Annotated in this window: 57 protein-coding genes (1 of these 57 running past the window's edge); 30 read left to right on the top strand and 27 right to left on the bottom strand. The window is 67.9% G+C overall.

The features are described 5' to 3' along the window. On the bottom strand, positions 1-384 hold the start of the coding sequence (locus tag ON43_RS14115; protein WP_040807671.1) for an AMP-binding protein. It extends 2,562 nt beyond the left edge of the window; only the first 384 of its 2,946 coding nucleotides appear in the window; the start codon lies at positions 382-384; its stop codon lies beyond the left edge, outside the window. Positions 385-766: 382 nt separating this feature from the next. Between ON43_RS14115 and ON43_RS14110 the strand changes: the two genes are divergently transcribed. The 4 genes from ON43_RS14110 to idi all read left to right on the top strand — a co-directional run bounded on the left by ON43_RS14110 (position 767) and on the right by idi (position 5,387). Next, positions 767-2,173 (top strand): family 2B encapsulin nanocompartment shell protein, encoded by a 1,407-nt coding sequence (locus ON43_RS14110; RefSeq protein ID WP_040807670.1) that lies wholly within the window; start codon positions 767-769, stop codon positions 2,171-2,173. A gap of 15 nt (positions 2,174-2,188) precedes the next feature. Beyond that, a complete protein-coding gene (locus tag ON43_RS46185) occupies positions 2,189-3,889 on the top strand; it encodes a family 2 encapsulin nanocompartment cargo protein terpene cyclase (RefSeq protein WP_040807668.1) in 1,701 nt (566 codons plus the stop codon). A gap of 65 nt (positions 3,890-3,954) precedes the next feature. Beyond that, entirely contained in the window at positions 3,955-4,827 is an 873-nt protein-coding gene (locus ON43_RS14100) for a geranyl diphosphate 2-C-methyltransferase (protein ID WP_040807666.1), read from the top strand. After that, on the top strand, positions 4,824-5,387 hold the full coding sequence (gene idi / locus ON43_RS14095; RefSeq protein ID WP_040807663.1) for an isopentenyl-diphosphate Delta-isomerase: 564 nt from the start codon (positions 4,824-4,826) through the stop codon (positions 5,385-5,387). The genes ON43_RS14100 and idi overlap by 4 nt, the downstream gene beginning before the upstream one ends. A gap of 212 nt (positions 5,388-5,599) precedes the next feature. Here idi and ON43_RS14090 read toward each other — a convergent pair whose 3' ends face one another. The 7 genes from ON43_RS14090 to ON43_RS14060 all read right to left on the bottom strand — a co-directional run bounded on the left by ON43_RS14090 (position 5,600) and on the right by ON43_RS14060 (position 11,736). Then, positions 5,600-6,799 carry an RNA polymerase sigma factor gene (locus tag ON43_RS14090; RefSeq protein WP_040807661.1) on the bottom strand — a complete coding sequence of 400 codons (1,200 nt, stop codon included), beginning with the start codon at positions 6,797-6,799 and terminating at the stop codon, positions 5,600-5,602. Next, positions 6,799-7,137 carry a YciI family protein gene (locus tag ON43_RS14085; protein ID WP_040807659.1) on the bottom strand — a complete coding sequence of 113 codons (339 nt, stop codon included), beginning with the start codon at positions 7,135-7,137 and terminating at the stop codon, positions 6,799-6,801. The genes ON43_RS14090 and ON43_RS14085 overlap by 1 nt, the downstream gene beginning before the upstream one ends. 29 nt (positions 7,138-7,166) lie before the next feature. Continuing rightward, entirely contained in the window at positions 7,167-7,565 is a 399-nt protein-coding gene (locus ON43_RS14080) for a VOC family protein (protein ID WP_040807658.1), read from the bottom strand. 130 nt (positions 7,566-7,695) lie between these two features. Further along, positions 7,696-8,943 carry a globin domain-containing protein gene (locus tag ON43_RS14075; RefSeq protein ID WP_040807656.1) on the bottom strand — a complete coding sequence of 416 codons (1,248 nt, stop codon included), beginning with the start codon at positions 8,941-8,943 and terminating at the stop codon, positions 7,696-7,698. 8 nt (positions 8,944-8,951) lie between these two features. Further along, positions 8,952-9,410, bottom strand: a complete 459-nt coding sequence (locus ON43_RS14070; protein ID WP_040807654.1) for an RrF2 family transcriptional regulator — start codon at positions 9,408-9,410, stop codon at positions 8,952-8,954. Between the two features lie 187 nt (positions 9,411-9,597). Continuing rightward, positions 9,598-11,103, bottom strand: a complete 1,506-nt coding sequence (locus ON43_RS14065) for an NCS1 family nucleobase:cation symporter-1 (RefSeq protein ID WP_040807652.1) — start codon at positions 11,101-11,103, stop codon at positions 9,598-9,600. Between the two features lie 114 nt (positions 11,104-11,217). After that, positions 11,218-11,736 (bottom strand): hypothetical protein, encoded by a 519-nt coding sequence (locus tag ON43_RS14060; protein ID WP_040807651.1) that lies wholly within the window; start codon positions 11,734-11,736, stop codon positions 11,218-11,220. A 118-nt stretch (positions 11,737-11,854) separates the two neighbouring features. Between ON43_RS14060 and ilvA the strand changes: the two genes are divergently transcribed. Next, positions 11,855-13,078: a threonine ammonia-lyase gene (ilvA, locus tag ON43_RS14055; RefSeq protein ID WP_040807649.1), complete on the top strand. Its 1,224-nt coding sequence runs from the start codon at positions 11,855-11,857 to the stop codon at positions 13,076-13,078. 4 nt (positions 13,079-13,082) lie between these two features. On the opposite strand, the gene ON43_RS14050 is transcribed toward ilvA, so the two are convergent. Beyond that, positions 13,083-13,406 (bottom strand): DMT family transporter, encoded by a 324-nt coding sequence (locus ON43_RS14050; RefSeq protein ID WP_040807647.1) that lies wholly within the window; start codon positions 13,404-13,406, stop codon positions 13,083-13,085. Between the two features lie 73 nt (positions 13,407-13,479). Here ON43_RS14050 and ON43_RS14045 point away from each other — a divergent pair, with 73 nt between their 5' ends. Further along, positions 13,480-14,241, top strand: coding sequence for an alpha/beta fold hydrolase (locus ON43_RS14045; protein ID WP_040807645.1), 762 nt, complete (start codon positions 13,480-13,482; stop codon positions 14,239-14,241). A 23-nt stretch (positions 14,242-14,264) separates the two neighbouring features. Here ON43_RS14045 and ON43_RS14040 read toward each other — a convergent pair whose 3' ends face one another. Then, positions 14,265-17,126: an ATP-binding protein gene (locus ON43_RS14040; protein ID WP_040807644.1), complete on the bottom strand. Its 2,862-nt coding sequence runs from the start codon at positions 17,124-17,126 to the stop codon at positions 14,265-14,267. A 188-nt stretch (positions 17,127-17,314) separates the two neighbouring features. Here ON43_RS14040 and ON43_RS14035 point away from each other — a divergent pair, with 188 nt between their 5' ends. The 3 genes from ON43_RS14035 to ON43_RS14025 all read left to right on the top strand — a co-directional run bounded on the left by ON43_RS14035 (position 17,315) and on the right by ON43_RS14025 (position 18,949). Next, on the top strand, positions 17,315-17,662 hold the full coding sequence (locus ON43_RS14035; protein WP_040807642.1) for a VOC family protein: 348 nt from the start codon (positions 17,315-17,317) through the stop codon (positions 17,660-17,662). Positions 17,663-17,700: 38 nt separating this feature from the next. Then, complete coding sequence (locus ON43_RS14030) at positions 17,701-18,159, top strand: iron chaperone (protein WP_040807641.1); 459 nt, start codon at positions 17,701-17,703, stop codon at positions 18,157-18,159. Between the two features lie 289 nt (positions 18,160-18,448). Further along, positions 18,449-18,949: a DUF4240 domain-containing protein gene (locus ON43_RS14025; RefSeq protein WP_245568584.1), complete on the top strand. Its 501-nt coding sequence runs from the start codon at positions 18,449-18,451 to the stop codon at positions 18,947-18,949. Between the two features lie 8 nt (positions 18,950-18,957). Here ON43_RS14025 and ON43_RS43685 read toward each other — a convergent pair whose 3' ends face one another. After that, positions 18,958-19,422 carry a GNAT family N-acetyltransferase gene (locus tag ON43_RS43685; RefSeq protein WP_083913404.1) on the bottom strand — a complete coding sequence of 155 codons (465 nt, stop codon included), beginning with the start codon at positions 19,420-19,422 and terminating at the stop codon, positions 18,958-18,960. Positions 19,423-19,707: 285 nt separating this feature from the next. Between ON43_RS43685 and ON43_RS14015 the strand changes: the two genes are divergently transcribed. Next, on the top strand, positions 19,708-21,255 hold the full coding sequence (locus tag ON43_RS14015; protein WP_218003259.1) for a helix-turn-helix domain-containing protein: 1,548 nt from the start codon (positions 19,708-19,710) through the stop codon (positions 21,253-21,255). 162 nt (positions 21,256-21,417) lie between these two features. Here the strand turns inward: ON43_RS14015 and ON43_RS14010 are convergent, their stop codons facing one another. Further along, positions 21,418-22,035, bottom strand: a complete 618-nt coding sequence (locus ON43_RS14010) for a TetR/AcrR family transcriptional regulator (RefSeq protein ID WP_051178405.1) — start codon at positions 22,033-22,035, stop codon at positions 21,418-21,420. A gap of 116 nt (positions 22,036-22,151) precedes the next feature. On the opposite strand from ON43_RS14010, the gene ON43_RS14005 reads away from it, so the two are divergent. Next, on the top strand, positions 22,152-22,520 hold the full coding sequence (locus tag ON43_RS14005; protein ID WP_051178404.1) for an ester cyclase: 369 nt from the start codon (positions 22,152-22,154) through the stop codon (positions 22,518-22,520). 130 nt (positions 22,521-22,650) lie between these two features. Here ON43_RS14005 and ON43_RS14000 read toward each other — a convergent pair whose 3' ends face one another. Then, the gene (locus ON43_RS14000; RefSeq protein WP_157514025.1) at positions 22,651-23,088 is read right to left on the bottom strand and encodes a hypothetical protein; all 438 of its coding nucleotides are present in this window, start codon (positions 23,086-23,088) and stop codon (positions 22,651-22,653) included. 80 nt (positions 23,089-23,168) lie between these two features. Here ON43_RS14000 and ON43_RS44805 point away from each other — a divergent pair, with 80 nt between their 5' ends. After that, entirely contained in the window at positions 23,169-23,501 is a 333-nt protein-coding gene (locus ON43_RS44805; RefSeq protein WP_157514024.1) for a hypothetical protein, read from the top strand. A gap of 15 nt (positions 23,502-23,516) precedes the next feature. On the opposite strand, the gene ON43_RS13990 is transcribed toward ON43_RS44805, so the two are convergent. Continuing rightward, on the bottom strand, positions 23,517-23,906 hold the full coding sequence (locus tag ON43_RS13990) for a hypothetical protein (protein WP_040807634.1): 390 nt from the start codon (positions 23,904-23,906) through the stop codon (positions 23,517-23,519). 276 nt (positions 23,907-24,182) lie between these two features. Between ON43_RS13990 and ON43_RS13985 the strand changes: the two genes are divergently transcribed. Both ON43_RS13985 and ON43_RS13980 read left to right on the top strand, forming a co-directional pair. Then, positions 24,183-25,220: a LacI family DNA-binding transcriptional regulator gene (locus tag ON43_RS13985; RefSeq protein WP_040807631.1), complete on the top strand. Its 1,038-nt coding sequence runs from the start codon at positions 24,183-24,185 to the stop codon at positions 25,218-25,220. Positions 25,221-25,241: 21 nt separating this feature from the next. Further along, positions 25,242-25,451, top strand: a complete 210-nt coding sequence (locus tag ON43_RS13980) for a hypothetical protein (RefSeq protein ID WP_040807629.1) — start codon at positions 25,242-25,244, stop codon at positions 25,449-25,451. An 8-nt stretch (positions 25,452-25,459) separates the two neighbouring features. Here the strand turns inward: ON43_RS13980 and ON43_RS13975 are convergent, their stop codons facing one another. After that, positions 25,460-26,062, bottom strand: a complete 603-nt coding sequence (locus ON43_RS13975; RefSeq protein WP_245568583.1) for a GNAT family N-acetyltransferase — start codon at positions 26,060-26,062, stop codon at positions 25,460-25,462. A 107-nt stretch (positions 26,063-26,169) separates the two neighbouring features. Between ON43_RS13975 and ON43_RS13970 the strand changes: the two genes are divergently transcribed. The 3 genes from ON43_RS13970 to ON43_RS13960 all read left to right on the top strand — a co-directional run bounded on the left by ON43_RS13970 (position 26,170) and on the right by ON43_RS13960 (position 28,195). Beyond that, a complete protein-coding gene (locus tag ON43_RS13970; protein ID WP_040807680.1) occupies positions 26,170-26,709 on the top strand; it encodes an RNA polymerase sigma factor in 540 nt (179 codons plus the stop codon). A gap of 54 nt (positions 26,710-26,763) precedes the next feature. Then, entirely contained in the window at positions 26,764-27,225 is a 462-nt protein-coding gene (locus ON43_RS13965; RefSeq protein ID WP_040807627.1) for a peroxiredoxin family protein, read from the top strand. 73 nt (positions 27,226-27,298) lie between these two features. Further along, positions 27,299-28,195 carry an aromatic prenyltransferase gene (locus tag ON43_RS13960; RefSeq protein ID WP_157514023.1) on the top strand — a complete coding sequence of 299 codons (897 nt, stop codon included), beginning with the start codon at positions 27,299-27,301 and terminating at the stop codon, positions 28,193-28,195. A 428-nt stretch (positions 28,196-28,623) separates the two neighbouring features. Here ON43_RS13960 and argH read toward each other — a convergent pair whose 3' ends face one another. From argH to ON43_RS13945, 3 genes are read right to left on the bottom strand one after another with little or no spacing between them, the layout of a single operon-like run. Beyond that, positions 28,624-30,045, bottom strand: coding sequence for an argininosuccinate lyase (gene argH, locus ON43_RS13955; protein WP_040807623.1), 1,422 nt, complete (start codon positions 30,043-30,045; stop codon positions 28,624-28,626). After that, complete coding sequence (locus ON43_RS13950; RefSeq protein WP_040807621.1) at positions 30,042-30,956, bottom strand: SAM-dependent methyltransferase; 915 nt, start codon at positions 30,954-30,956, stop codon at positions 30,042-30,044. Before ON43_RS13950 ends, argH begins: the two co-directional genes overlap by 4 nt. Positions 30,957-30,995: 39 nt before the next feature. Then, entirely contained in the window at positions 30,996-32,198 is a 1,203-nt protein-coding gene (locus ON43_RS13945; protein WP_040807618.1) for an argininosuccinate synthase, read from the bottom strand. A 242-nt stretch (positions 32,199-32,440) separates the two neighbouring features. On the opposite strand from ON43_RS13945, the gene ON43_RS13940 reads away from it, so the two are divergent. Continuing rightward, positions 32,441-33,220: a trans-aconitate 2-methyltransferase gene (locus tag ON43_RS13940; protein ID WP_040807615.1), complete on the top strand. Its 780-nt coding sequence runs from the start codon at positions 32,441-32,443 to the stop codon at positions 33,218-33,220. Positions 33,221-33,243: 23 nt separating this feature from the next. Here ON43_RS13940 and ON43_RS13935 read toward each other — a convergent pair whose 3' ends face one another. After that, a complete protein-coding gene (locus ON43_RS13935; protein WP_040807613.1) occupies positions 33,244-33,996 on the bottom strand; it encodes a CHAP domain-containing protein in 753 nt (250 codons plus the stop codon). Between the two features lie 687 nt (positions 33,997-34,683). Here ON43_RS13935 and ON43_RS13930 point away from each other — a divergent pair. The 10 genes from ON43_RS13930 (at position 34,684) to ON43_RS13885 (ending at position 47,122) form a co-directional block, all read left to right on the top strand. Then, positions 34,684-37,071 carry a sensor histidine kinase gene (locus tag ON43_RS13930; RefSeq protein WP_051178403.1) on the top strand — a complete coding sequence of 796 codons (2,388 nt, stop codon included), beginning with the start codon at positions 34,684-34,686 and terminating at the stop codon, positions 37,069-37,071. 19 nt (positions 37,072-37,090) lie between these two features. Then, on the top strand, positions 37,091-37,519 hold the full coding sequence (locus tag ON43_RS13925; RefSeq protein WP_040807611.1) for a roadblock/LC7 domain-containing protein: 429 nt from the start codon (positions 37,091-37,093) through the stop codon (positions 37,517-37,519). Next, on the top strand, positions 37,516-37,869 hold the full coding sequence (locus ON43_RS13920; RefSeq protein WP_040807610.1) for a DUF742 domain-containing protein: 354 nt from the start codon (positions 37,516-37,518) through the stop codon (positions 37,867-37,869). Before ON43_RS13925 ends, ON43_RS13920 begins: the two co-directional genes overlap by 4 nt. After that, positions 37,853-38,437, top strand: coding sequence for a GTP-binding protein (locus ON43_RS13915; RefSeq protein ID WP_083913401.1), 585 nt, complete (start codon positions 37,853-37,855; stop codon positions 38,435-38,437). The genes ON43_RS13920 and ON43_RS13915 overlap by 17 nt, the downstream gene beginning before the upstream one ends. Before the next feature lie 11 nt (positions 38,438-38,448). Further along, positions 38,449-40,230, top strand: coding sequence for a gamma-glutamyltransferase family protein (locus ON43_RS13910; protein ID WP_040807608.1), 1,782 nt, complete (start codon positions 38,449-38,451; stop codon positions 40,228-40,230). Between the two features lie 78 nt (positions 40,231-40,308). Beyond that, entirely contained in the window at positions 40,309-41,928 is a 1,620-nt protein-coding gene (locus ON43_RS13905; RefSeq protein WP_040807606.1) for an ABC transporter substrate-binding protein, read from the top strand. A 17-nt stretch (positions 41,929-41,945) separates the two neighbouring features. After that, positions 41,946-43,565 (top strand): ABC transporter substrate-binding protein, encoded by a 1,620-nt coding sequence (locus ON43_RS13900; RefSeq protein ID WP_245568582.1) that lies wholly within the window; start codon positions 41,946-41,948, stop codon positions 43,563-43,565. Between the two features lie 5 nt (positions 43,566-43,570). After that, positions 43,571-44,527 (top strand): ABC transporter permease, encoded by a 957-nt coding sequence (locus tag ON43_RS13895; protein WP_040807604.1) that lies wholly within the window; start codon positions 43,571-43,573, stop codon positions 44,525-44,527. Continuing rightward, positions 44,524-45,492, top strand: a complete 969-nt coding sequence (locus tag ON43_RS13890) for an ABC transporter permease (RefSeq protein ID WP_245568581.1) — start codon at positions 44,524-44,526, stop codon at positions 45,490-45,492. Before ON43_RS13895 ends, ON43_RS13890 begins: the two co-directional genes overlap by 4 nt. 10 nt (positions 45,493-45,502) lie before the next feature. Beyond that, positions 45,503-47,122: a dipeptide ABC transporter ATP-binding protein gene (locus ON43_RS13885; protein WP_040807602.1), complete on the top strand. Its 1,620-nt coding sequence runs from the start codon at positions 45,503-45,505 to the stop codon at positions 47,120-47,122. On the opposite strand, the gene ON43_RS13880 is transcribed toward ON43_RS13885, so the two are convergent. The 7 genes from ON43_RS13880 to argC form a co-directional block, all read right to left on the bottom strand. After that, positions 47,047-47,733 (bottom strand): hypothetical protein, encoded by a 687-nt coding sequence (locus ON43_RS13880; protein WP_040807599.1) that lies wholly within the window; start codon positions 47,731-47,733, stop codon positions 47,047-47,049. The two genes, ON43_RS13885 and ON43_RS13880, sit on opposite strands and share 76 nt — an antisense overlap. A gap of 90 nt (positions 47,734-47,823) precedes the next feature. Continuing rightward, a complete protein-coding gene (locus ON43_RS13875; RefSeq protein WP_040807674.1) occupies positions 47,824-48,321 on the bottom strand; it encodes an arginine repressor in 498 nt (165 codons plus the stop codon). 26 nt (positions 48,322-48,347) lie between these two features. Continuing rightward, positions 48,348-49,292: an ornithine carbamoyltransferase gene (gene argF, locus ON43_RS13870; protein ID WP_040807598.1), complete on the bottom strand. Its 945-nt coding sequence runs from the start codon at positions 49,290-49,292 to the stop codon at positions 48,348-48,350. Further along, positions 49,289-50,482 (bottom strand): acetylornithine transaminase, encoded by a 1,194-nt coding sequence (locus ON43_RS13865; protein WP_040807596.1) that lies wholly within the window; start codon positions 50,480-50,482, stop codon positions 49,289-49,291. The genes argF and ON43_RS13865 overlap by 4 nt, the downstream gene beginning before the upstream one ends. After that, positions 50,479-51,378 (bottom strand): acetylglutamate kinase, encoded by a 900-nt coding sequence (gene argB, locus ON43_RS13860; RefSeq protein WP_040807595.1) that lies wholly within the window; start codon positions 51,376-51,378, stop codon positions 50,479-50,481. The genes ON43_RS13865 and argB overlap by 4 nt, the downstream gene beginning before the upstream one ends. Beyond that, positions 51,375-52,583 (bottom strand): bifunctional glutamate N-acetyltransferase/amino-acid acetyltransferase ArgJ, encoded by a 1,209-nt coding sequence (argJ, locus tag ON43_RS13855; RefSeq protein ID WP_040807592.1) that lies wholly within the window; start codon positions 52,581-52,583, stop codon positions 51,375-51,377. Before argJ ends, argB begins: the two co-directional genes overlap by 4 nt. Continuing rightward, the gene (argC, locus tag ON43_RS13850) at positions 52,580-53,638 is read right to left on the bottom strand and encodes an N-acetyl-gamma-glutamyl-phosphate reductase (RefSeq protein WP_040807590.1); all 1,059 of its coding nucleotides are present in this window, start codon (positions 53,636-53,638) and stop codon (positions 52,580-52,582) included. Before argC ends, argJ begins: the two co-directional genes overlap by 4 nt. 88 nt (positions 53,639-53,726) lie before the next feature. Here argC and ON43_RS13845 point away from each other — a divergent pair, with 88 nt between their 5' ends. Next, a complete protein-coding gene (locus ON43_RS13845; protein ID WP_040807673.1) occupies positions 53,727-55,430 on the top strand; it encodes an LCP family protein in 1,704 nt (567 codons plus the stop codon). A gap of 43 nt (positions 55,431-55,473) precedes the next feature. Beyond that, positions 55,474-56,250 carry an isocitrate lyase/PEP mutase family protein gene (locus ON43_RS13840; protein ID WP_040807588.1) on the top strand — a complete coding sequence of 259 codons (777 nt, stop codon included), beginning with the start codon at positions 55,474-55,476 and terminating at the stop codon, positions 56,248-56,250. Here the strand turns inward: ON43_RS13840 and ON43_RS13835 are convergent. Then, positions 56,251-56,897: sigma factor-like helix-turn-helix DNA-binding protein (locus tag ON43_RS13835; protein ID WP_040807587.1), on the bottom strand; the 647-nt coding region annotated here is incomplete at its 5' end.

Here is a 56,897-nt window from a genome sequence, read left to right as displayed (position 1 = left end):
GATGGCACTGGAGACGGCCAGCACATGATCGGCCAGATCCCGTTCCCAGCCGCCCTCTTCGGTCGCGGGCGAGCCGAAATCCACCACCCAGCAATCGATTCCGCCCTGATGCAGAATGCCGACCGCCCCATCGGCGGCATTCACGTCCCAGATCTCGGCGGTCACCATGATGGGCGGCACCAGCACCACGACCGGACGGTCGGCGACCGCATCGTCGGGGAAGTAGTGCCGCAGGCGGTACATCCGCTTCCGCTCCACCACCTCGTACGGCGACGATTCGATCTCGTGAACCAGGCCCCCGAACCGGATCACCTCGAGCCCGTTCTGCGCGGTCGCGACAAGTCGCTCGATCGGACCGACAACGGACCTCGTATTGAATTTCACGGCTTCACTCCCAGACTTTTCCTGGCCTTGACCAGCGTCACCCGCCCCGACGCGTCCCGATGAGCTTGCCATAGCACCACCCTACTGCGCTGGCGCTGTGACCAGAGCCATGCGGGGCATCGGACACGACCGCGCGGGCCACCCGGACGCAAAGCAAACCGGCCGTTCGGGGTTTACGGGTTACAGCAACATTCCAGGCATCATGTTTTGGCTTTTCGCTACACCGCAAGAGCAATGGGCCTACCATCGGTAGGCGCTGGATCGCACTGTCGCGCTTGTCAATTCACTCACTTGACTATTACCGCAGACCTTCGGGTCTGCCATTTCGCCGTGGACTCCCCCATTTGTATCCGCGGTGTCCCTTCGAGGTGAGGACCGCAGCATGACCATTGAAATGCCACTTCAAACCGAGAACGGCCAGCGCAAGTCCCTCAGTACCGCCGCCGCCCACCAACTGGCGCACACCACCAAATCCGAACCGCAGATGCAGGGCATCAGCTCCCGCTGGCTGACCCGTTCGCTGCCGTGGAGCCAGGTGAAGGGCGGTGTCTACCGCGTCAACCGGCGCCTCACCCACACCGTCGGCAACGGCGAGGTGGAGTACATCATCAACGGCCCCAGCGCCCGGGTCATCCCGCTCGAACTGCAGGAGCTGCCGCAGCTGCGCGGCTTCGACGACGAGGAGATCCTGGCCACCGTGGCCGGCCGCTTCGAGCAGCGGGATCTGCCGCCCGGCACCGTGGTCGCCGAATTCGGCAACCCCATGGACCAGGTGCTGCTCATCGTGCACGGCAAGCTGTCCAAGATCGGCACCGGCGAGTTCGGCGAGACCACCAAGCTCGGCATGCTCGGCGGCGGCGATTTCTTCGGCGACGAGACGCTGACCGATCCCGACGCCATCTGGCCGGTCACCATCAAGACGGTCACGCCCACCACCATGCTGGTGCTCAGCCGTTCCAGCCTGCTGCAGCTCGAGGAACAGATTCCGGCGCTGCAGGAACATCTGGCCGCGGTCGCGCAGGCGCCCGCCCTGCCGCAGAACAAGTACGGCGAGGCCGAGATCGTCATCTCCTCCGGCCATTCCGGTGAGCCCGTCCTCGACGGCACCTTCGTCGACTACGACTCCCAGCCGCGCGAATACGAGCTCAGCCTGGCCCAGAGCGTGCTCCGGGTGCACACCCGTGTCGCCGACCTGTTCAACGATCCGATGGATCAGATCGAGCAGCAGCTGCGCCTGACCATCGAGGCCCTCTACGAGCGCCGCGAATACGACCTGGTCAACAACCCCGACTTCGGCCTGCTCCACAACTGTGATCTCAAGCAGCGCATATACAGTGAGGCCGGCGCACCCACACCCGACGATATGGACGATCTGCTGTCCATGCGCCGCAGCACCAAACTGTTCCTGGCCCACCCCAAGGCGATTGCCGCCTTCGGCCGCGAATGCTCCAAGCGCGGACTGTATCCCGACCCGGTGGAGGTGGACGGCCACCGCGTGCCCGCCTGGCGCGGGGTGCCGATCTTCCCGTGCGGCAAGATCCCGGTCAGCGAGAACCAGACCACCTCGATCCTGGCCATGCGCACCGGCGAGAAGGATCAGGGCGTGATCGGCCTGCACCAGACCGGGATTCCCGACGAATACGAGCCCAGCCTGAACGTGCGGTTCAAGGGAATCGACGACCAGTCGATCATCTCCTACCTGGTGAGCTGCTACTACTCCGCCGCCGTCCTGGTCCCCGACGCGCTCGGCATTCTCGACAATGTGCTGGTCGCCCGTCAGTCCGACTGAGCGGGGTGGCCAGTCATGTCGGTGCTCTCCCGCGCCGCGGCCCCGCCTGCCACCTCCGAGGTGGCGGCGGCCGTCGCCGCCCTGCTGACCAATCTCGACACCACCGCCCCCGCGGATCTGCTGGCGGACCCTTCGGCCGTGTCGGCGGCGGCCGAAGCCGTTGCCGCCCTGACCGATTCCCGGCTGCTTGCTGACGACCCCCGCCTCGGCCCCTCCGACGCCGCCGAGGCACACTCCCCCCGCAGGCTGCTCGGCCCCTCCGGCCTCGGGGCCCCGAGTCTCCGTGTGAACCTACCCACCCCCAAGGTGATCACGGAGCTCGCGGGACAGGCATCGCGTCCGCCGTCGCCTGCCGGCGGCGCGGTGCCGACACCACCGCTCCCGACATCCCCTGTCGGACAGCCGCTCCGACCCATCCCGCGGTCTCTGGGCTCGGGTCGAGTTCCGGCCGCGCCCGCGGAAACCCCGGCTGCGGAGGCCAAGACCGCACCGCCGAGCAACAGCCCCGCCCTGCGAATCGCGAGCGGTCCCACCGGGATCGGGACCGTCTCCGCATACCGCCGGGCCGGGGTACCCGGTGCTTCAGCCCTGTCCGGTCCTGCGGCCGACACTCCCACGGTCGTGATTCCGGCTCCCGACGTCGCGGGTTCGGCTGCGGCCCCGAGTGTTTCGCACGGCCCGAGCGGCATCGGAACCTCCTCGGAGCAGCGGAGTCAGCGCAGTCGAGGCTCCGCGATTCCGGCGCTCTACTGTCCGCCGCCGGTGCGGGACGATCCCGCGCTGGCGGAGGCGGTGAACGTCGGGATTCTGGCCTGGGCCGAGGAGATCGGGCTGTACGAGGGGCGGCTCGACGAGCTGCGCAAGGCCGACTTCGGGCGGTTGATCATGCTGGCACATCCGGACTGCGATGACGCGGATCGGCTGCTGGCGGCCGCCAAGTGCGCGGTGTCGGAGTGGTCGGTGGACGACTACTACTGCGAGGAGGACGCCAGCGATATCGCGCCGGACGGTAGCCACTCCAGCGCGGAGGCCGAGCTGGGCCCCAGGCTCGAATTGGCTGCCGCCGCAATGGATCCGGTGCACCTGCCACTGCAGTATCAGGTGGAGGTGGAGAAGGCCATGGAGAACGATCCCATCCTGCGCGCCTTCCGGACCTCCTTCGAGCACCTGTCCCGGTACGCCACCCCCGCCCAGATGGCGCGGCTGCGGACCGAGATCGCGGGCTGGTTCATCGCGCTGGGCGCGGAGGCCGGCTGGCGGTTGGCGGGCCGCATGCCGCCGGTGTGGGAGTACCTGCTCAACCGGCAGCCGCACAGCTTCCTGCCCTGTATGGCACCGATCGACGCGATCGGCGGCTACGAGCTCCCCGCCGCCGAGTACGCCGATCCGCGGGTGCGGCGGGTGGTCACCACCGCCGCGCTGGCCGCCCAGATGGTCAACGACCTCTACTCCATGGCACGCGAAGATCTTTCCGGCGGAAGGGAATTCAACCTCCCGACCGTGCTGGCCGCCGAGGAGAACTGCTCGCGACGCGAGGCCGTGCAGCGCACCGCCGAGGTCCACGACGAACTGGTGCACCGCTTCGAGGCCGAGGCGGGCATCCTGGCCGCCACCGGCACCCCGGAACTGGTGCGCTTCCTGACCGGGCTCTGGTCCTGGATGGGCGGCAACCGCGCCTGGCATGCCGACAGCCGCCGATACAAAGACAACCCCTGAGCCACAACATTTTTCGTGCGCAGTGCTTCCAGCGTCATATCACCCATTCGAGAGGATGACCTGTCATGACCGCGCTCCACCCGCAACCCGACGCCGTGCTGAAGACCGAGTATCAGAAATCGGTCGCGTCGTATTGGAACAACAACCCCAATGACGACCGCGTCAACACCAAGCTCGGTGAGGTCGACGGCCTCTACCACCACCACTACGGCATCGGCGAGCCCGACCTGTCGGTGCTGGAGGGACCCGAGGAGACCCGGCAGGAGCGGATTGTCCGGGAACTGCACCGCCTCGAGACCGCCCAGGCCGACCTGCTGCTCGATCAGCTCGGCGACGTCCGCCCCGGCGATCACCTGATGGACGGCGGATCCGGCCGCGGCGGCACCAGTTTCATGGCCAATCAGCGCTTCGGCTGCCAGATGGACGGCGTCACCATCTCGGAGTACCAGGTGGGCTTCGCCAATGAGCAGGCCCGCGAGCGCGGCGTCTCGGACAAGGTGCGCTTCCACTTCAAGAACATGCTCGACACCGGTTTCGAGTCCGGCTCCAAGCGCGGCATCTGGACCAATGAGACCACCATGTACGTCGACCTTTTCGAGCTGTTCGCCGAATTCTCCCGGCTGCTCGAGCCCGGCGGGCGCTACGTCTGCATCACCGGCTGCTCCAATGACGTGTTCGGCGCGCGGTCGGCATCGGTGAGCTGGATCGACGCCCACTACGGCTGCAACATCCACCCGCGCAGCGAGTACTTCAAGGCGCTGGCCGCCAACAACCTGGTCCCCATCGCGGTCACCGACCTCACCCCGGCGACCATCCCGTACTGGGAGCTGCGCACCCACTCCGAGCTCGCGACCGGTGTCGAGAAACCGTTCCTGACCTCCTACAAGGAGGGCAGCTTCCAGTACCTGATGATCACCGCCGATAAGGTGGGTAGGTGACCGGCACCCTCGATAACTCCGACGTCGACCGTGAGACCCTGCTCGTCGAGCTCGTAGACGAGCAGGGCCGGGCGCAGGGATCGCTGTCGGTAGCGGCGGCGCACACCGCGCCCGGACGGCTGCATCGGGCGTTCTCGGTGCTGCTGTTCGACGCTGACGGGCAGGTGCTGCTGCAGCAGCGCGCAGGGGTGAAGACCCGTTTTCCGCTGCTGTGGACCAACACCTGCTGCGGCCATCCGGCACCGGGCCAGACCGTGATCGAGGCGGCCACCAAACGGCTGCACGAGGAGCTCGGGCTCACCGCCGATCTCACCGAGGTCGGCACCTTCACCTACCAGGCCACCGACCCGAACACCGGCCGCGTCGAATTCGAATTCGACCACGTCCTCATCGGCCGCCTGGAAGACGCAGCGCCGCAACCGAATCCGGCCGAGGTGGACGATATCGCCTGGGTTGATCCGGACACCCTCGCCACCGAGGTGGCGGCCGATCCCGCCCGCTACACCCCGTGGCTCGCAGGAGTTTTGGCGGCCGTCCGGGACGCCGGGTCTGAGCACTGAGCGGTTCCACGGAAGTCCAAACGGAAGTCCAACCCGGCGTCGGAAGTCCAACCCGTCATCCCGGCGTGCTTTTGGCCGGGATCTCGCTGCACTAGGTGGATTCCGGCCAAAAGCACGCCGGAATGACGAGGAGAGCTTTCGACTAGGCGCTCAGCTCCCCGCCTCAACGCCCGCCGCCGGACCGGCGCGCGGGTGTCAGGTCGGCTCCGGTGTCAGGTCGGCTCGGACCATTCCAGGCGTTCGGTGAGCAGGTCCTGTTGCGCGGGGTTGGCGGTGAGAGCGAGCGCCCGGCGATCCGCCGTATGCGCCTCGAGGTTACGGCCCAGGGCGCGAAGGAGTTCCGCGCGGGTGGCGTGGAACAGGTGGTGCCCGTCGAGTTCCGGAGACAGCGTCTCGAGCTCGCGCAGGGCCGCCTCCGGGCCCAGCACATAGCGCACGGCCGTCGCGCGATGCAGCCGCACCACCGGGCTCGGCGCGATGTGCAGGAGCATGTCGTAGAGGACGAGGATCTGTGTCCAGTCGGTGTCTTCCCAGGTCGGAGCGGCGGCGTGGCAGGCGACCAGGGCGGCCTGTAGTTGGTACGGACCCGGACGGTGGTGTGCGGCAGCGCGTTCCAGCAGCCGGTCGGCCTCCGCGATGGCGTCGTGGTCCCACCGGGAACGGTCTTGGTGTTGCAGCAGAATGATTCCGCCGTCCGGGCTGAAACGTGCTGCGGCACGGGCCTGGTGCAGCCGGATCAATGCGAGCAGCCCGAGCACCTCCGGCTCCTTCGGCATCAGCCAGGCCAGCGTCTCGGCGAGATATTCGGCGTCGTCGGCCAGGTCCCGCGCCTGCGGCCGATCGCCGCCGCTGGTGAGGTAGCCCTCGTTGAACAGCAGGTAGATGACGGCCAGCACCTGAGCGAGACGCTCGGGCAATTCCTGGTCCGACGGAACGCGATACGGAATCCCAGCCTGGGTGATCTTGCGTTTGGCGCGGGTGACCCGCTGGCCGATCGTCGCTTCAGGCACGAGGAAGGCGGCCGCGATCTGGGCGGTGGTGAGACCGCAGACCGTGCGCAGCGTCAAGGCGACCTGAGCCTGCCTGGGCAGCGCGGGGTGACAGCATGTGAAGATGAGCCGCAGGCGATCATCCGGTTCCGGCCGAACCGGCCAATCGAGCTGAGAGAGCTTGTCCCGGTACACATTCTGACGGCGCAGCACATCCAGCCCGCGCCGGCGCGCGACCGTGAGCAGCCAGGCGTCGGGATGCTCCGGAATTCCCTCGACCGGCCAGCGCTGCAGCGCGGTCTCGATCGCGTCCTGCATGACATCCTCGGCGGCGGCGAAGTCGCCGAGGACGCGGATCAGGCACGCGGTGAGCCGGCCCGCGTGATCGCGGACGGTGCGGGCCAGCTCGGCGTGAACGTCCATCACATGATCGGCCGGATCTCGACCAGCGGGCAGCCCGGCCACGAGCGGGCCAGTGCCATGGCCTCGTCGAGATCGGCGACGTCGACCTCGGCGTATCCGGACACGACCTCCTTGCCCTCGATGAACGGTCCATCGGTGACAACCGCGTCGCCGCCGGACAGCCGCATGGTGGTCGCGGTGCTCGGGTCGGCCAGCTTCTGATGGTGGGTGACCTGCGCCGCGTTCCGGGCGAACCATTCGTAGACCGCGGCGTAGGCGGCCTGCCGATCGTCGTCGTTCTTCGCCGCGAGCTCCTGGATGAACTCCTCGGTCTCGATGAACATCAGGACGTATTTCATGGGTGCCTCCTCGGTGTCGTACGGCCGGATCAGTGGGCGGGCAGCGGGCAGTAGAGGTCGATGCCGTTCCCGTCCGGGTCCAGCACCGTCGCGTAGCGCATTGCCCAGGGCGCGTCGAAGGGCTCCTTCACCCCGGTGTATCCGGCCTCGGCCAGCTCCGCGTAAAGCGCGTCGACGGCATCGGGGCTCGGCGCCTCGAAGGCCAGGAAGTTGCGGGCTCCGCCGGTCGGCGCGGTCCAACCGGGCGTGATGGAGGCCCGGAACGGCTGCGTATCGAGCATCAGATGCAGCCCGCCCGGCAGGTCCGCCCCGGCATGGCCCGGGAAGGCCGAATCAACCTTGAATTCGACTCCGAGCCGCCGGTAGAAGGCCATCGAGGCCTCCAGATCAGCCACCACGATGTCGATCGTATTCAGCACCAGTTCCATGACGTTCCCTTCTCGGTTGCGCGTCGGGCGATTTGCCCGCGCTTCAATTCCGAGACGAACGGCGAACGGCCCGATCCGACACTTCCCGAAAAAATTCTCGAGCGCGGCGGATCAGGGCGCTGACTGGGCGCTACGCCGGGGCCGGAGCCTGCTCGGCGTTCAGCAGCCAGTCGTTGGGTGCGAAGAGTTCGAAGTGGACCCGATCCGAGGGAATGCCCGCGGACATGAGCTGGGCCCGGACGTACTGGAGGAAGCCGGTGCCACCGCACAGGTAGTAGTCGGCGTCCTCGGGGAGGTCGGTGCGGGTCACGTCGAGCAGACCGTGACCGTCGGCCCGGTACCAGGCGCGGTAGTAGACGTCGTTCAGGCGCGTCGCGAGATCGGTGACGGATTCGCGCAGCGGGTGCGCGGTGGTGGAGCGGTCGGCGTGCAAGATGACCGTTCGGCGCGAAGGGGTTTCGGCGGCCAGGTATTCCAGGATGCCGACCATCGGGGTGACGCCGATGCCCGCCGAGATGAGCACGAGCGGGGTGGTGGCCTCGGTGTCGATGGTGAGATCGCCGAAGGGCAGCGTGATTTCGAGGGCATCACCCGGCTGGACATGGTCGTGCAGCCAGCCGGAGACCTCGCCCGCCGGAGTGTTCTCCTCCGCGAGCACCCGTCGCACCGTGAAGGCCAGGCGGCTGTCGCCACCGCGATTGACCAAGCTGTACTGCCGCAGCTGACGCGCGCCGTCGGGCAGCCGCACACCGACGGAGATGTACTGTCCCGGAAGGAATCCGGGCAGCGGCCGCGACGGATCGGCGGACTCGACCACGAAGGTCGCCACGCCCGAGGAATCGTCGATGCGCTGCACCACACGGGTTTCCCGGAACACGTCGCCCGGTTCGACCCCGGCCGAATCGTAGAGTTCCCGCTCGAAATCGATGAGAGTCGTTGCCATCAGCCAGTACACGCGATCCCAGGCGGCGGCGATCTCGGGAGTGACCACGTCCGCGCCCAGCACCTCGACGATTGCGGCGAACAGGTGCTCGTGCACGATGCGGTATTCGGGCTCGGTCACCCCGAGCGACACGTGCTTGTGCCCGATGCGGGACAGCAGTTCTCGCGGATGCGGCAGCGCGGGATCCACCAGATGGGTGGCGAAGGTGGCGATGGAGGCGGCGAGGGCCTTCTGCTGCGCGCCCTGCTGCTGATTGCCGCGATTGAAGCGGTCGCGCAACAGGTCCGGATGGGCGGTGAACATCTTCGAATAGAACAGCGGGGTGATCTGATCGATGTGCGCGCCCACCACGGGCAGGGTCGCGCGAATCACCTCGGCGTGCTCGGGCTCCAGCTCGGGAATGCGGTTGAGCGTGGAATCCGGCGCGAGCCTCATGAGGTCTCCTAGATGTCGATGAGTGCGGCTGCCGGGAAGACCGGCATATGCAGCAGATCCACGGTGCGCTGATCCACCAGATCGGAGAGGACGTACCGATCGAGTTCGGCGTAGAAGGCTTTCTGCGCGGTGGCGAGCACGCCCCGCAAACGGCAGGCATTCGCCAGCGGGCACGGATTGTCACCGACGCAGTCGATGACTTCGTGATCGCATTCGAGCTGGCGGACAATGGTGCCGACGGTGGTGGTCCGGCCGAGTTCGGTCAGGAAGACACCACCGGTGCGGCCGCGCTGGGACTCGACATAGCCGAGCTCGGCGAGCCGGGAGACGGCCTTGGCAACGTAGTTCTCGGAAGCGTTTACCTGTCGCGCAATAAGTTTGACGGTGACTCGTTCCTCGGCGCCACTGCTGACCGTCAGGCGCATGAGCGACCGCAGGCCGAGATCGGTGAACCGGGAGAGCTGCATGCCTTCAACGGTACTAATTCCGATTCCCGAAAGCATATTTTGAGCGTGTGCTCTTTAATACTCCATTCCGTGGGGAATATGTAGCCCGAAACACAATGGGGGAAGGACATTTATCACTGGACAGCAAATCCCTGGCATCGGCCGGCACCGCTACCAGGGATTTCCTATCGGGCGATCACTATTGCGCTCAGGCTGCGACTGCTTTCGCCGGAGCGGGGGCCATGAGCTTGGTCCGCGTGGCCAGCCCGTAGTAGATGGCCAGCGCCAGACCGCATCCGATGAACCAGCTGTACTCGGCCGCGGTGTGCATCCCGTACACGTTCTTGGCCAGCACCGGGAACACCGCCGCGATGGCACCGATCACGGTGGAGATCACCGCGACCGGGTTGAATCCCTTGGTGTACCAGTACTTTCCGGTCTCGGCCATGGTGAACAGCTCGTCCACCACGATCTCGCGCTTGCGCACCAGGTAGTAGTCGGCGATCAGCACACCGAACAGCGGTCCGATGAACGCGCCCAGCACCTCGAGGGTGTAGTGGATGACGTCCGGGTTGTTGTACAGGTTCCACGGCGTGATCAGCACCGACCCGACCGCCGCGATCATGCCGCCCATGCGCCAGCTGATCTTCTGCGGGCTCACGTGCGAGAAGTCGAAGGCCGGGGAGATGAAGTTGGCGACGATATTGATGCCGACGGTCGCGATGGTGAAGGTCAGCGCGCCCAGCACGATGGCGAAGGTGGAGTCGATGCGCGAGACCGTCTCGACCGGGTCGGTGATGAGCTCGCCGTACACCGGGATGGTCAGCGACGCGGTGATCACCACCAGCAGCGAGAACGCCAGGAAGTTGACCGGCAGGCCCAGCAGGTTGCCGCGCTTCACCGCGGCCATCGACTTGCTGTAGCGGGAGAAGTCGCCGAAGTTCAGCATCGGCCCGCAGAAGTAGGACACCACCAGCGCGATCGCGCCCAGCACCACCGGCAGCGCGTCCCAGCCGTGGTACTTGACCGAGCCCAGCTGCAGATCGATCGAACCCCAGCCGGCCTTGTAGATCAGGTAGCCGCACAGGAAGAACATGACGACATACACGGCGGGACCGCAGAAGTCGATGAACTTGCGGATCGACTCCATGCCCTGCCAGAACACCGCCGCCTGCACCACCCACAGCACCAGGTACGCACACCAGCCCAGCAGCGACAGCCCGAGGAATCCGTAGTCCCCCGACACCGCGTACGGCGCGAGGCTCGGGAACAGCTTGACCGCCACCACGATCAGCGCCGCCGACGCCAGATAGGTCTGGATTCCGTACCAGGCCACCGCGATCAGACCGCGAATGATGGCCGGGATGTTCGCACCCTTCACGCCGAAGGCGCTGCGGCACATGACCGGGTACGGCACGCCCGCCCGCTGGCTGGGCGCGGCCACCAGATTGCACAGGAAATATACGATCGTGATGCCGATGAGCAGCGCCGCCAGCACCTGCCAACCGGCCAGGCCGAGCGCGAAAAGGCTGCCCGCGGTGACGTATCCGCCGACGCTGTGCACATCCGACATCCAGAACGCGAAGATGTGGTAGCTGCCCCAGGTCTGCTTCTTCAGCGGGGCGAGATCGTCATTGGTGAGGCGGGGGTCGTAGTCTGGTGTCGCCGCTGGTGTTTCCGCCGCGGCCGCGGCGGGGGTGACGATGTCGGTCATGGGGTGAATCCGATCCGGGAGCCGAAGATGGTGGGCTCAAGGTAGGAACGGGCCGTTCCCCACGCATTGCTTTTCGGTTTCCGGGTTATTGCGTGACCCGTATATCTTTCCGGGTCACATCATGGTGGCGCTCAGATGGCCGACGCCGGTGGGCACTCCGGGGCCCAGGCAGCCCATCACCATGTCCGGGTTCATCATGTCGTAGTCGGCGCTGACCCGGACCCAGTTGCCGAGGCCGAAACCGTTCACCACCTGCATCGGGCCGACCGTGGGCTGGGCCATGCCGACCGGCCAGGGACCCCAGAGCGTACTCGTGTCGCCGTTGTCCCAGGTGATCCAGACGGTGAGCGGGCCGTCGGCCGGGTGCATGCAGTCCGACCACGCGATGTGCTCGCCGGTGAAGGTGGCGGAGGTGATCCCGGGGTAGCCGGTGCAGCCCCACAGCCGGCCCACCGAGGTGAAAGTGAGCAGGGTCGGGGTCATGGTGATCGCGCCGTTGACGGCGGTCCAGCGGAAGTCACCGCCGCTGCACGTGCCGATGGAGTCGGCGTGGGCGGGCGGGGCGGCGAGCGGGGCCAGGGCGGTGACCGCGGAAACGGTCAGTGTGGCCAGCGCTTTCACGATCGTGGGCACGGCGAGAACATAAACCCGGTACGGGTCGCCAGAGGGGATTGCCGGTCACACGCCGTGTCTTTGAAAAGATACAGCTGTTTTGCGCCGACGGGCGACAGTGGAGTGAATCACTGGCAACATGACCGCCATGGAGCTCATGGCGCGGATCGAAGCGGCGGCGACCCTGCTGGCACCGGTGATCCGGCGGACCCCCGTGGTCGCCTCGCGGGTGCTGTCGGAACGTGTCGGGCACGAGGTCTACCTCAAGTGCGAGAACCTGCAGCGGACCGGTTCGTTCAAGCCGCGCGGGGCCTACAACCGGATCGCGAATCTGTCCGAGGCCGAGCGGTCGCGCGGCGTGGTGGCGGCCAGTGCGGGCAATCACGCGCAGGGCGTGGCGTGGTCGGCGACCTCGCTGGGTATCGAGTCCACGGTGTTCATGCCGGTCGGCGCGTCACTGCCGAAATTGATGGCCACCAAGGCCTATGGCGCGACCGTGCATCAGGTCGGCGACACCATCGACCAATCCCTCACCGCCGCACGGGAGTTCGCGGAGCAGACCGGGGCGACGCTGGTGCACCCGTTCGATCACATCGACATCGTGGCCGGGCAGGCGACCTGCGGGCTCGAAATCCTCGACCAGCTACCGGATGTCGGCACCGTGCTGGTGCCGACGGGCGGCGGCGGACTGCTCGCGGGCGTGGCCGCGGTGCTGCAGCGGCTGAAGCCGGAGGTGCGGGTGATCGGGGTGCAGGCCGCCGAGGCCGCCGCCTGGCCCGCCTCGCTGGCGGCCGGGAAGCCGGTGGCGCTGGAGCAGATGGCGACCATGGCCGACGGTATCGCGGTCGGGCTGCCCGGTGAGGTGCCCTTCGAGCACATCCTGGATTCCGCGCCGACCATCGTGACCGTCGACGAGGACGCGCTGTCCAAGGCGTTGCTGCTGTGTATGGAACGCGCGAAGCTCATTGTGGAACCGGCCGGTGCTGCCGCCGTCGCCGCCCTGATGGCATGTGCCCCGGCCGAACTCGCGGTGCGCGGCCCGGTCTGCGCCATCCTCTCCGGCGGGAATATCGATCCGCTGCTGCTCACCCGCGTCATCGGTCACGGACTCAGTGCCGCGGGCCGCTATCTCGCCGCCCGCGTCACCATTTCCGATCGGCCCGGCAGCCTGTCGCGCCTGCTCGCCGAGCTCGGTCGCACCGGTGCGAGCGTCCTGGATGTCGTCCACTCCCGCACCGGCGCCTGGCTGGCCATCGACGAGGTCGAGGTCCTGCTCACCCTCGAAACCCGCGGTCCGGCCCACCGCGACGAGGTCCTCGACGCCCTGGAGACCGCCGGATACGTTGTGCGCGTGGCTGACTGACCTTTCAGTGCGCCCCGCCCAGTTCCAGGGCGAGCACTCCAGCGATCACCAGCACGATTCCCCCGATCTGCACCGGCGTGATGTGCTCGTCCAGGAACAGCGCCCCGATGGTCGCCACCGCAACCACCCCGACCGCGGACCAGATCCCGTACGCGACACCGATGGCCATCCCCCGCTTCAGGGCCTGTGACAGGAAGTAGAACGCCGCCCCGTACCCGATCACCACGATGATCGACGGCACCAGCTTGCTGAACCCCTCCGAGATCTTCAGCGAAACCGTCGCCGTCACCTCACACGCAATGGCCAGTCCCAGCAGCAACAAGGTCATAGCCGCAGGATAGCCATACCGTGTGACCAGTCTCTCGCTCGACCGGGCCCGGACGCGGGCAGAGACTTGGTGCATGGGTGCTCTCGCGGTGCGGCGGTGGGGAAACGGGCCTGAGGTCGTGCTCGTGCACGGCGGGGCCGGGCCGAAAACGACTTGGGCCGGGCTGGATTCGCTGGCCGAGCGGTGGACGCTGGTGGCGGTGTACCGCCGCGGCTACCCACCGAGCCCACCGGTACCGAACGGGGGTCAGGACTTCCTGATCGATACCGAGGATCTCGCCGCGGTGTTCGCCGAATACCGCCCGCACGTGGTCGCCCATTCCTACGGCTGCCTGGGCACCCTGCTGGCCGCCGGACGAGATCCGAGCCTCGTCCGATCCTTGACCCTGATCGAACCCCCGCTCTACTTCCTCGCCCCCGACGACCCGAACGTGGCTCGCCTGAAACATGTCGGCGACACCGTCCTCACCGAAGGCCTCGACGCCGACCCCACCATCCTTCGCGAATTCCTCACCCTCTCCGGCTCCCCCGGCGTCGACGCCGACCCGCTCCCCGCCCCGGTTCAGGCCGCCGTCCGCCGAGCCCACCGCGGCCGCCTCCCCGGCGCAGCCCGCCCCAACCTGAAAGCCTTACGCACAGCGGGCATTCCGGCCTTGGTCGCGTCCGGCGCCCACCTCCCGGCCCTGGAAACCATCTGCGACGCCCTCGCCGAAACCCTCGCCGCCGACCGCGTCACCGCCCCGGGCGCAGGCCACTTCGTCCCAGCCGCACCGGGTTTCGCCGCCCACCTGAACGACTTCCTCTCCGGCGCGGAAGCCATCTCGCTTCGCCCGTGACGTCGGCCCGCGTCGGTCCGCTCCTAGAGGTGGACGAGGGCGGTCATCGGGGCCAGGCCCAGGGTGGTGAGGGTGGTCGCGGCTTCGGCCGCTTCATCGCCGCCCGCGAGGATTTTGGTGCGGGCGGATTGGTAGCGGCAGCCTGCGGCTTCGAATGTGGTTGCGGTGGAGAGGAGGCGGGGGCGGTCCTTGGTGATGAGGGCTTCGGCGCGGTCGATGATGGCGGTGGCCAACGGGTTTCCGGTGGTGGCGGTGCGGGCCTCGGTGAGATCGGCTGCGGGGTCGAGGGTTCCGGTCATGGCGGCGGCCTCGGTGTGGAGGGCGATGTACCAGGGGTACCAGGTGCCGGTGACCTTGGCGCGCGCTTCGACCGGGGGGAGGGCGGTGCGTTCCAGGGCGTCGAGGGGCTGGCCGTGGTGGAGCATCAGGAGGGCGTCGAAGACGGCTTGGTAGCCCTCGGCGTCGGAGGCGGGGGTGCCGAGTTGCTGGAGGACGCCGGTCCATTCGCGTTCGGCGTCGAAATCGTCGCGGAGGCCGTGGATCATGCGCACGCCCGCCGCGGCCGCGCCGAGGGCGGATCGGGCGGGGCAGTCCTCGCGGTGCCAGGACTCGAGGAAGCGGGCGCCGTGGGTGAGGACCTCGTCGACATTGCCCGCCAAAGCATCTGCCACCAGCAGGCGGCTGGTCGCGGTGTGGCCGACCTCGGCGAGCATGGGGTGCTCGGCGAGTTGGCGGGCCCAGCGGCGGGCGCCGGGGAGATCGCCCGCGCCCAGGCCGAATTCGGTGGCCTGGCCGAGGGCGTCGATGAGTTCGTGTGTGCCCGCCGGAGTGTCGGGGGCGGTGGAGAGCAGACGGATGCGGCGGCGTGCGGTGGCCGCCGCGGCGACCGGGTCGCCCGCGCGGCTCTGGGCGGCGGCGAGGACGTCCAGGGCGGCGGATTCGGCGATCGGGTCGCGGGTGGCGTGTGCGAGTTCGACCGCGTGCTGGGCCAGTGAAACCGATTCCGCCACAGGGATATCGGACGGTGTGTGCGGCACTCCGAACGGGTCGCCGAGTGCGGCTGCTACCGCCAGGGCGACGGCCGCATTGGCAGCGGCCGATCGCGCCCCGTCGGTCTGCGTCGCACCGCCCGACTGGGCGCTGCCGTTCGCGGTGCCGGCCGTCGCGTCGGTCAGCTGCCGCGCCTCGTCGATCAGCGCGAGTACCTCCGACCGGGCCGGGAGCTGCTCGAACTTGCCCCAGAAGCGGTGGGCCGAGGCGGCGGCGGTGGCCAGGTCGATGGCCGCGCCCGCGGAATCCCCTGCACCCCGGGCGAAGTCGGCGGCGCCACGGTGCAGCCCGTACATGTCGTCGGCGTTGCCCTGGCAGCCGGCGGCCGCGGCAGCGTGGCGCAGGAGTTCGGCGGAGGTGGCCGGATCGTCGGCCAGGTAGGCGGATTGGGTGAAGCGCCATTGGGATTCGCCGGTGAAATGGCGGTTGAACAGCAGGTGGGCGAACTGGCGTCCCAGGCGGTGGGCATCGGCCCGCTGCTCGGGCAGTTCGGCCGCCCAGCCCAGGGCGGCACGGAAATCATCTGCGGCGGTATCGAATCGGGACCGCCAGTCGCCGCGCAGCGTCGAGAGGTTGCCCGCCTCGGTGAGGCAGGAGCGCAGGTGTCCGGCGCGGGCGTCGGTCAGTTCTCCGGCGGTCTCGAGCTGTTCGAGGCCGTACTGCCGGATGGTCTCCAACGCCCGGAACTGGGTCCCGGCCGGGGTGTCGGTCACCACCAGCAGGCTCTGCTCGGCCAGTCGCGCCAATCCGGCGGCGACCGTGCCCTTTTCGACTCCGGCCACCTCGGCCGCCGCCTCCACCGAGAACGAGGTCATGAACACCGAGACCCGCCGCAGCAGCACCTGGTCCTCGGGTTCGAGCAGGGCGTGGCTCCAGTCCAGCGCCGCGCGCACCGAACGGTGCCGGTCGTCGGAGCGGGCGCCGCCGGAGAGCATGCGCAGCTGATCGTCCAAACCGGCTGCGAGACCGTCCAATCCGAGGGTGGTCCAGCGTGCGGCGGCCAGTTCGATGGCCAGCGCCACGCCGTCGAGGCGCTCGCAGAAGCTCGCGACCTGGTCGCGCATGGCGTGGTTGGGCGGCCAGCCGCCCGCCGCCGCGCGATCCATGAATAGCTCGACCGCGTCCGAACCGCCTTCTCCGGCAAGTGACATCGGCGGCACGGCGTAGGCGCGCTCGAACGGCACCATGAGCCGTGCGCGGCTGGTCGCCAAAACGCTCACGCCCGGGCACGTTTCGAGCAACTGTTCCAGGAACGGCGCGACGCCGTCGCGCACGTGCTCGCAATTGTCCAGCACCAGTAGCGCGTTCCGATCGGCGAGGGTGGACAGCACGGCGCGGTCGAAGGCACGGCCCGGCTGCTCACCGATGCCGAGAGCCATGGCGACGGTGCCCGCGACCACGCAGACGTCCGGGCTGGCGAGCGGCACCAGATCCACGAACCACACCCCGTCGGCGAAGTCGGCGGCCACATCCGCGGCCACCGCCAGCGCGAGCCGGGTCTTGCCCACTCCGCCCGGACCGACCGCGGTCACCTGCCGCTGCGATTTGATCAGTTCCGTCAGCTCGGCGCGTTCCCGCGCGCGACCGATGAACGACGTCAACGGCTTCGGCAGCGTGGGCGCGGGCTTCGGGCTCGCGGCATTCGTGGCGGCCGCGTGCTGCGCCAGCGCCCGGCGGTCGGGCACCTCCAGCTTCCGCAGCAACGAGGACACATGGCTCTCCACCGTGCGCACCGAAATGAACAGTTGCGCCCCGATCTCGGCATTGCTGAGATGCCGCCCGACCAGCTCCAGCACTTCCGCTTCCCGGGTGGAGATCTCCAATGTCACAGCCATGGATTCAAGTCTGCCCCACGGGGACCCCGCGCACGGTACGGACGGATACCGAGTCCACTCAGTGGTGGATTCCGTGGTCGCCACGGATGTGGCCGGGGGTGCCCGGGAGCGAAGCTGAATGCACACCGGGTTCACCGGAACCGACCGGATCACCAGCCGATTCGGACCCCCGACACAGAGGAGAAACCATGACGACGATGGGCATCAAGACGGTCCTGCACCCGGTCTCCGATCTGGCCGCCGCCAAATCCGTCTACTCGGCGCTGCTGGGGATCGCACCCCAGACCGACTCCCCCTACTACGTCGGTTTCGAGTCCGAGGGCCAGCACATCGGCCTGGTGCCCGACGGCGGACCGCAGTCCATGACCACCCCCGTCTCCTACTGGCACGTCGCCGACATCGAGGCCAAGCTCGCCGCCCTGACCGCCGCCGGCGCCACCGTCACCCAGCCCGCCCGGGAGGTCGGCGGCGGCCGCCTGGTCGCCACCGTCGCCGACACCGACGGCAATGTCCTGGGCCTCATCCAGGACCGCTGACCCCTTCCCACTCCCCCACTCCCGCAAAGGAATCCATCATGGCCACCCAGACCTCCCCCAAGAACAACTCCGTCACCTTCAGCGCCGAAGAGCGCGCCGCCATGAAGAGCCACGCCGCGGAACTGAAGGCCGCCGCCCGCCGCGCCAAGTCCGCCAATGCCGCGGCCGAGGCCGAACAGGAAGTGCTCGCCAAAATCGCCGAAATGACCGGCGCCGACCACGAAATCGCCGAACGCCTGCACACCCTGATCAAGTCCGTAGCCCCCGAACTCACCTGCAAAACCTGGTACGGCATGCCCGCCTACATGCTCGACGGCAAAATCCTCTGCTTCTACCAGGCCGCCGGCAAGTTCAAGACCCGCTACGGCACCCTCGGCTTCAACGACATCGCCAACCTCGACGACGGCGACGCCTGGCCCACCCACTTCGCCCTCCGGTCCATGACCCCCGCCGTCGAAGCCCGCATCACCGAAACCCTCCGCAAGGCCCTGAGCTGACCCTCCGCCGAACCCGCTTGCCCGCCACCATGACCCGGTGGCGGGCAACCGCCGTTTCATCCGCAGTGAGTCTGCTCGGGGACACAGTGACCACATCGAACCTCGTGTCACGCCGGCCGTTCCGAACAGCACGGAATACGGCAGCTGAGTGCTTCGTTCGGTGATCGGCTCGGCGGGCACGGATGGGCCTATTCCTACATTTTGGCACCGCATTTCGCAGAAACCTGCTCGCTGGCGCCGGTTTGTGTAGGAATAGGCCCATCGAGCTGATCTCGGCATGATGGTGTGGTTGGCCGACGCGAGATCAGCTCGGCCCGTTGACCTTCGCCCGCCCGCGCTGGCCGGTCCAGGCAGCGCGACCAGCGGCACCATGGTGTGTCGGCGAGGGTGCGGAATGTGCGGCGGGTTCTGCTACCGTCCGGCGGTGGGCATGATCTCGACACCGGCCGAGGAGTCTCGGTTCTGGGACCTTATCGAGTCGGCTCAGGAGTTGACCGTGTTGGATCGGGTGCTCGAACGCAAGCTGTACAACATCGACCGCGCGGACATCCAGCAGGTGACCGATGGTTCCGACGACGGGTTTCTGTATTGCCGAGGTTTCATCGTCGCGATGGGTCGGAACTTCTACGAGGCGGTGGCAGCCGATCCCGCTGTCGCGGTACTCGATGCCGAGTGCGAGGCGATGTGCTACCTGTTCGCGAACTTGCACAACGATCGTTTCGGCGTTTACCCCGACACCGGTTCCGGCATTTCGCGGGAGTCGGCATCCAACCCTGCCGGCTGGGCATGAACTACTGGTCAAGAGCCTGCGGGTACGGTGACCGGGCTCAGTTCGTTGGGCAACAGGCTGAATAGGAGTGTGTCGCGGCGCCGACCCTGAAAGGGCGTGTGGGATCGCATCAAACCCTCCTCGACGAAATCGCACCGTTCGGCGACGCGTCGGGAAGCCAGATTGTCTGGTGCACACGTCAACACGAGTCGCATGATCGCGAGGTCGGTGAACGCCCATCGGGCGAGAAGTCGTACCGCCCGACTGGCGATACCGCGCCCACGGACAGGGGCCGATAGCCAATATCCGACCGCTGCCCGGCCTTCGCTCGATTCGACATCGTAGATCGATGCGCCGCCCCACACCCGTTGGGAATCGGCCGCAAGGCATTGCGGATCCCGAAAGCCCGCGAACCGCTGCGCGAAATCCGACGGCAGCCAAAGACGCAATGCCACAACATCATCCACGAGACCACCGCGCGGCAGCTCTATCATCGGCACATCATCGACTGTATCGACCTGCCGAAATGCAAGCACACCACGGTCGGTACGGACCCGACCTGATGTGTACACACCAGCCGAACCCGCGGCGCAGCTCCGCACGCCCGGGTCGCGGCAATGCAGTGCGTTCGCTGACAGCCTTCCTGTCTCGCTCGTCGGCCTTGACGACACGTTCGGAGCAGCTCGTACACTCGAGACGAAATACCTCATATGAGATCTCAAGAGATATCATACCGCTGGTTGACCCCGCTATAACGTCAGATGTGATATTTTCTGGCCGTGACTGTGGCTAACCGGCAAGCTGATCAGCTCGAACAGCTCGGGCGACTCGTCCGAGAATCACGCAAGTCACGGGGGTGGACGCAAACGCAGCTGGCCTCGGCGTTGGGCACCTCGCAGAGCGCTGTCAACCGGATCGAGCGTGGGCATCAGAATGTCAGCCTCGAGATGCTGGCGCGGGTGGGGCGGGCGCTGGACACCGAACTCGTGTCCGTCGGCCACGCTACTGGCCCAACGCATTTGCGGATCGTCGGCGGCCAGCCGCTGTCGGGGTCGATCGCCGTCAATACCAGCAAGAACGCCAGCGTCTCGCTGCTGTGCGCGGCCTTGCTGAACTCCGGCCGCACCATCCTGCGGCGAGTCGCGCGTATCGAAGAGGTCAACCGGCTCACCGAAGTCCTGCGCAGCATCGGTGTGGGCATCGAATGGCTCGGCGACAACGGGGATCTCGAAATCATTCCACCCCCGACTCTCGACCTGGATTCGATGAACGTCGAGGCCGCCCGCCGCACCCGCAGCATCATCATGTTCCTGGGTCCGCTCATCCACGACTACGACCGATTCGAACTTCCCTACGCCGGCGGATGCGCGCTCGGCACACGCACGGTCGAACCACACCTGGCCGCCCTTCGGCCCTTCGGGATCGACATCGACGCCACCGACGGCAGCTACCACGTCCACGCCGGACAGCGCCGCACGCCAGCCAAACCGATCGTGCTCGTCGAACGCGGCGACACGGTCACTGAGAACGCGCTGCTGGCCGCGGCACGTCGCGACGGGACGACCGTCATTCGAAATGCCAGCTCCAACTACATGGTCCAGGACTTGTGCTTCTTCCTCGACCGGCTCGGCGTCCAGGTCGACGGGATCGGCACGACCACGCTGACCGTTCACGGCAAAACCCGCATCGAGGTCGACGTCGATTACGCGCCGTCCGAGGATCCGATCGAGGCGATGAGTCTGATCGCCGCCGGGATCGCCACCGGCTCGACGCTCGAGATACGGCGCGTACCAATCGAATTCATGGAAGTCGAACTCGCCCTGCTCGACCACATGCACCAGCAGTTCGACCTGTCGAGCGAATACCCCGCGGACAACGGGCACACCCGCCTAGTTGACATCACCGTGCAGCCCTCACGCCTGCGCGCGCCGCGAGACAAGGTGCACCCCATGCCCTTTCCCGGCCTCAACATCGACAACCTGCCCTTCTTCGCCCTCATCGTCGCGATGGCCGAAGGCAAAACCCTCGTCCACGATTGGGTCTACGAGAATCGCGCCATCTATCTGACCGAACTCACCAAACTCGGCGCCTCCATCACCCTGCTCGACCCCCACCGCGTCTACGTCGAAGGCCCGACCCGATGGTCGGCCGCAGAGGTTATTTGCCCGCCCGCTCTGCGGCCTGCGGTGGTCATCCTGCTGGCCATGCTCGCGGCCAAAGGAACGTCGGTGCTGCGCAACATCTACGTGATCAACCGCGGCTACGAGCAACTCGCCGAACGCCTCGGGCGCCTCGGCGCACAGATCGAAACCTTCCGCGACTACTGAATGGCTCGCGCCATGGCGTGCGTCCGATGATGCTCTACCAGCGGAAGCCCACCTGCTATGCCGTCGCGCTGGCCGCTCATGTCAGCGCGATCAGCGGCTAGCTCACTGGCGTGGACCAGGTTGGGCAATGTCGTGAGCGGAGCTGCTGACTGGAGTGTTCTGTCATCTGGGGCGTAGTCCATCGAGGATGACACTTGCGATGTGTGTCGCGCGGGCGGGGTTGGCTTGCGCGTTGGCGTGGTGGATCGCGGTGAACGCGCCTGCGACGAGCGCCATTACCTCCTCGACGGTGATGTCAGCGCGCACGAGGGCAGCGGTACGTCCCCGGTCGAGCAGTTCGGAAACATGACCGGTCAGCGCCGCAGCGACACCGGGTGCCACGACGCGTAGGTCGAATTCCGCGGCGGCGAGCGCGCTTTTGACGGCGCTGTTCTCGGCTCCGTTGGCCATCATGCGCGATAACAGCGTGAACACCGCGGCAGGGTCGTCGCCAGCCGCCAGTGTCGCGGCCTCTGACACCAGATGTTCGAGCTGATCGATCGAGACCGCAAGGTAGAGCGCTTCTTTGGTGGGAAAGTGCCGATGGACCGTCCCCGGGCCGACGCCGGCCTGCCGGGCGATCTCGTCGAGCGGAACACCGAGCCCGTTCCGGGCGAACAGCTGCTGCGCAGTATTCAGGACAGCTTGACGGTTGCGACGCGCGTCGGCGCGCAATCCCCGGGAGTTGTCACGCGGGGCCGAGGATTCGATCGGGATGCGCTGGGGCTGTTGCTTATTCATCGCGCATCTAGCTTAACCGGGGCGACGCCCCGTATGCTGCTTCGTATAACCGGGGCGGCGCACCGTTTACGGCAAGCCGGTATCCCGGATTCCGATCCCCTCGAAGAGGACATCTCATGACCATCCTCGATCCCGGCGCTGTGGTGCGGCGGTTGCAGGAGTGCTTCAACACCCGACAGTTCGACCAGGCAGACGAACTGCACACCCCGGACTTTTTCAGCCACGCGCTCGGCACCACCGGATTCGAAGCAGGCAAGAACGCCTGGCGCAGTCTCGTCGGCCAGTTCCCCAACATCCGTGTCGTCACCGAAGACGTCCTGGTCGATCAAGACCGGGTAGCGGTTCGCTCGACCGTCGAAGGGATACCGAGCTTGGACGGCCGGCCGCGTCCGATGATGATCGAGATTTTCCGTATCGACAACGGCCGGATCGCCGAGAACTGGGCGCTCGGCACTGGGCTGCCCTACAGCGCAGAAACCCTGTAGCGCAGTTCCCGCATCAACTGTATCGCGCCTGCCGATACTGAGATCCCCTCAGCACGTTGATCTTTGGGTGCCTGACGCTGGCCGATTACACCAGCGCGGTCAGCGGCTAGAAGAGTGCGTTCCGTGTGCGTCAAGAGTCGATCGCGTCAAGTACGAGATACTCGCCAGACTCTGAGAATTCAAAGATCGCTGCGTCGCTGAGGTCTTCGAGGTTCGCGTCGACGGGCTCGGAGAACTCGGCTAGCGATTTCGGCCACACCATACGGATAAGCCTGGCTTCGCCGTCGGACAACAGTCGTGTGGCGGTTCGTCTCGCCAGCGCCAAGGCGGTCGGGTCGTCGAGGTCGAATTCCGATCCCCGCAACAGCCACAGGATTTGGTAGACGCCGGTGGCGTCCTCGTCCTTGAGATGCTCGCGAGCTTCACGAAGGATCCATGCCTCGGCCGTCGAAAGATCCTGGGTCACCGCTGGAGTGTAGGAGCCGCACTTCTCGACGGACGCGGGTGACACGCTCTCCAGCATGACAGTGCGTCGGTTGCTCACTTGCGAACGACCGAGCGCGTTCACCGGCGGACGGTACGCCGCTTCGGGCGGATAACGTTGCGACCGACCTCAATCGCCGAGGTGCCGGACTGGAGAATGTTGGCATGTACTTCCGTGGCGATCTCCCGTTCCGTGGCGAGATCATCTGGCTCACCAGTGAACAAGGTGGTCGCTCATCGGGTCCACCGCCCACACACGCTGATCAGGACTTCGCCGCAACAGCATTCGTGCCTCCGTATACCGTGAAGGACGGCTTGGCATCATTCGTACTGCGCGTGGACGATCGCGCGGCGTGGCGGTCACCCGCGCGCGCAGGATGGCTGGTCGTCGACAACAGCGGCGATTACCGAATCCAGGTTGGTTCGGATGTAGTCGTCACCGGTGGGTCGCGCACGATCGCCTATTTCCACGTGAACGAAGTGCTCCGTCCTACCTGAGACCCGGGTGGCTTCTTATTCCAGGTCGGAGAAGGTGTCCTCACCGGGGCGCCACAGATCCCAAGCTCGGTCGGGAAATCCGGCGAGCATCGCGATTTCAGGGCCCTCCAGTTCCTCGGGTGTCGGATGAATGGAGAGAGTACCGATCGCGAACCCCAGGACAAGCCCGGCACCGACAGCTTCTTCCGTAGATACGACGGTCTGGCTGATCAAGGCGCACAACGAATCTCGATATCCGGAATCTCCCAGCGACCGAGTAATCCCATCGGCTTCGATGGTTGGCCAGACGTAGCAGGTCAAGCGTGGACCGTCGAAGTCCAGTTGAAGGTAATCCCTGACGAATACCACCGAGGCAAGCTCGAGACCGATGAGCCGACCGAGCAGCGAATCTTCAACAGGATCCATCAGCCCTCCTGGTGGTGAGCTCTGAAGAGCGAGCTGAAGCGGTCGAACGAACGAACAATAGTCCCATCTGGGCTGTACCTGCCGTACCAGCGGTCGGTGAGGGCGGTGATGTACGAAATTCGGTAGGAGCGGATGTTGGGATGTCATGCGGCTAAGGCCCGTTGGCGCTCAGGGCTGGGGTTTGGGTCGTGTTTGGTCGGGGCCTTCTGTATCGTTCTAGTAGAACGATACAGAAGGTGTTGTGGGAGGAGGTTGCGGGTGGGTTCGGGAGCGACTATGAAGTCTGTTGCCGCGGCGGTTGGGGTCTCGCTGTCGACGGTTTCCAATGCCTATAACAAGCCGGATCAGCTTTCGGCCGATGTGCGGGAGCGGATCTTTGCGGTGGCGCGCGAGCTCGGGTACTCCGGTCCGCACGCGGCGGCTCGCACGCTGCGTAGCCGGCGCGCCGGCGCGATCGGTCTGCTGCTCACCGAGCAGCTGTCCTATGCGTTCTCCGACCCTTTCGTGGTCGGGCTGCTCGCCGGGTTGAGCGAGGTCGCCGAGACGACGCGCACGGGGTTGTTGCTCATCCCGCTGGCCCGCCACGAACCGGGTGCCGACGAGGCGGCGATGCACGAGGCGGTCGAGACCATGCGCAATGCCGTTGTGGACGGCGTTGTCGCCTACTGCATCGACGCCGGACATCCTGCCCTCGAGGTGATCTCGCGCCGTGGATTGCCGTTCGTGCACACCGAGGATCACATCGATGCCGGCCGGCGCGTGCTGATCGATGAGGTCGGGGCCATGCGTGGTCTCGGCGCATACCTGGCCAGGCTCGGCCACACCCGGGTCGCGATGGTGGTCGACTCGGGGCGGGCCACGACCGCGCCGCACGAGATCACCGATGCCACCACGTTGTACGGCAATGCGCGGCTGCGCATTCAGGGCCTGCGGGAGGGGCTCGGGGCGAACGCCCGGCTGACGGTCGTATCCGGCGGTCACGACTCCGTCGAGGCCGGTTTCGCCGCCGCCGCACTGGCTCTCGACCGCCGCGACCGGCCGACCGCGATCGCCACCGGCGGCGATGTGCTCGCGTTCGGTGTCATCGAGGCGATGCGGCAGCGGGGCCTGGCACCCGGGCGCGACATCTCCGTCACCGGATTCGACGACGTCCCGGCCGCGGAGAGCGCGGGGCTCACCACTGTCCGCCAACCGATTCGAGACAAGGGACGGCTGCTCGGACGCATGCTGCTGGATCCGTCCTACACCGAAGACCGCGTCGTCCTACCCACCGAACTGGTAATCCGCTCCAGCACCGGTCCGGTGCGGAGCTGACCCTCGTACGAGGAGATCGAAATGAATCCCATCGCTGGCCACATCGCCGTCAAAGCGGTACGGGCCCTGTCCAATTCGGCCATGCCCGATGCTCCGGCCCGCCCCGCTCCGCCACCGCGCGAAGCCCGCCTCCGCAAGCACGTCGCCGCGTTCTTGCGCGGCTCCGCCCAGCGCCGAGCCCGCCTGGCCGACCGGCTCGACCCCTGCCTGGCCAAACCAACACCCTGCTGACCTCGGGCTCAAAATCGGTCTGCGGGAACCTCGTAGATGATCTCGAGGCCGTCCTCCTCGTCCCACTGCTCTCCGACCTCGACAAACCCGTACTGCGAGCAAAGCTGATACGAGGCGGTGTTGTCCGGACTGATCGTGACTCGAACCGTTCTCACCTCCGGCTCGCGCGACGCACGGCGCAACAGGTACTCCAACGCTGCCCGCGCGTAGCCGCGGCGGCGATAGGCCGGATCGACGGCATATCCGATCTCCACCATTCCCGATGCGTCCGGCCGCCCGTGAAAACCCGCCCTGCCCACGGCAACTCGCTCCTGATCATCCCAGATGACACCGGTGACCCATCCCGCGTCCGCCGGTTCTCTCGCGACCTGTGCACTACGCATCGACCACAGCCCTCGCCACTGCGGGTCCGCGAAACAAGCCGTCAGAACGACCGGACTGACCGCATTCGCCGCATCGAGGTCGCCTGCGGCCAGCGCGTCGAAGGCGCGGCGGTCCAACTGAACTATGCGCACCTGCGGTACCGCACGGCATTCATCCGCAATGATCTGATCCCCGGGCATACGGGCAACCTTCCACATGTCCTCGCCCCGCGCACCGATGAATCCCACGAAATCTTTCGATTACCTCGAATCCTTTTCGCACCCGCGACGCTCTTATGGTTGTGACAGTACGAATCGAAGCGAAATGCCTCGACGAACCTTCGAACGAGGCGGTAGTGGAACCTGGTTGGGCCGGTAGGCATCTGGTCGAGGCGGCGCAGAATGGCGATCGGGAGGCTGTCGCCGCGGTCGTGTACGGCGCGCATCCGCACGTTCGGCGGTTCGCTCGGCACCTGTGCGCCTCCGACGCCGACGCCGAGGACGCCACGCAGGAAGCGCTGATCATCCTGTACCGCAAGATCGGAACCCTGCGCGCGACCAGCGCACTGGCGTCCTGGATGTTCCGGATCGTCCGCAACGAATGCGTGCGCCGCGCCCGGCGCCTCCTCGACCAGACCCCGCGCACGGATTTCCCGGACACCGAGGTCGCCCACTCCGCCGAGGACGAAGTCCTGCGCCGGATCGAGGCCGACCAGCTCTCCCAGGCGATCACGGCCCTGCCCGAGGTGCAGCGCCGCGTGCTCATCATGCGCGACGTCCTCGGCTACCCCGGCCGCGCCACCGCCGACGCCCTCGGATTGAGCACCGCCGCAATGAAATCCCAGCTCCACCGCGCCCGCGCCGCCGTCCGGCAAAGCCTCGACCTCCGCCCGTAACCCCGGCCGCGCCAGCGCAATCCCACACACCCCATTCGAAGGGACGCCCCCACCATGCTCACTTCCGCACGCCCGGTCCCGGATCTGGACCTCGTCGACACCGCCGGACAGCCCTGGCGCCTGTCCGACAACCGCGACGCACGCGCCACCCTCCTCTACTTCATGCGCTCGACCTCATGCCCGATCTGCAACCGCCACGTCCGCGACCTCGTCGCGCAGCGCGCCGACTTCGACGCCGAGAACATCCGGGTCGTCGTGGTGGTGCCCGAGGACCCCGGCGCGGCCTCGGCCTGGAAGACCAAGCGCGCCATCCCGTTCCCGGTCCTCACCGGCAGCGCCCACGAATCGGTCGGCCTGACCCGCAAGCTCTTCGGCTCGATGCAACAGTCCGGCACCGTCCTGGTCGACTCCAACGGCACCGTCCGCCACGCCCACGGCGCGACAATGCCGATCAACAGCTACGACAAGAAGGGCATCGCCGCCGCCATCCACGCCCTGCCCGATGCCCGTCGATAGCTGAGATGCCGAGGCGGGCGAAGGCTATCCTGGGCCGGACGCGAGTAGCCATCGGCGAACATTCGAGGTGGACATGGGCACATCCGAACTTGTGACGCTCGAACGGATTCGACGGGACCTGCAAGAGTTCGCCCGCCTCGCCGAGGCGCCCTACGAGGCGGCGGCCGTGGACCCGGTGCTCGACGCGCTCGAAGAATTGTGGACCACGTCCATCCTCGGCGTTCGCACGACCACCCACCCGGTGCCGCGACGACGGCTGAACGTGCGGTTGATGAACTCGGGCAGCGGGGCGGACCCGGTCACCACGCTGCGTGAGGCGGGATTGCTCGAGTTCACCGGCCATCCGATGGAACAGCTGCTCACCGAAATCCCCGCCGCCGTGCCCGTCCTCTTCGGCGTCGATGTCGGGGTCGCCCAGGGTGTCGAGAAGGTCTGGATGATGTTCCCCGAGCCGATCAGCGTGCAACGCGTGCTGGCCTTCCCCGGCATCCCCGACGCGGCCCGCACCCACGCCCCGCACCTGAATCGCTACGGCGGCGAAATCGCGATCATGGCACTGGATTTCGCCAGCCGCACCATGAACCTCTACTCACAAGTCTTCGCCCCGGGCCTGCTCACCGCCACCGACATCACCACGATCCTGGCCGACCTCGAATTCGCCCCGCCCACCGACGAAGAACTGTCCCTGCTCCGCCAAACCTTCAACCTGTACCGAACCTTCTCCTGGACCTCCCCCCGCATGCAGCGCATCTGCTTCCCGGTCCGCCACCAGCCCGCCACCTTCCCCACCCACCTCGACCCGGTCCTCGCCCGCTTCGTCTCCGCCGCCCCCTACGCCGGAACAGGCTCCCAAACCTTCACCTTCTACACCGCCTACGGCCCCACCGACCGCTACTACAAGATCCAGGCCGAATACACCTCCCCCCGCCACATCCCCTTCCCCGGCGGCACCGAACCCCCGGTGAACTAGGCGAGAAATAAATGGGATGCGGCGCATGGGCGCACGTGGTTACAGTGCTCGGCATGTGGCTGTTCTTGTTCTCCTGAGCGCGATTCGCTGTTGATGCCCGGCGGTCTTGGAGGCCGTGCTGTGGCTTTTCCGATTTCGGCCGGCTTCCGATCCGGTTCGTCGGTCACGCATACCTGTAGGAGGACTGATGCCTGAGCGCTTTGAGCTGCCTGAAATTCCCTTGGAGAACCCTGCTGGGCAACCGTTGTCGCGGAAGGAACGGCGGGGGAAGAAGAAGGGGAAGCAGCACACCATCGACGGTGGGAAGGTGCACGATCCCGGTCGTGTGTCAGTGCCTGCCGCGAAGCATATGAATTACCGTCGCGGATGACGAACGGCCCGTTGGGTTTCCGGGAGTGGGAACCCAACGGGCCGTTTGTTGTTGCGGGTCAGCTCAGCCAGGCGCGTTGGGTGGCGGCGGTGCCGCGGACCTCTTCGAGTTGCTTGGCTACCTGGGTGCCTGCGGTGCCGCCGCGGGCGTTGCGGGAGGCGATGGAGCCCTGGACAGTCAAGACCTCGCGGACGCCGGGGGTCAGGGCGGGGTCGACGGCGGCGAATTCGGCGTCGGTGAGTTCGTCGAGGCCGACGCCGCGGGCCTCGGCGGCGCGGACGCAGCCGCCGGCGGCCTCGTGGGCTACGCGGAACGGGACACCTTGGCGGACAAGCCATTCGGCGATGTCGGTGGCGAGGGTGAAGCCGGCGGGGGCGAGCTCGGCCATGCGGTCGGTGTGGAAGGTCAGGGTGGAGACCAGGCCGGCGATGGCGGGGAGGAGCAGCTCCAGCTGGGCTACCGAGTCGAAGACCGGTTCCTTGTCTTCCTGCAGGTCGCGGTTGTAGGCCAGGGGCTGGGCCTTGAGGGTGGCGAGCAGGCCGGTGAGGTTGCCGATCAGGCGGCCCGCCTTGCCGCGGGTGAGCTCGGAGACGTCGGGGTTCTTCTTCTGCGGCATGATCGAGGAGCCGGTGGACCAGGCGTCGGCCAGGGTGATGTAGCCGAATTCCGGTGTGCTCCAGATGATCACCTCTTCGGCCATGCGGCTCAGATCGACGGCGATCATGGACAGCACGAACGCGGCCTCGGCGGCGAAGTCGCGAGAAGAGGTGGCGTCGATGGAGTTCGCGGCCGAGGAATCGAAATTCAGTTCCGCGGCAATGGCTTCCGGATCCAGCCCCAGGGAGGAGCCCGCGAGCGCGCCGGAACCATAGGGCGACACCGCGGCCCGCTTGTCGAAGTCGCGGATCCGGTCGATGTCACGCAGCAGCGGATGCGCGTGCGCGAGCAGATGATGCGCCAGCAGCACCGGCTGCGCGGCCTGCAGGTGGGTCTTGCCGGGCATGACCGCGTCCGGATGCGCGGCAGCCTGCTCGGTGATCGCATCGACCACGTCCAGCACGCCGGAGGCGATGTGCCGCATGGCATCCCGCAGCCACATCCGGAACAGCGTGGCCACCTGATCGTTGCGGGACCGGCCCGCGCGCAGCCGCCCACCGAGCTCGGTGCCGACCCGGTCGATCAGCCCGCGCTCGAGCGCGCCGTGCACGTCCTCATCGGATTCGAGCGGCCCGAACGCACCCGAGGCCACGTCGGCGGCAAGCGAATCCAGCCCGGCGAGCATGCCCGCCAGATCGGAGTCCGAGAGCAGCCCGGCCTTGTGCAGCACGCGCGCATGGGCTTTCGAGGCGCGGACGTCGTACGGTGCGAGCGCCCAGTCGAAGTGGGTCGACTTGCTCAGCGCCGCCATCGCCGCGGCCGGGCCGGACGCGAAGCGTCCACCCCACAGCGCGCCTTCATTGGTGCTGCCGCCCTGGGTCATTGCGTCTCGTCTCCTCGGGGTCGGATTGCGGTCATCAGAATGTGTTGGCCCATACCGGCTTTGGCCGCCTCGGGGACGGCACGGCCGCGGTCTTCGAGCAGGGCGACCGGATCGCCCTCGGTCACCAGCCAGCGGTGCATGGCGAACCAGTCGCGGGGGTCCTTGCGGTCCGCCCAGGGGTAGAACAGATTCTCCAGGTCGATGCGAACCCCGGCCTCGGCCATGACCTTTCGCCGGCGATCGCGGTACTCGTCGGCCATATCGCTGTCCATGCCCAGGTTCAACGCCATCCGGCTGCCGGGGGCGCTGAGTTCCACCAGCCGCTCGAGCAGCCGGTCCTGGGCGTGTCCGGGCAGATACCGCAGCAGGCCCTCCGCCAGCCAGGCGGTCGGCTCACCGGGTTCGAAACCCTTGTCCAGCAGGGCCTTCGGCCAGTCTTGCCGCAGATCGACGGCCACCTCGCGCCGATCGGCGGCGGGTTGCTCGTCGGCCAGCGCTCGCGCCTTGAAGGCCAGCACCTTCGGCTGATCCAGCTCGAAAATCCGCGTGCCCGCGGGCCATTCGAGCCGGTAGGCGCGGGCGTCGAGCCCGGCGGCCAGGATCACGATCTGCCGGATCCCGGCGCGCACGGCCGCGGCGAAATACTCGTCGAAGTACAGCGTGCGGGCGGTCAGGACACTGCCCAGGGCCCAACCGCGCATATCGCCCGCGGTGCGCGCCTGCTCGCTCAGCGTCCCGGACATGATGGCGTCCCAGCCCTGCGAGCCGACCGCGCCGACCAGCTTCGCCGCGTACGGATCCCGGAAAAGGGCGTCCGCACGGCTGGTTTCATACGCCCGGATGGCCGCCACGCCGATGGCCGTCGCGCCCACGCTCTCCGTGATGTCCCAACTGTCGTCATCGGTTCGCATGGGCGCTCTCCTTCGGCTGGTGCCTCCGGTCGCAGGCTACTACTTGCTGTTCAGGTCCCGACGCGCCGCGACCTTGGAGGACAGGCCGTGGATCTGCACGAAGCCCTTGGCCAGCGACTGGTCGAAGGTATCGCCCTCGTCGTAGGTGGCGAGGTTGAAGTCGTAGAGCGACTCGTCGGAGCGACGCCCGTTCACGACCACGCTGCCACCGTGCAGCACCATCCGGATCTCACCGGACACATGCTGCTGGGTGTCCTGCACGAAGGCGTCCAGCGCGCGCTTGAGCGGCGAGTACCACAGGCCGTCGTACACCAGCTCGCCCCAGCGCTGCTCGACCTGCCGCTTGTAGCGGCCCAGCTCGCGCTCGATGGTGACCGCTTCCATCTCCTGGTGCGCGGCGATCAGCGCGATGGCGCCCGGCGCCTCGTAGATCTCACGCGACTTGATGCCGACGAGCCGGTCCTCGACCATGTCGAGACGGCCCACACCCTGACGGCCGGCCCGCTTGTTCAGCTCGGTGATGGCCTCGAGCATGGTGACCGGGCGGCCGTCGATGGCGACCGGAACACCCTTGTCGAAGGTGACGATGAGCTCGTCGGGCGCCTCGAAGTTGACGGTCGGGTCGACGGTGTAGTCGTAGACGTCCTTGGTCGGCGCGTTCCACAGATCCTCGAGGAACCCGGTCTCGACCGCGCGGCCCCACAGGTTCTGGTCGATGGAGAACGGCGACTTCTTCGACACGTTGATCGGCAGGTTGTTCTCACCCGCGAACTCGATGGCCTTCTCACGGGTCCAGGCGTAGTCGCGGACCGGCGCGATGACCTTCAGGTCGGGCGCGAGCGCGCCGATGCCGACCTCGAAGCGGACCTGGTCGTTGCCCTTACCGGTGCAGCCGTGGGAAACGGTGTCGGCGCCGTGGTATTCGGCGGCCTCGACCAGGTGCTTGACGATCAGCGGCCGGGAGATGGCCGAGACCAGCGGGTAGCGGCCCATGTAGAGGGCGTTGGCCTGCACGGTCGGCAGGCAGTACTCGTTGGCGAACTCGTCGCGGGCGTCCACGACGATGGACTCGACGGCGCCGCAGTCCAGCGCGCGCTGGCGCACATCGTTCATGTCCTCGCCACCCTGGCCGAGGTCGATGGCGACGGCGACGACTTCCGCGCCGGTCTCCTTCGCGATCCAGCTGATGGCGACAGAGGTGTCCAGCCCGCCGGAGTAGGCGAGTACGACGCGCTTCGTCATAGTCCGTGTGCTCCTCGATTGTGCGTATAGGTCCCGGGCCGGTGCGCGCGAGTCGCGTGCCGTGTCCGGCTCTGCGTGGCGCTCCGTCGTCCTGCAAATGATTATGCACGACGATGCAATCCCATTCATAACCGGGTCCCCCACCCGATCGAACCGACCGCCCCCATCCTTGCACCGCACCCGCCAGAGGAATACAGTACGGACGTACGGTTTGGGAAATTCGACGATGATCGGAGCGGCCCATGTGGGATCCGGCCAAGTACCTCGCCTTCGACGATCTGCGCGCACGACCGTTCTTCGACCTGGTGAACCGGGTCGGCGCGACCGCGCCCCGGCGCGTGGCCGATCTGGGCTGCGGGCCCGGAAACCTGACCGCTACCCTGGCCCGGCGCTGGCCCGATGCGACCCTAGAGGCGTTCGACTCCTCACCCGAAATGGTCTCCGCCGCAAAGGAACACGGTATCGACGCCACCGTCGCCGACGTCCGCGACTGGCTGCCCTCCCCCGATACGGATGTGGTGGTCACCAACGCGGTCCTGCAATGGGTCCCGGATCACCTTGCGCTGCTTGCGGGTTGGATCGAGGCCCTGCCCGACGGCGCGTGGTTCGCCCTCCAGGTCCCCGGAAACTTCGATGCCCCCTCACATCTGACGATCCGAGAACTGGCCAACTCCGAAAAGTGGTACGGCAAGCTGGGATCCGCCGGAATCCTCGAGCGCGAGGCCGTGCCCGACCCGGCCGGGTACGCCGCCGTCCTCGCCGCCGCGGGCTGCGAGGTCGACGCCTGGGAAACCACCTACCTCCAGCCCCTCACCGGACCCGATCCGGTCCTGGAGTGGGTGACGGGCACGGCACTGCGCCCGGTCCGAGACGCCCTCGACGACGCCGACTGGCAGTTCTTCCGCGCCGACCTCGCCCCGCTGTTGCGCGCCGCCTATCCGCAACAACCCGACGGCACCACCTGGCTACCGTTCCGCCGGGTATTCGCGGTGGCGCACAAGCACTCCCGCCGGGCGGCCTGACGATCGAGCGGGGCGACGGCCGCCTACCTGGCGTCGGAGGTGGTGTCGTGGATCCAGTCGATCACCGTGAGCTGCCCCAGCGGCTGCGGTACCCCATTGATCATCGTGATCGTCACGAACGCCGAGCCCGGTGCGCCGTTGCTCCGATTCTGGTTGATCATCGTGATGACGCCGTGGCCGGTGGCCGACACCAGCGCGGCCGTGACGACACCGGTGTGGCCGGGGCGGCCGGGCTGTCCGAAGCTCAGCACGTCGCCGGGCACGGGCACGCTGCCCCGGCCCGGATATACGCGAATCAGCGGAGTGTCGGAGATATCGAAGCCGAACAGCTTCTGAATCATCGGATCGAAATACGCGTCGACCAGGACATCGCCGTTCACCGCGACGGCGGGCAGGTGGTATCGCTGGTTCAGATATCGCTCGCTGAGCTCCACGCATTCCCATTCCAGCGCCCCGCCCCATCGGGCCCCGGGGTCCGTCCCGGAAACCACGTCATTATTCGGCCCGCACGCGATGAGGTCGCCCCAGCGCCCGATTTCCACGCTGCCGGGATCGTTTCCCGGGTCGCAGACTCCGCCCCGCCACCAGGACGGCAACCCGAAGGTCGGGGGCGGCATGCCACCGCCGACCGACACACCCGCCGAAGCCGCACCCGCCGAGAGCGTTTCGATGGTCGTGGATAAATCCGGCGTCACGAAGTCGGCGACGGCGTCGCCCGGGCCATGGCTGCCGGAAAGTGCCAGCAACGCGAACAATACGATTCCCGCGATTCGCATTGGTGTGCCGATCCTCCATTCTTCCGATACTCACCGCCCCCGCCTTCACGTATCCGTCCGAACGCCAAACAAATCGGGAGGCTATCAGGCGTTCCACGCGGACAGCGGATGCCGACAAATGGCGCGCCGATTTGTGAAATAAGTATTTTTCTTCCATTGAGAGAGCGGCTCCCACGGCGGCTCGTCGACTCGCCCGACGACGCCGTCCGGCGGCCGGTCGGCCCGACTCCAATTGTGGCACACCAATGTTCCAGATTTGTTCGCCGATCACGTCGCACCCCACCCCGGTGGCCACCAGCTACTTCTCCGCGAATCGGCGGCGACCTCGCGAAGGTGCCGCCGCCGATTTGCATTTCGAGACAAGCGATCCGGCTGTCAGTCAATAGTTAAGTTCACGCGTTGAACTTAAGTCCCTCTGGAGTTGACTGCCGCGAGGCCATATGGGAGCTTTCAGACGGCTCCCGTGGGTTCGAATTGCGAGCCTCGCGGACTTTCAGAGGAGAAGCAGGAGTGCGGTCACGCCTATGGCGGGAAATGCCAAGGGACATACCGGAGTCGGAGGACGTGTCACCCAACGACACACAACCGGTACCGGGGGTTGCATTCACCGGGCTACTGCGCGCCAGGACAATTCGCGGGCAGCTTTCCCGAATCTTGGCGTTCGCTTTGATTTTGGTTCTTGTTCCCTTGGCAGCGACCCTGCAACGGGCGTATAAGGACTACCGCGAATCCGAGGACACGCGCCAGGCGGTATCGCTCGCATTGAATGTCCAGGATCTGACCGACCAGATCCAGCGCGAACTCGGACTCAGCAACGGCCTGCTCGGTGGTGACGGCAGCCTGCAGCAGCCGCTGCAAGCCCAGCGGCACACCGTGGACACCACGCTCGACACGGTCAAGGCCGCGGCGGGCGGGGACGCGCCGGGCGCGGATCAGGTCCGTGCGGCGCTGGCGCAGCTGAACCTGCTGGGCAACACCAGGACCCAGGTCGACACCCGCCGCGTCAGCCGCCCCGTCGTGCTGAAGTTCTACGGCGACGCGGTGAGCGCGCTGAACGGCCTGACGCTGGGCCTGGATCGGGCCGCCGACGCCGAACTCCAGCGCGGCCTGCAGGCCTTCTACGCACTGGGCTCGGTCAAGGAGCAGTTCGACAAGGAGCGCGGCTTCCTCAACGGCGTCTTCGTGGCGGGGCACTTCTCCGGCGGTGAGTACGGCCAGTTCCTGGAGATCCGCTCGGCCAAACAGTCCGCGCTGCAATCCTTCGCGCGCTTCGCCGGGACCGACCGGCGCGGCGATCTGGACGAGGCCATGCGCGGCGACGACGCCACCCGGGTCGGGCAGGACGAGAGCATCGCGCTGGCGTCGGGCGACGGCCCGCTGGCCCGCCCGGTGGATCCGGCGACCTGGTGGACCCGGATGACCGGCGTCATCGACGCGCAGCGCACCGTGCAGAAGGCCGTGGGCGGCGATATCCGTTCCCGCGCCGACGCATTGCGTGATGCCGCGCAAACGCAGCTGATCATCTTCCTGGTCGGCGCGGCCATCGCCATCGCGGCCATGATCGCCCTGGTGCTCGCCTCGGTGCGCAATCTGGTGCGGCCGCTGGCCACCCTGGCCGGGGAGGCCGACGAGGTGGCGTCGCGGCGGCTGCCCGGGGTCATCGACGAGTGGTCGCACGCCCTCGACAGCGCGCCGGAACCGCCCGCCGCGGTGCGTCCGCCCGCGGGCGCGAGCGCCGAGATCGCCGCCGTCGCCGACGCTCTGGATCGCGTGCAGACCACCGCGTTCGAGCTCGCGTCTCAGCAGGCGCTGGTGCGCCGCAATACCGTCGAGTCGATGGGCAGCCTGGCCCGCCGCAACCAGAAGCTGGTGCACCGCCAGCTCGCCCTGATCAGCCACTTCGAACGCGAGGAGCTCGATCCGCAGGGCCTGGCGAACCTGTTCGAACTCGATCACCTGGCCACCCGCATGCGCCGCAATGCCGAGAGCCTGCTGGTGCTGGTCGGCGAGAACAGCCCGCGCCGGGTACCGCAGCCGATCTCGCTGGTGAACGTGATCCGCGCGGGCATGTCGGAGGTGGACGACTACCGCCGGGTGGTGTTGCGCCGCATCGAGGATGTGTTCATCGTGGGCTCGGCGGCCAGCGAACTGTCGCACATGCTGGCCGAACTGCTGGAGAACGGCTTGGCCTTCTCGCCGCCCGATCTGGATGTCGAGGTCTACGGCCGCCGGGCCGCGCAGGGGTATCTGCTGGCGGTGGTCGACCACGGTGTCGGCATGACCGCCGAGCAGCTCGCGCAGTCCAATGCCAAGCTGCGCGGCGAGCAGGACTTCATCGTCGCGCCGACCCGCTACCTCGGCCACTATGTGGTGGGCCGCCTCGCCCAGCGGCTGGGCATCGAGATCGAGCTGAACACCTCGCCGGTCAGCGGCATCGTCGCGCGCCTGACGCTGCCGCCGGAATTGCTTGCGACGGAAGGGGATCTGCTCACCGAGACGGTGCAGGAGTCGGCGGCGATCACCACGGTCGAGCCGACCTGGGGCTCGGACCCGGCGCCTATTGCCGCCCCCGCCCCGGAGCCGGTGCGCGCCGCGATCCCGAGGGCGGCCGAGCCCGTCGCCCTGCCGGAATACCGGGCACCGGAACCCGTCGCACCGCCGGAACCCCCGGCGCAGCCGGAACCGCTTGCGCAGCCGGAACGGACGTGGCCCGAACGCGTCGCCCTGCCGCCGAGCCCCGAGCCCGACACCGCGCCGGTGCACCGCCCGCCCAGGCCCGCCGCCGCGCCGGATCCGGACCGGCTCACGACGCGCAACGGATTGGTCAAGCGCAACAAGGCCGCTCGCGCCGCGACCGCTACCACGCAGCAGCGCCCGGCGCCGGCGGCCACCCCGCCGCCCGCGCCGGAGCCGGTGGCCGAGCGCACGCCGGAGCAGACCCGTTCCATGCTCGCCGCCTTCCGCGCCGGGCACGAGCGGGCCGCGGAGATCTATACGACCTCTTCCCGCCTGCAGCCGGTGCTCGACGATATAGCCTCCCGCACAGCAGATTCCACTGCACAACCCCGTCCGTGACGACCCGAGAGGAGATCCGGTGACCGCCCAGCTGCCGAGCGCCGATCCCCATTCCTTCAGCTGGCTGCTGGCGAACTTCGTTCGCAATACCCCGGGGGTGCGCGATACCGTCGCCGTCTCCTCCGACGGGCTGCTCATCGCCATGTCCGATGGTTTGGAACGGGTCGCGGCAGATCGCCTGGCCGCCATGGTCTCCGGGCTCACCAGCCTGGCGACCAGCGCCTCGCGGAGCTATTCCTTCGAGGGCCTGAAGTTGATCATGATCGAGATGAAGCGCGGCTTCCTGCTGGTCTCGGCCATGGGCAACGGCAGCTGCCTCGGCGTCATCGCGGACGGCAACTGCGATGTCGGCCTGCTCGGCTACGAGATCTCCATTCTCGCCGAGCGCGCCGGTTCCCTGCTGGATCCGGCCCTCATCTCCGAGCTACGAGAGACACTGCGGCGATGAGAGATTCCGACCCCGACCTCACCCAGGGCGCGCACGATTTCGTGCGGCCCTTCGTGGTCACCGGCGGCCGCACCACCCCGGTCATCGACGGCCTGCGCATCGAGACCCTGGTGACCGCGGCCCCGCACGCGCACTCCGCGCCGGTCCAGCTGGAACAGCGCGAGGTGGTGCGGTTGTGCCGGCAGCCCACCTCCATTGCCGAAATCGCTGCCGCACTGCATGTTCCGGTCGGCGTGGCCAAGGTGATCGTGAGCGATCTGGCCGCCGGCGGCTACCTGACGGTGCGCGAGGCGCCCGAGCTGTCCACCGCCGCCATCGAGAGGATCCGCGACCTTGTCCGCGCACTCTGACACCCAAATCGCCCCGCGCACACCGTCTTCGGTCAAGATCGTGATCAGCGGCGGCTTCGGCGTCGGCAAGACCACCTTCATCGGCGCCATCTCCGAGATCGAGCCGCTGGCCACCGAGGCCGCCATGACCGAGGCCGCGATCAATGTCGACGATCCCGGACATCGCGCGGACAAGACCCAGACCACGGTGGCGCTCGACTTCGGCCGCATCACCCTGGACCGCTCACTGATCCTGTACCTGTTCGGCACCCCGGGCCAGGAGCGGTTCGTCTTCCTGTGGGACGACCTGGTGGACGGCGCGCTGGGCGCGGTGATCGTGGTCGACACCAGCCGGATCGACGACTGCTACCCGGTGCTCGACTACTTCGAGGAGACCGGGACCCCGTTCGTGGTGGTGGTCAACCGCTTCGACGGCGAACCGCGCTTCGATCTCGAGGAGGTGCGCGAGGCCCTCGAACTCGAGGGCGACATCCCCGTGCTGGAATGCGATGCGCGCGACCGGGAATCGGTCAAGAACGTCTTGGTGGCCCTGCTGGAGCAGGTCCTGTATCACCGGCTCACGGCGTAGCGGAGGATCGATTGTTCACCACCCGCCCCACCTTGCAGGGCACCTTCGGCATGGTGTCCTCCACCCACTGGCTGGCCTCGGCCACCGCGATGGCGGTGCTCGAGGACGACGGCAATGCCTTCGACGCCGCGGTCGCCGCGGCCTTCGTGCTGCATGTCGCGGAGCCGCACCTCAACGGTCCGGCCGGTGAGGTGCCGATCATCCTCGCACCCATCGGAAATGCCCCGAAGGTGTTGTGCGGTCAGGGCCCGGCCCCGGCCGGGGCGACGATCGATCACTACCGCGGACTGGGCCTCGAACTGGTGCCCGGCACCGGCCCGCTGGCCGCCGCGGTGCCCGGCGCGTTCGACGCCTGGATGCTGCTGCTGCGCGATCACGGCACCAAGCGGCTGTCGCAGGTGCTGTCCTACGCCATCGGCTACGCCGAGCACGGGATCCCGGCGGTCGAGCGGATCGGCCAGACCATCGCCGAGGTCCAGGAGCTCTTCGAGACCGAGTGGACCGACTCCGCGGCGGTCTACCTGACCGACGGCAAACCGCCCGCACCCGGTGCGCTGCTGCGCAATCCGGCGCTGGCGCGGACCTGGCGGCGGGTGCTCGCCGAGGCAGAGGCAGCCGGTGCGGATCGGGACGCCCAGATCGAGGCGGCAAGGCGCGTGTGGCGCAGCGGCTTCATCGCCGAGGCGCTGGCCGCCGCGGCGGCGCGGCCCACCATGGACACCTCCGGCGAACGGCACACCGGCACCCTCGAACTCGCCGACTTCGCGAATTACGAAGCGACGTACGAGGATCCGGCCGCCTACGACTGGAACGGCTGGACCATCGCCAAGGCCGGACTGTGGAGCCAGGGCCCGGCGTTCCTCCAGCAGCTGGCCTTGCTGTCCGAGCTGCCCGCGTACGGCACGCCCGAGTACTACCACGTCCTGATCGAGGGCTCGAAGCTGGCGCTGGCCGATCGGGAGGCCTGGTACGGCGACAGCACGCAGGTCACCCTCGAACAGCTGCTGTCGCCGGAGTACAACGCCGCGCGCCGGGCATTGATCGGCGAGAAGTCCTCCGAGGAGCTGCGCCCCGGCAGCCCCGGCGGTCTTACACCCCGGCTCAGCTCCTACGCGCGTTCGAATGCTATTGGCGCAACTTCGATTTCACTCGGCGCTGGCGAGCCGACGGTGGCCTCCAACGGCAACACCCGCGGCGACACCTGCCACCTCGACGTGGTGGACCGCTGGGGCAATATGATCGCCGCGACCCCCAGCGGCGGCTGGCTGCAATCCAATCCCGTGGTGCCGGAACTGGGTTTCCCGCTCGGCACCCGGCTGCAGATGTCGTGGCTGGAGCCGGACCTGCCGAATTCCCTTGTCCCCGGCCGTCGTCCGCGCACCACGCTGAGCCCCTCGCTGGCCTTGCGCGAAGGCGCGGCGGTCATGGCGTTCGGCACTCCGGGTGGCGATCAGCAGGATCAGTGGAGCCTGCACTTCTTCCTGGCGGTCGCGCTGGGCGAGCGGGTGCGCGGCAGCCTCGATCTGCAGGGTGCCATCGACGCGCCGAACTGGCATCAGGAGAGCTTCCCGGGCTCGTTCTATCCGCGCACCATGAGTCCCGGTGTGACCGTGGTGGAATCGCGCATCGGCACTGAGGTGATCGCCGATCTCGAACAGCGGGGTCATCGGATCACTGTCGGCGGCCCCTGGTCGGAGGGCCGGATGTGTGCGGTGTCCCGCGATCCGGAGACCGGCGTGCTGGCCGCGGGAGCCAATCCCCGGGGTATGCAGGGTTACGCCGCGGGGCGATGAAAAGTACAGCGTATGAACGGAATTCCGCGCCGATCCGTCGCCGCGAAATTCATGGGATGTCGAAGTAGGTTGTTGCACATGCACTTCTCCAGAGTCCTGGGGCTCGGCGTCATCGCCGTCACACTCGCGTCCTGCGCGGCGCAGACATCGGACCACACCGGAGCGCACGCCGATGATTTCGGCACGCCGGTGGGCACGCAGTCGGTCAAGGCGGGCGGTGATCTGGTGATGGGCCTGTCGGCGGAACCCGACCGCCTGGACCCGACCACCTCGAGCTCGCTGTACACGCGCTACGTGATGAACTCGATCTGCGAAAAGCTCTACGACAACGACAGTTCCGGCAAACTGGTCCCGCAGCTGGCCACCGCGTTGCCGACGGTGTCGCAGGATGGGCTGACCGTCACCATCCCGCTGCGCACCGGCGTCAAATTCGCCGACGGCACGCCCTTCGACGCGGCCGCAGTGCAGACCAGCCTGCAGCGCCACCTCACATTGAAGACCTCGCAGCGCACCAGTGAGATGGGCCCGATCGCGAGCATCGACGTGCAGAGCCCGACCGAGGTCGTCGTCCACTACAAGCAGCCGTTCGCACCGCTGACCGCCGCCCTGGCCGACCGGGCCGGGATGATCCTGTCCCCGGCCGAATTGACCAAGGCCGGTGACAATTTCGGCGATCACCCGGTGTGCGTGGGCCCGTTCAAGTTCGTCGAGCGGGTGCCGCAGACCTCCATCAAGGTGGAGCGCGATCCGCTGTACTACGACGCGGCGCAGGTGCACCTGGACACCATCACCTACCGCATCATGACCGACGCCAATATCCGCGCGACCAATCTGCGGTCCGGTGACATCCAGGTCGCGGACACGATCAGCCCGCAGGACGTCGACGCGCTGGCCAAGGAATCGAATCTGCGTGTGCTGCAGGCGCGCGGCCTGAACTTCCGCGGCCTCTACGTGAATGTCGGCAACGTGGACGGCGTGGGCAAACCCGCCAAGCCGATCGACACCCCGCTGGCCAAGGATGCCCGGGTCCGCGAGGCGCTCTCGCTGAGCATCGACCGGAATGCCCTGGCCGCCACCGTGTTCAACAGCTGGTACGAGCCCGCGTGCACGCCGATCGCCCCGGAGAGCACCTACGCCACACCCGCCGGAATCGCCTGCCCCGCATACGATCCCGAGAAGTCCAAGAAGCTCCTCGCCGAGGCGGGAGTGCAGACCCCGTACAAGGTGAAGCTGCAGGTGCAGAACTCCCCCGATCAGCTGCGCTATGTGCAGGCGCTGCAGGCCGGTGTCGCGGCGGGCGGATTCGAGCTCGAGATCCTGCCGACCGAGTACTCGGCGCTGCTCGACGTGCAGAAGCGCGGCACCTACGAGGCGCTGTTCCTGGGCTGGTCCGGCCGGATCGACCCGGACGCCAATATCTCCCGGTTCCTGACCACCGGATCCAGCGGCAACTACTCGGGTTACAGCTCGCAGGCGCTCGACGATCTGCTCGGGCAGGCGGCCCGCACCACCGACACCGCCCGCCGCGCGGACCTGTACGGGCAGGCGGTGACGCTCATCCAGAAGGACAACCCGTACCTCTACACCTACCGTGAGCGGCTGCTGGCCGCGCACACCACGAAGGTCACCGGCATCGAGCAGTATCCGGACGGCGTGGTGCGGGTGGCCAAGGCCGCGTTCCTCACGGGTCAGGGATGAGCCACCGACGCTCTCGGGTGAGCAGGCTGCTCGCGGTCGGTCTCGCCGCCTTCGTGCTCGCGTCCTGCTCCCAGACCGAATCGCCCGTAGTCGTCGCCAGCCACGCCGACGACTACGGGACCCCGGTCGGGGATCAGCCGGTGCGCCAGGGCGGCGACCTGACGATGGGGCTGTCCAACGATCCGGACCGCCTGGATCCGACGACGTCCAGCTCGCTCTACACGCGCTATGTCATGAGCACGATCTGCGAAAAGCTCTACGACAACGACGCTTCCGGCAACCTGGTCCCGCAGCTCGCCACCGAGCTGCCGCGCTTCTCCGATGACGGGCTGACGGTCACCATCCCGGTCCGCACCGGCGTCACCTTCGCCGACGGCACCCCGTTCAACGCGGCGGCGGTGCAGACCAGCCTGAAACGCCATCTCTCCTTGGAGGGTTCGCAGCGCACCGCCGAGCTGGGCCCGATCGCCGAGGTCGAGACCGAGGGCCAGACGCAGGTGGTGCTCCGCTACAAGCAGCCGTTCGCACCCATCACCGCGGCGCTGGCCGACCGCGCCGGCATGATCATGTCCCCGGCCGCGCTGAAGGAGGAGGACAAGAACTTCGGCGACAATCCGGTGTGCGTGGGCCCGTTCAAGTTCGCGCAGCGCACCCCGCAGACCTCCATCGTGGTCGAGCGCGACCCGCTCTACTACGACGCGCAGAACGTGCACTTCGACACCATCACCTACCGGATCATGACCGACCCCAAGGCCCGGGCGTCGGCCATCCGCTCGGGGGCCATCCAGGTCGCGGACACCATGTCGCCCCAGGACGCCGATGCGCTGAGCACGGATGCCCATCTACACCTGCTGGTTTCGGGCTCGTTCGGCTTCCAGGGCTTCTACCTGAACATCGGCAATGTGGACGGCGCGGGTAAACCGGCGAAGCAGATCGATACGCCGCTGGCCAAGGATCCCCGTATCCGCCAGGCGCTTTCGCTGACCATCGATCGACAGGCGTTGGCGGACAAGGTGTTCAAGGGCTGGTATCAACCGGCCTGCACCGGCATCGCGCCGCTCACCTCATTCGCGACCGAGGCCGCCACCCGGTGCCCGGTCTACGATCCGGAGCGTTCACGCCGCCTGCTCGCCGAGGCCGGGGTGCAGACGCCCTACCCGATCACCATGCAGGTCATGAATGTCGCCGACCAGCTCGAGTACGCGCAGGCGCTGCAAACCGCGGTCGCCGCGGGCGGATTCGATCTGCGCATCGTGCCGACCGAGTACGCGGCCATGCTGGACGCGCAGAAGCGCGGCACCTACGAGGCGCTGCTGCTGGGCTGGTCCGGGCGACTGGATCCGGACGGCAATATCGCCCGCTTCCTGACCACCGGATCCAGCGGCAACTACACCGGATTCAGCTCACCCGCGCTGGACGATGTGCTGGGCTGGGCCGCGCACACCACCAGCCCGGCGCGCCGCGGCGCCCTGTACGAGCAGGCGGTCGCGGCCATCCAGCGCGACAACCCGTACATCTACACCTATCGGCTGCGGAATCTGACCGTGCAGTCGACCCGGGTGACCGGGATCGAGGTGTACGCCGACGGCGCGGTGCGGCTCGGCAAGGCGGCGTTCGTGCCGGATCGGAACGGCTGAAGCCCATGCTGCGGTTCGTCTTTCACCGGTTATGGCAATCGGCGGTCACGCTGCTGCTGGTGTCGCTGGTCGTGTTCGCCGGGGTGCGCGCGCTGCCCGGCGATCCCGCCACCACCATGGCCGGTGATCAGGCGGATCCGGCCACGGTCGCCGCGGTACGGGTCGAGCTCGGTTTGGATCGCGCGCTGCCGATTCAATACCTGGACTTCGTGAAGAACGCGGCGAGCGGCGACTTCGGGCGGTCGATCCGCACCGGAACCCCGGTGCGCCACATGATTCGGGTGACGCTGCCGGTCACCGTGCAGCTGGCGGTGTACGCCATGCTGATCGCGGTGCTGGTCGGGGTGCTCGGCGGCGTGATCGCGGCGGTGTATCGCGGGCGCTGGCCGGAGTGGCTGGTGAACGGGGTGTCGCTGGTCGGATTGTCGGTGCCGACCTTCTGGCTGGGCATTCTCGCGGTGCTCTACCTGTCGGTGGGGCTGGGCTGGTTCCCGGCCTCGGGATATGTGTCGCCGCTGGATCATCCGCTGCGTGGCCTCTACTACCTGACCCTGCCCGCGCTGATCCTGGGCGTCACGCACGCCGCGGTGGTGCAGCGGCAGACGCGCTCGTCGATGGTGGAGACGCTGACCGCCGATTTCGTCCGCACCGCCCGCGCCAAGGGCCTGCCGCCGCGCACGGTCATCGTGCGCTACGGGCTGCGCAACAGCCTGATCGTGGTGACCACGGTCATCGGGCTGCAGCTCGGCCTGCTCATCGCGGGCACGGTCGTGACCGAGCGCATCTTCGGCCTGCCCGGTATCGGGAAGCTGACCTTGGATTCGGTGTTCTCCCGGGACTATCCGGTGATTCAAGCGGTCGTCCTGGTCATCGCCGCGTCCTACATCGTGATCAATCTGCTGGTCGACGTGCTGTACACGGTGATCGACCCGCGGGTCCGTGTCGCCGGGAGGGCACAGTGACCGTGTCGAAGAGCTCGGAGAGTACGGACTCCGTCGTGCAAGACGCCGAGAAGATCGCCGAATCACCTGCCGCCGCGCCGGATTCGGCCACCTCGCCGGATTCGACCCCGCCGATGCCTCGGCCGGTCTCGACGCCCGCCCGGGTATGGCGACGCCTGCGGGGCAATCCGCTGGGGCTGGTCGGTGCGGCACTGCTGCTGATCGTGATCGTACTCGGCGCGTTCGCGCCGCTGCTGGCTCCCTACTCACCCGCCGCGGTGCACTTCCCGACGCCGTTCCAGAAGCCCGGAACGGTCGGATTCCTTTTGGGCTCCGACGATCTGGGCCGCGATGTGCTGTCCCGGGTGCTGTACGGCACCCGCGCCTCGCTCGAGGTGGGCGGGCTGGCGGTGCTGTGCGCGGTCGTGATCGGGGTACCGCTGGGGCTGCTCGCCGGGTTCTGGCGCTGGCTGGACGTGGTGCTGTCCCGCATCGCGGACGCCGTGCTGGCGTTCCCGTTCGTCATGCTCGCGGTCGGGCTGACCGCCATCTACGGCGCGGGACTCACCCAAGCCGCCATCGCCCTGGGTGTCGCACAGGTGCCGGTCATGATGCGGGTGGTGCGTGCGGAAACGTTGCGGCTCAAGGGAACCGACTTCGTACTGGCCGCGCGTGCCATGCACGTCCCATCGTCGCGGATCCTGGCCGAGCACATCCTGCCCAATTCCCTGGCCCCGATCATCGTGCAGGCCACGGTGATCATGCCGACGGCCGTGCTGGGCGAGGCGATCCTGTCGTTTCTGGGCCTGGGCATCAGACCCCCGAACCCCAGCCTGGGCATCATGCTCGCCGACGCCCAGCAGTACCTTTCGCGCACCCCTTGGCCGGGCGTCTTCCCCGGCGTGATGCTGCTGCTGATCTGCTTGGGCTTCAACCTTTTCGGTGACGCGCTGCGGGACGCGCTCGATCCGAAGACGAATCGCTGAGAGGCTCGCGATGAGTGAATCACTGTTGGAGATCAGCGATCTGCGCGTGGACTTCGGCGCGATGACCGCGGTCGACGGCGTCGACCTCACGATCGCCACCGGCGAGCGGGTCGCCGTGGTCGGCGCCTCCGGATCCGGCAAATCCTCACTCGCGCACGCGATCATCGGCCTGCTGCCCGGCGCCGGGCGGGTCCGTAGCGGCAGCATCCGCTGGCGTGGAACAGATCTCACTCGCGCCGACGAGAAGCACCTGCGCGGCATCCGCGGCAAGGACATCGGCTTGGTCCCGCAGGACCCGATGTCGAACCTGAACCCGGTGTCCCGGGTGGGCCGCCAGGTCGCGGAAACCCTGGAGGCACACGGCCTCTACTCGGGCCGCGCCGCCACCGACCGCGCCATCGAACTCCTCGGCGAGGCGGGCCTGCCCGACCCCGCGCGCCAGGCCCGTCAATACCCGCACGAACTCTCCGGCGGCATGCGCCAGCGCGCCCTCATCGCCATCGGCCTGTCCTGCCGCCCCGGCCTGCTCATCGCCGACGAACCCACCTCGGCCCTCGATGTCACCGTGCAACGCCGAATCCTCGACCACCTGGACGAACTGACCAAGGAATTGGGCACCGCCCTGCTGCTGGTCACCCACGACCTGGCCCTGGCCGCCGAACGAGCCGACCGCGTCCTGGTCATGTCCGACGGCCGGATCGTCGAATCCGGCCCCGCCCGAGACGTTCTCACCGACCCCCGCGAGGACTACACCCGCCGCCTGGTCGCCGCCGCCCCCGCCCAGTCGGCCCCACTGGTGGAGGACACCGCAGCCGACCCCGAAGGGCCTCCGGTCCTGGTGGTTTCGAACCTCTCGAAGACCTTCCGGGCCCGCGGTCGCCGCCAACCCGCACCCGCCGTCGACGATGTCTCCTTCACCATCTCCCGCGGCCGCACCACCGCCATCGTCGGCGAATCCGGCTCCGGCAAGACCACCACCGCCCGCATGATCCTGGGCCTGCTCCCCGCCACCTCCGGCAGGGTCCGCCTGGACGGCGAAGAGATCGTCACCCTCCGCGGCGCCCGACTACGGGCTGCCCGCCGCGCCATGCAACCGGTCTTCCAGAACCCCTACTCCTCCCTCGACCCGATGTGGACGGTCGAACGCCTGATCGCGGAACCCTTGCGCGCCTTCGCAACCGGCGACCGCACTGTCCGCCGCGCCCGCGTCGCCGAACTCCTCGACCAGGTGGCCCTCCCCGCCGCCCTGGCCCACCGCTACCCCCACGAACTCTCCGGCGGCCAACGCCAACGTGTGGCCATAGCCCGCGCCCTGGCCGTCAACCCCCGCCTCATGATCTGCGACGAGCCCGTCTCCGCCCTCGACGTCCTCATCCAGAACCAGATCCTCACCCTCCTGGCCGACCTCCAGTCCCGCCTGAACCTCAGCTACCTCTTCATCACCCACGACCTGGCGGTGGTCCGAGCCCTCGCCCACGACGTGGTGGTCATGCGCGAGGGCCGAATCGTGGAGCAGGGCCCCACCACCCGAATCCTCACGACTCCCGCGGCCGCCTATACCCGGGACCTGCTGGCCTCCATCCCCGGAGCCAGGGCCGAATCGGCTGTGGCAGTCGAGGCGAGGTCGTAGATCCGGCCGAGGCAGTAGCCCGCGTCATCGGCGAGCCGGACGAACGGCGGCGGGCTGACCGGTAGGCGCAGCGCGGCGCTGTCGAGGTCGCGCGGGTAGGGTCGCCGCAATCGAGCCGTGCGGCCGCCGGGTTCGGTCGGCGGGGCCGGGGGCTGCGGCGGGAAATCGGGCACGCGAATCGGATCGGGTACCGGGACATCGCTCCAGCTGAGCACGGTCTGTCGTTCCGCTCGGAACAGAATTCCGCCACCGATCCAGTCGGAAGCCAGCACCCGGCCCGACAAGGCGACCGTCAATTGCGTGAACCGCCCGCCGTAAGGCTCGGGCGCGCTGTCCGACACGGCATGAAATCCGCAGCTGCACAACGGGTCCGGAACCGCGTGGCTGCCACCGCGGCGGCACTGCGCCACGGCGTCGATCGGGTACGGCTCACCGCCGGTGGCCGGAATGAACAGCTCCTCCCCCGCAACCCGGCGAGCCACCTTGTGCGCCAGTACCACCCACATCCCGTCGGCGGTCCGGGTGAGACTCTCCTGGACCACCTCCGGCACTTCGGGCCGCTCCCGCGTCCCGGCTTCGAAGGATGCGATCAGTCCATAGCCTTCGCACATGTGCGTTCCTCGCTCGGGGATTTCGTATCCTCCGAGCGTACGCGCCCGTATCGCCCTCGCTACCGCAATTATCCTGCGGCACAGCCCGATTCAGGCCAGCTGTTCGATCTTGGCGGCCAGCTCCGCGCCGGTCATGGGCTCGCGCGCGATGACCGCGATGGTGTCGTCGCCCGCAATGGTGCCCACAATCTCCGGCAGCGCGGCGCGGTCGAGGGCACTGGCGAGGAAGTGCGCGGCCCCGGGCGGAGTTCGCAGGACTGCGATATTGCCGCTGGCGTCGGTGGAGACCAGCAGGTCGCCGAGGAGCTTGGAGAGGCGTTCGGTGCCGCCGGTGACACCGCGGACCGGGCTGCCGTCCTCGGGCACCACGTAGACGCCCGCGCCGCCGTCGGCCGCGCGCAACTTCACCGCACCGAGCTCGTCGAGGTCACGCGACAGCGTCGCCTGTGTGGTCTCGATGCCCTCGGCCGAAAGCAGCACGGCCAGTTCGGACTGACTCCGCACCTCGTGCTGCGAGAGGATCGCGACGATCCGCGCCTGCCGCCCGGCGCGGGTGCGCGCGATGGCCGCACCCGCCTTGCCGGACACGGTGGCGGGTGAGCGACGTTCGCCGCTCACTTCTCACCTCGCTCGAATCGCTCCAGCAGCCATACGAGTAGCGCCTTCTGCGCGTGCAGCCGGTTCTCGGCCTCGTCCCAGACCGCGCTGTGCGGCCCGTCGAGCACCTCGTCGGTGATCTCCTCGCCGCGGTGCGCCGGAAGGCAGTGCAGCACGGTCACATCGGCGGCGGCCCGGGCCAGCAGCGCGGCGTTCACCTGGAACGGGCGGAAGGGGGCGACGCGATCGCGGCCGTCGTTCTCCTGGCCCATGGAGGTCCAGGTGTCGGTGACCAGCGCGTCCGCACCCTCGGCGGCGGCCTGCGGATCATTGGTGACGGTGATGGTGGCGCCGGTCTCGGCGGCCCGCTTCTGCGCGGCGTCGAGGATCCAGCCCAGCGGCTCGAAACCCTCGGGCGCGGCGATGGTCACGTTCATGCCCGCGGTCACGCCGCCGAGCATGAGCGAGTGCGCCATATTGTTCGCGCCGTCACCGAGGAAGGTGAGATTGCGACCGGACAGGTCCGCGCCCTTGCGCTCCTTGAGCGTCTGCAGGTCGGCGACCACCTGGCACGGGTGGAACTCGTTGGACAGCGCGTTCACCACGGGAACCGTTGCGGCCCCGGCCATCTCGTCCAGGCGAGCCTGCTCGAAGGTGCGCCACACGATGGCGTCCACGTACCGCGACAGCACCCGGCCGGTATCGGCGAGGGTCTCCTCGCGGCCCAGCTGGGTGTCGCGCCCGTCCACCACGACGGCGTGCCCGCCGAGCTGAGCGATGCCCATCTCGAAGGAGAACCGGGTGCGGGTGGAGTTCTTCTCGAACATGACCGCGACACCGCGCGGCCCCGCGAGCGGCTTGCGCGACTGCGGCGCGGCCTTGAGTTCCGCGGCGATCGCGAGGATCTCGGCCTGCTCGGCGGGGGTGACGTCGTCGTCACGCAGGAAATGCCGGATGGTCACTTGGTCTCCTCGGTGGCCTGGGCGGCATCGAGGATGCCTGGCAGGTCGGACAGGAAGTTCTCGGCCTGAGTCTCGGTCAGAACCAGGGGCGGCGCGAGTCGAATCACATTGGGCTTGGCCGGGTTCAGCAGGTAACCGGCCTCCCGCGCGGCGGCGTCCACCTGGGCGGAGACGTCGGCGGTCAGCTGGATGCCGATGAGCAGGCCCGCGCCGCGCACATGGTCGACCAGCGGGTGATCCAGGTTCTCGATGCCGTCGACGAGGATCTTGCCGACGGTCTCCACATGCGCGAGCAGACCCTCCTCGTCGATGGTCCGCAGCACGGCCAGCGCCGCCGCCGCGCACACCGGATTGCCGCCGAAGGTGGTGCCGTGCATGCCGGGCTGCAGCAGTTCCGCCGCCGCGCCCTGGGCCAGCACGGCACCGATGGGTAGGCCGCCGCCGAGCCCCTTGGCCAGGGTGATGACATCGGGGACGATGCCCGCCGCCTGGTGCGCGTAGAACGCGCCGGTGCGGCCGATACCGGTCTGCACCTCGTCCAGGATCAGCAGCGCGCCTTGGTCTTTGGTGATGGCGCGGGCCTTGGCCAGGTAGTCGGCCGGGGGCACCACGACACCGCTCTCGCCCATGATGGGTTCGAGGAACACCGCGGCGGTGTCCTTGTCGACCGCGGCGGCCAGCGCCATGGCGTCGCCGTAGGGCACGTGCACGACGCCGGCGGGCATCGGCTCGAACGGGGTCCGCTTGGACGGCTGACCCGTCAATGCCAGTGCGCCCATGGTCCGTCCATGGAAGGCCTCTTCACACGCGATGATCTTGGTCTTGCCGGTCAGCCGCGCCATCTTGAACGCGGCCTCGTTGGCCTCGGTGCCGGAGTTGCAGAAGAACGCCTTGCCGTGCCCGTCGCCGAAGTGCGCGAGCAGCCGCTCGGCCAGTTCGATGACCGGTTCGGAGGCATACAGATTCGACACGTGCCCGAGCGTGCCCAGCTGCTGGGTGACCGCCGCCAGGATCGCCGGATGCGCGTGGCCGAGGCTGTTGACCGCGATGCCGCCCAGGAAGTCCAGGTAGCGCTTGCCGTCGGCGTCGTAGACGACCGCGCCCGCGCCGCGCACCAGCGCCACCTTCGGGGTGCCGTAGTTGTTCATCAACGCGGTGTTCCACCGCTGCTGAATGTCGGCAGTGCTCATGAGTTCTCCTCGGCGGGGGTGACCATCGTGCCGATGCCCTCCCCGGTGAACAGTTCCAGCAGGACCGAATGGGCGACCCGCCCGTCGATCACGTGCGCGGTCGGGACGCCGCCCTCGACGGCGCGCAGGCAGGCCTCCATCTTCGGCACCATGCCCTCGTCCAGCGACGGCAGCAACTTGGCGAGCGCGTCGGTGTCGATGCGCGAGGTCAGCGAGGACCGGTCGGGCCAATTCGTGTAGAGGCCCTCGACATCGGTGAGGATGACCAGTTTCTCCGCGCCTATGCCCTCGGCCAGCGCGGCCGCGGCGGTGTCGGCATTGATGTTGTGCACCACGCCGTCCGCGTCGGGGGCGATGGTGGACACGACCGGAATGCGGCCCGCCGCAATGAGATCCAGCACGGCGGACGGCTCGACCGAGGTCACGTCGCCGACCAGCCCGATATCGGTGGCCTCGCCGTCGACCTGTACGGTGCGCCGCGTCGCGGTGAACAGGTGCGCGTCCTCACCGGAGATGCCGACCGCGTACGGTCCGTGGGCGTTGATGAGCCCCACCAGTTCCCGGCCCACCTGCCCGAACAGCACCATACGCACGACATCCATGACCTCGGGCGTGGTGACCCGGAAACCGCCGCGGAACTCACCGGTCATGCCGAGCTTCTTCAGCATCGCGGAGATCTGCGGCCCGCCGCCGTGCACCACCACCGGGTGCACGCCGACCGTGCGCAGGAACGCCATATCCGCGGCGAACGCCTTCTTCAGCTCGTCGTCGATCATGGCGTTGCCGCCGTACTTCACGACCACGATCTTGTCGCGGAATTTCTGCAGCCACGGCAGCGCGTCGGCGAGGACGTGCGCCTTGTCGAGGGCCGAAAGCTGGTTCACCACATCGTTCATGAGCTGTAGGCCGAATTCTCTTCGACGTAGCCGTGCGAGAGGTCGGTGGTGCGGATGGTCGCCTCGCCGTCGCCCAGGCCGAGGTCGACGAGCACCGCGATATCGGGCCCGGACAGGTCCACCTCGCGCGCGCCCGGCGCACCCACGCCGTCGACGCACACCGGAGATCCATTGAACGACACCGAAACCCGGTTCGGATCCAGTTCGATGGGCGCGATGCCGATGGCGGCCAGCACGCGGCCCCAGTTCGGGTCGGAGCCGAAGAACGCGGTCTTCACCAGGCTGTCGCGAGCCAGTGCCCGCGCGCCGACGAGCGCTTCTTCCTCGCTCACAGCGCCTTTCACGGTGATGTGCACGCGCTTGGTGACGCCCTCGGCGTCGGACATGAGCTGCTCGGCCAGATCGTCGCAGACCGCCAGCACGGCCGCGTTCAGATCCTCCTGCGACGGCGTGACCCCGGACGCGCCGTTGGCCAGCAGCAGCACGGTGTCATTGGTGGAGCAGGAGCCGTCCACGTCGAGCCGGTCGAAGGTGTAGCCCGTCGCCTTGCGCAGCGCCTCGTCCAGCTGCTCGGGCGTGGCGACCACATCGGTGGTCAGCACCACCAGCATGGTGGCCAGCGACGGCGCGAGCATGCCCGCACCCTTGGCCATGCCGCCGACGTTCCACTTGTCCCGATGATGGAACGCCACCTCCTTCGGCACGGTGTCGGTGGTCATGATGGCCCGCGCCGCCTCCGCGCCGCCGGACAGCCCGCCGCCCATCTCGTGCACGATCTCGGTGACGGCCGGGATGAGCTTGTCCATCGGCAGCCGGTCACCGATCAAACCCGTTGAGCAGACCGCGATCTCGCCCGCGCCGGTCTCGGTGCCCCAGTTGCTCAACGCCTTCGCGAGCTCCTCGGCGGTGGCGTGGGTGTCCTGGAAGCCGCCCGGGCCGGTGCACGCGTTCGCGCCGCCGGAATTCAGGATGACCGCGCGCAGCCGGCCGCCGCTCAGCACCTGCTGCGACCACAGCACCGGCGCGGCCTTGACCTTGTTGCGGGTGAACACGCCCGCGGCCGCGTACTCAGGGCCCTCGCTGAACACCAGCGCCAGGTCCGGCTTGCCGGACTTCTTGATGCCCGCCGCGATACCCGCCGCGCGGAAACCCAACGGTGCGGTGACGCCCTGGGTCCGCACCAGCTTGCCGTTGTCGATAGTCACGGTGCCACTCCTACGGTGGAAAGTCCTGCGGTCTCGTCGATTCCGAGAGCCAGATTCATGGATTGCACCGCGGCGCCCGCGGTGCCCTTGGTCAGGTTGTCGATCGCGCCGATCACCACCAGCAGCCCGGCGTCGGTGTCCACGGTCACCTGCAGGGTGACGGCATTGGAGCCGAGCACCGAACCGGTCTGCGGCAGTACGCCTTCGGGCAGCAGGTGCACGAAAGGCTCATCGGCGTAGGCCTTCTCGTAGACGGCGCGCGCCTGTGCGGCGTCCACGGTGGTCGGTGCGGTGCAGGTGGCGAGGATGCCGCGCGGCAGCGGGGCCAGCACGGGGGTGAACGAAACACTCACGTCCACACCGGAACCGGCAGCCTTCAGATTCTGCGCGATCTCCGGGGTGTGCCGGTGCGCGCCCGCGATGCCGTAGGCACGCAGCGAGCCCATCACCTCCGAGCCCAGCAGCCCGACATCGAGCTTGCGTCCCGCGCCCGAGGTGCCGCTCACCGCAACCACATTCACCCGCGGCTCGATGATCCCCGCCGCGACGGCCGGGGCCAGCGCCAGGCTCGACACGGTCGGGTAGCAACCGGGCACCGCGATCCGGGTTGCCCCGCGCAGCTTCTCGCGCCCGCCCGGCAGTTCCGGCAGCCCGTAGGGCCAGCTGCCCGCGTGCGGGGAGCCGTAGTACTTCTCCCACGCGGCCGCGTCGGTGAGCCGGAAGTCGGCGCCGCAGTCGATGATGATCGTGGACTCCGGCAATGCCGTGGCGATCGCCGCGGACTGCCCGTGCGGCAGGCCCAGGAAGACCACGTCGTGGCCCGCCAGTTCCTCGACGGTGGTGGGCGCGAGCACCCGGTCGGCCAGCGGCAGCAGATGCGGCTGCAGCTCACCCAGGGTGGTGCCGGCATTGGACCCCGCGGTCAGCGCCCCGATCTCGAGGCGCCCGCTTCGGTAGGCTGGATGACCGAGTAGCAGTCGCAGCACTTCGCCGCCCGCGTAGCCGCTCGCACCAGCTACCGCGACCCGCAGGGGTCCGTTCGAGACATCCGCCATGTGATGATTATGCACGACTGTGCAAGCTCATTCACAACCGGGCGAGAATCTGACAGCGAGCGCCGCTTACGGCACACTCGACAGCGCCATGTACGACGACGCCACCCAACCGCTGCCGGTCGTCGGTCCCGAAGCGGGCCGCAGCCGCCGGACACCGGAGACGCCCACCCCGACTCCCCGACGGTCGCGACGTGCCGAGCCACCCACGAGCCGTCGACGGGCGGACCGGCGGCGTTCCGAGGGCAAGACCGGGGGAACCGGCGGCAAACCCGAGCGCACGTCGGCGCAGCGCGAGCGGGATCGGCGGCTGCGCATGGCCGGGCGCGGTGTCATGGCGCTGGTGGCCGCGGGCGTGATGGGCATCACCGGCATCGTCTGGTACGGCGAGACCAGCCTGGATCAGGGCTTCACCCGCTCGGGCGCGATCTCCCCGGAGGACGTGAACCTCGACGGCGACATCAATATGCTGCTGATCGGTCTGGACACCCGAAAAGACCTGGACGGCAACGATCTTCCCAAGGCGATCCTCGACCAGCTGCACGCCGGCGACGGCTCCGAGGGCGGCTACAACGCCAATTCGCTCATCCTGGTGCACATTCCGAAGGATCTGAAACACATCGTCGCGTTCTCGATTCCGCGTGACGACTATGTTCCCGTACAAGGCATTCCGGGCTACGACCACGCCAAGATCAAGGAGTCCTACGGCCTGAAGAAGTGGTCGGTCGAGGAGAAGCTCAAGGCCAAGGGCATGGCCGAGGGACCCGAACTCGAGCGTCAGGGCCGGGAGGCGGGGCGCGCCAGCATCGTTCAGACCGTGAAGGCGCTCACAGGCGTGCCCATCAACCGGTTCGCGGAGATCTCCCTGGCCGGCTTCTACGATCTGGCGACCGCGCTCGGCGGTGTCGACGTGTGCCTCAATCACGCCGTGGACGACAGCTACTACTCCGGCGCGGTCTTCCCCGCCGGACCCCAGCATCTCGACGGCTCCGACGCGCTGGCCTTCGTGCGGCAGCGGCACGGCCTCGAGAACGGCGATCTCGACCGCACCCACCGGCAGCAGGCGTTCCTCACCTCGGTCGCCAATTCCATGAAGAGCTCGGGCACGCTGGCCAATCCGGGACGGCTCAAGTCGCTCATGGATGTGGCGCACAAGGACGTGGTGCTCTCGGACGGCTGGAGCCTCACCGATTTCGCCACCACGCTCGGCCGCGCGGAATCGCCGACGGTGGAGTTCCGGACGCTGCCGGTGCTGCGCTACGACAATGTCGACGGCCAGGACGTCAACATCATCGATCCGGTGGCCATCAAGAAGACGGTGCGCGAGGCGTTCGGGGTGTCGACCCCGGCCGCGCCCGCCGCCCCGGCCACCACCCCCACCTCGACGCTGGATGTGGCGAATGCCAGCGGCACGCCCGGCCAGGCGGCGAAGGTGTCGAAGTTGCTGACCACCAAGGGTTTCCCGGCCGGCGACGTGACCAATGCGACCTATGCCGACGGCACCACCTCGACGATCTACTACGGCACCGGCGCGGACGTCGACGCCAAGCAGCTGTCGGAGATGTTCGGCGGCCTGCCGGTGAGCCCGTCGACCTCGCTGTCCGCCGGTCACGTGAAGCTGGTCGTGGGACCCGATCTCGAGATTCCGGCATCCCTGGATCCGACGGCGACCACCACCAGCCCGACCACCACCGCGGGCGGCACCTCGACCGGCGGCACCACCACCTCCGACGCGCCGGATTCCGGTAAGCCCGTCACCACTACGATCGGCTCGAAGATTCCCTGCGTGAACTGACCTCCGCGGCGCGGAGCGATCACCCGGCCCTGAGAGCGGTGGCATGACGAAGACCGAGCTGTTCCGCAGCCTGCACCACGGCGACAAGCCGCTGGTGCTGCCCAATGCCTGGGACTTCGGCTCGGCCGCCATGCTGGCCGAGGCCGGATTCCCGGCGATCGGCACCACCAGTCTCGGGGTCGCCGCCACCGCCGGGCTGCCCGACGGGACCGCGGCCACCCGCGACGAAACCCTCGCGCTGGCACGGCGACTCGGGCGGCTCTCGATTCCGGTGACGGTGGATGTCGAGGGCGGATTCAGCACCGACCCGGGTGAGGTGGCGGAGTTCTGCGCCGAGCTGGTCGCGCTGGGCATCGCGGGAATCAACCTGGAGGACAGCCGATCCAATGCGGAGCTGGCCGATCCGGAGGCGCACGGCGAGCTGATCGCAGCCGTGAAGTCCAGGGTGCCCGAGCTTTTCATCAATGCGCGCACCGATACCTACTGGCTGGGCATCGACGCGGCGTCCACCCTCGACCGGGTGCTGTACTACGAGAAGTGCGGTGCGGACGGCATTTTCGTGCCCGGCATCACCGATCCCGAGGGTATCCGCGCGCTCACCACGGCTTTGACCGCACCGCTGAATCTCCTGTTCTCCCCCACCGGGCCGACCGTCGCCGAGCTGGCCGAACTCGGGGTGCGGCGGGTCAGTACCGGATCGCTGCTCTACCGCGCGGCGTTGGCCGCCGCCGTGCACACCGCAGAATCGGTCACCCACGGCCATCAGCTGGTCGGCGAGATCCCCAGCTACGCAACGATTCAGCGGCTGCTGGAGCCGTAGTCACCGGTTCAGCGCCCGCGTCAAGTCGGCCGTGTGCAGCTTGTCGGGATTGCGGACCGCGTACAGCCCGGTGATGCGGTCCCCGCTGATCTCGATCAGCTGCACGGTGTCGAGCCGCCCGTCCGCGTCGCGCAGCAGAATCGCGGGCAGCGCGTTGTAGGTGCCGAACTCGATGGTCATGTCCCCCAATGCCTTTCGCACCAGCCCGATCAGGTAGGTGGCGACCTTCTCCGCGCCGACCACCGGGCGGCGGGCCGCGGTGACCTTGCCGCCGCCGTCGGAGATCTGCACGACGTCCGGGGCGAGCACGTCCATGAGCGTCTGGACGTCACCGGTCTGCGCGGCCTGCAAGAACTTTCCGATCACCGCGCGACTGGTGTCCGAGTCGGATTCGAACCGCTTCTTGCGGGACCGCACGTGCTCGCGGGCGCGGTGCGCGATCTGGCGCACGGTCGCATCGGATTTGCCGACCATGCCCGCGATTTCGACCAGGCTGTGGCCGAACACCTCCGAGAGGACGAACACCGCGCGCTCGGTCGGGCCGAGGGTCTCGAGCACCAGCAGCATGGCCATCGACACCGATTCCGCCAGCAGCACATCGGAACTGGCGTCGGTCTCGGTGCGAATCGGTTCGGGCAGCCAGCTGC

The sequence above is a fragment of the Nocardia concava NBRC 100430 genome (assembly GCF_000308815.1).
GTDB classification, from domain to species: domain Bacteria; phylum Actinomycetota; class Actinomycetes; order Mycobacteriales; family Mycobacteriaceae; genus Nocardia; species Nocardia concava.
The sequence above is the reverse complement of the archived record's forward strand: the minus strand, read 5'-3'. Positions and strand labels throughout refer to the sequence as shown.

Bases quoted from the DNA above. Each gene is read 5' to 3' on its own strand.
- ON43_RS14110 (WP_040807670.1), top strand. From the start codon at position 767: ATGACCATTGAAATGCCACTTCAAACCGAGAACGGCCAGCGCAAGTCC.
- ON43_RS46185 (WP_040807668.1), top strand. From the start codon at position 2,189: ATGTCGGTGCTCTCCCGCGCCGCGGCCCCGCCTGCCACCTCCGAGGTG.
- ON43_RS14100 (WP_040807666.1), top strand. From the start codon at position 3,955: ATGACCGCGCTCCACCCGCAACCCGACGCCGTGCTGAAGACCGAGTAT.
- ON43_RS14090 (WP_040807661.1), bottom strand. From the start codon at position 6,799: ATGGACGTTCACGCCGAGCTGGCCCGCACCGTCCGCGATCACGCGGGC.
- ON43_RS14085 (WP_040807659.1), bottom strand. From the start codon at position 7,137: ATGAAATACGTCCTGATGTTCATCGAGACCGAGGAGTTCATCCAGGAG.
- ON43_RS14080 (WP_040807658.1), bottom strand. From the start codon at position 7,565: ATGGAACTGGTGCTGAATACGATCGACATCGTGGTGGCTGATCTGGAG.
- ON43_RS14075 (WP_040807656.1), bottom strand. From the start codon at position 8,943: ATGAGGCTCGCGCCGGATTCCACGCTCAACCGCATTCCCGAGCTGGAG.
- ON43_RS14070 (WP_040807654.1), bottom strand. From the start codon at position 9,410: ATGCAGCTCTCCCGGTTCACCGATCTCGGCCTGCGGTCGCTCATGCGC.
- ON43_RS14065 (WP_040807652.1), bottom strand. From the start codon at position 11,103: ATGACCGACATCGTCACCCCCGCCGCGGCCGCGGCGGAAACACCAGCG.
- ilvA (WP_040807649.1), top strand. From the start codon at position 11,855: ATGACCGCCATGGAGCTCATGGCGCGGATCGAAGCGGCGGCGACCCTG.
- ON43_RS14050 (WP_040807647.1), bottom strand. From the start codon at position 13,406: ATGACCTTGTTGCTGCTGGGACTGGCCATTGCGTGTGAGGTGACGGCG.
- ON43_RS14045 (WP_040807645.1), top strand. From the start codon at position 13,480: ATGGGTGCTCTCGCGGTGCGGCGGTGGGGAAACGGGCCTGAGGTCGTG.
- ON43_RS14040 (WP_040807644.1), bottom strand. From the start codon at position 17,126: ATGGCTGTGACATTGGAGATCTCCACCCGGGAAGCGGAAGTGCTGGAG.
- ON43_RS14035 (WP_040807642.1), top strand. From the start codon at position 17,315: ATGACGACGATGGGCATCAAGACGGTCCTGCACCCGGTCTCCGATCTG.
- ON43_RS14030 (WP_040807641.1), top strand. From the start codon at position 17,701: ATGGCCACCCAGACCTCCCCCAAGAACAACTCCGTCACCTTCAGCGCC.
- ON43_RS43685 (WP_083913404.1), bottom strand. From the start codon at position 19,422: ATGATAGAGCTGCCGCGCGGTGGTCTCGTGGATGATGTTGTGGCATTG.
- ON43_RS14010 (WP_051178405.1), bottom strand. From the start codon at position 22,035: ATGAATAAGCAACAGCCCCAGCGCATCCCGATCGAATCCTCGGCCCCG.
- ON43_RS14005 (WP_051178404.1), top strand. From the start codon at position 22,152: ATGACCATCCTCGATCCCGGCGCTGTGGTGCGGCGGTTGCAGGAGTGC.
- ON43_RS44805 (WP_157514024.1), top strand. From the start codon at position 23,169: ATGTACTTCCGTGGCGATCTCCCGTTCCGTGGCGAGATCATCTGGCTC.
- ON43_RS13990 (WP_040807634.1), bottom strand. From the start codon at position 23,906: ATGGATCCTGTTGAAGATTCGCTGCTCGGTCGGCTCATCGGTCTCGAG.
- ON43_RS13985 (WP_040807631.1), top strand. From the start codon at position 24,183: ATGAAGTCTGTTGCCGCGGCGGTTGGGGTCTCGCTGTCGACGGTTTCC.
- ON43_RS13980 (WP_040807629.1), top strand. From the start codon at position 25,242: ATGAATCCCATCGCTGGCCACATCGCCGTCAAAGCGGTACGGGCCCTG.
- ON43_RS13965 (WP_040807627.1), top strand. From the start codon at position 26,764: ATGCTCACTTCCGCACGCCCGGTCCCGGATCTGGACCTCGTCGACACC.
- ON43_RS13960 (WP_157514023.1), top strand. From the start codon at position 27,299: ATGGGCACATCCGAACTTGTGACGCTCGAACGGATTCGACGGGACCTG.
- argH (WP_040807623.1), bottom strand. From the start codon at position 30,045: ATGACCCAGGGCGGCAGCACCAATGAAGGCGCGCTGTGGGGTGGACGC.
- ON43_RS13950 (WP_040807621.1), bottom strand. From the start codon at position 30,956: ATGCGAACCGATGACGACAGTTGGGACATCACGGAGAGCGTGGGCGCG.
- ON43_RS13945 (WP_040807618.1), bottom strand. From the start codon at position 32,198: ATGACGAAGCGCGTCGTACTCGCCTACTCCGGCGGGCTGGACACCTCT.
- ON43_RS13940 (WP_040807615.1), top strand. From the start codon at position 32,441: ATGTGGGATCCGGCCAAGTACCTCGCCTTCGACGATCTGCGCGCACGA.
- ON43_RS13935 (WP_040807613.1), bottom strand. From the start codon at position 33,996: ATGCGAATCGCGGGAATCGTATTGTTCGCGTTGCTGGCACTTTCCGGC.
- ON43_RS13920 (WP_040807610.1), top strand. From the start codon at position 37,516: ATGAGAGATTCCGACCCCGACCTCACCCAGGGCGCGCACGATTTCGTG.
- ON43_RS13905 (WP_040807606.1), top strand. From the start codon at position 40,309: ATGCACTTCTCCAGAGTCCTGGGGCTCGGCGTCATCGCCGTCACACTC.
- ON43_RS13895 (WP_040807604.1), top strand. From the start codon at position 43,571: ATGCTGCGGTTCGTCTTTCACCGGTTATGGCAATCGGCGGTCACGCTG.
- ON43_RS13885 (WP_040807602.1), top strand. From the start codon at position 45,503: ATGAGTGAATCACTGTTGGAGATCAGCGATCTGCGCGTGGACTTCGGC.
- ON43_RS13880 (WP_040807599.1), bottom strand. From the start codon at position 47,733: ATGTGCGAAGGCTATGGACTGATCGCATCCTTCGAAGCCGGGACGCGG.
- ON43_RS13865 (WP_040807596.1), bottom strand. From the start codon at position 50,482: ATGAGCACTGCCGACATTCAGCAGCGGTGGAACACCGCGTTGATGAAC.
- argB (WP_040807595.1), bottom strand. From the start codon at position 51,378: ATGAACGATGTGGTGAACCAGCTTTCGGCCCTCGACAAGGCGCACGTC.
- argC (WP_040807590.1), bottom strand. From the start codon at position 53,638: ATGGCGGATGTCTCGAACGGACCCCTGCGGGTCGCGGTAGCTGGTGCG.
- ON43_RS13845 (WP_040807673.1), top strand. From the start codon at position 53,727: ATGTACGACGACGCCACCCAACCGCTGCCGGTCGTCGGTCCCGAAGCG.
- ON43_RS13840 (WP_040807588.1), top strand. From the start codon at position 55,474: ATGACGAAGACCGAGCTGTTCCGCAGCCTGCACCACGGCGACAAGCCG.